This window comes from Rubritalea marina DSM 17716, assembly GCF_000378105.1.
Lineage (GTDB): Bacteria > Verrucomicrobiota > Verrucomicrobiia > Verrucomicrobiales > Akkermansiaceae > Rubritalea > Rubritalea marina.
Window position 1 is genome coordinate 1 of the sequence record NZ_KB899268.1, and the last position, 42,247, is coordinate 42,247.

General features: G+C 53.5%; 43 protein-coding genes, 4 tRNA genes and 1 rRNA gene. 15 read left to right on the top strand and 33 right to left on the bottom strand.

From position 1 onward, the window contains the following. The first annotated feature begins 123 nt into the window (after positions 1-123). Positions 124-239 (top strand): 5S ribosomal RNA (gene rrf / locus F454_RS0112960). 104 nt (positions 240-343) lie between these two features. Then, the gene (locus F454_RS0112965) at positions 344-862 is read left to right on the top strand and encodes a hypothetical protein (RefSeq protein WP_018971088.1); all 519 of its coding nucleotides are present in this window, start codon (positions 344-346) and stop codon (positions 860-862) included. A 5-nt stretch (positions 863-867) separates the two neighbouring features. Here the strand turns inward: F454_RS0112965 and F454_RS0112970 are convergent, their stop codons facing one another. Continuing rightward, complete coding sequence (locus F454_RS0112970) at positions 868-1,287, bottom strand: hypothetical protein (protein WP_156817287.1); 420 nt, start codon at positions 1,285-1,287, stop codon at positions 868-870. Between the two features lie 169 nt (positions 1,288-1,456). Then, positions 1,457-2,107 carry a thermonuclease family protein gene (locus F454_RS15250; protein ID WP_018971091.1) on the bottom strand — a complete coding sequence of 217 codons (651 nt, stop codon included), beginning with the start codon at positions 2,105-2,107 and terminating at the stop codon, positions 1,457-1,459. A 247-nt stretch (positions 2,108-2,354) separates the two neighbouring features. Here F454_RS15250 and F454_RS0112985 point away from each other — a divergent pair, with 247 nt between their 5' ends. Then, a complete protein-coding gene (locus F454_RS0112985; protein WP_018971092.1) occupies positions 2,355-3,989 on the top strand; it encodes a fumarate hydratase in 1,635 nt (544 codons plus the stop codon). Positions 3,990-4,073: 84 nt separating this feature from the next. Here the strand turns inward: F454_RS0112985 and F454_RS0112990 are convergent, their stop codons facing one another. From F454_RS0112990 to F454_RS0113000, 3 genes are all read right to left on the bottom strand, one after another. Further along, positions 4,074-5,210: a MalY/PatB family protein gene (locus tag F454_RS0112990; protein ID WP_018971093.1), complete on the bottom strand. Its 1,137-nt coding sequence runs from the start codon at positions 5,208-5,210 to the stop codon at positions 4,074-4,076. Between the two features lie 43 nt (positions 5,211-5,253). Then, a complete protein-coding gene (locus F454_RS0112995; RefSeq protein WP_018971094.1) occupies positions 5,254-5,682 on the bottom strand; it encodes a DUF4870 domain-containing protein in 429 nt (142 codons plus the stop codon). Between the two features lie 165 nt (positions 5,683-5,847). Further along, positions 5,848-7,455 carry an ABC-F family ATP-binding cassette domain-containing protein gene (locus F454_RS0113000; protein WP_018971095.1) on the bottom strand — a complete coding sequence of 536 codons (1,608 nt, stop codon included), beginning with the start codon at positions 7,453-7,455 and terminating at the stop codon, positions 5,848-5,850. A 250-nt stretch (positions 7,456-7,705) separates the two neighbouring features. Here F454_RS0113000 and F454_RS0113005 point away from each other — a divergent pair. The 4 genes from F454_RS0113005 (at position 7,706) to F454_RS15255 (ending at position 9,169) form a co-directional block, all read left to right on the top strand. Then, positions 7,706-7,779: transfer RNA gene (locus F454_RS0113005), tRNA-Arg, on the top strand. Between the two features lie 49 nt (positions 7,780-7,828). Next, a tRNA-Arg gene (locus F454_RS0113010) sits at positions 7,829-7,902 on the top strand. Positions 7,903-8,153: 251 nt separating this feature from the next. Further along, a complete protein-coding gene (locus F454_RS0113015) occupies positions 8,154-8,543 on the top strand; it encodes a YraN family protein (RefSeq protein WP_018971096.1) in 390 nt (129 codons plus the stop codon). Positions 8,544-8,617: 74 nt separating this feature from the next. After that, positions 8,618-9,169, top strand: coding sequence for a plasmid pRiA4b ORF-3 family protein (locus tag F454_RS15255; protein ID WP_018971097.1), 552 nt, complete (start codon positions 8,618-8,620; stop codon positions 9,167-9,169). A 5-nt stretch (positions 9,170-9,174) separates the two neighbouring features. On the opposite strand, the gene F454_RS0113025 is transcribed toward F454_RS15255, so the two are convergent. From F454_RS0113025 to rpsU, 7 genes are all read right to left on the bottom strand, one after another. Next, positions 9,175-9,924 (bottom strand): 3-keto-disaccharide hydrolase, encoded by a 750-nt coding sequence (locus F454_RS0113025; protein WP_018971098.1) that lies wholly within the window; start codon positions 9,922-9,924, stop codon positions 9,175-9,177. 191 nt (positions 9,925-10,115) lie between these two features. Then, entirely contained in the window at positions 10,116-10,889 is a 774-nt protein-coding gene (gene lpxA, locus F454_RS0113030; protein ID WP_018971099.1) for an acyl-ACP--UDP-N-acetylglucosamine O-acyltransferase, read from the bottom strand. A 46-nt stretch (positions 10,890-10,935) separates the two neighbouring features. Further along, positions 10,936-12,150: an aminotransferase class V-fold PLP-dependent enzyme gene (locus tag F454_RS0113035; RefSeq protein WP_018971100.1), complete on the bottom strand. Its 1,215-nt coding sequence runs from the start codon at positions 12,148-12,150 to the stop codon at positions 10,936-10,938. A gap of 21 nt (positions 12,151-12,171) precedes the next feature. Continuing rightward, entirely contained in the window at positions 12,172-14,115 is a 1,944-nt protein-coding gene (locus F454_RS0113040) for a DUF4340 domain-containing protein (RefSeq protein WP_018971101.1), read from the bottom strand. Positions 14,116-14,134: 19 nt separating this feature from the next. Next, positions 14,135-15,682, bottom strand: coding sequence for a motility-associated ABC transporter substrate-binding family protein (locus F454_RS0113045; protein WP_018971102.1), 1,548 nt, complete (start codon positions 15,680-15,682; stop codon positions 14,135-14,137). A gap of 24 nt (positions 15,683-15,706) precedes the next feature. Further along, on the bottom strand, positions 15,707-16,459 hold the full coding sequence (locus F454_RS0113050) for an ABC transporter permease (protein WP_018971103.1): 753 nt from the start codon (positions 16,457-16,459) through the stop codon (positions 15,707-15,709). A 148-nt stretch (positions 16,460-16,607) separates the two neighbouring features. Next, entirely contained in the window at positions 16,608-16,859 is a 252-nt protein-coding gene (gene rpsU, locus F454_RS0113055) for a 30S ribosomal protein S21 (protein WP_018971104.1), read from the bottom strand. Positions 16,860-17,112: 253 nt separating this feature from the next. Here rpsU and F454_RS0113060 point away from each other — a divergent pair, with 253 nt between their 5' ends. Then, positions 17,113-18,255, top strand: a complete 1,143-nt coding sequence (locus tag F454_RS0113060) for an FG-GAP repeat domain-containing protein (protein ID WP_205619044.1) — start codon at positions 17,113-17,115, stop codon at positions 18,253-18,255. Positions 18,256-18,370: 115 nt separating this feature from the next. Here F454_RS0113060 and F454_RS0113065 read toward each other — a convergent pair. Then, positions 18,371-18,443 (bottom strand) — tRNA-Lys (locus tag F454_RS0113065). A 169-nt stretch (positions 18,444-18,612) separates the two neighbouring features. Continuing rightward, a complete protein-coding gene (gene rpoN, locus F454_RS0113070) occupies positions 18,613-20,007 on the bottom strand; it encodes an RNA polymerase factor sigma-54 (RefSeq protein WP_018971106.1) in 1,395 nt (464 codons plus the stop codon). 245 nt (positions 20,008-20,252) lie between these two features. Between rpoN and F454_RS16440 the strand changes: the two genes are divergently transcribed. After that, positions 20,253-20,345: transfer RNA gene (locus F454_RS16440), tRNA-Sec, on the top strand. A gap of 95 nt (positions 20,346-20,440) precedes the next feature. Here the strand turns inward: F454_RS16440 and F454_RS0113075 are convergent. After that, a complete protein-coding gene (locus F454_RS0113075; RefSeq protein WP_156817288.1) occupies positions 20,441-21,049 on the bottom strand; it encodes a 3'-5' exonuclease in 609 nt (202 codons plus the stop codon). On the opposite strand from F454_RS0113075, the gene trpE reads away from it, so the two are divergent. From trpE to F454_RS0113090, 3 genes are read left to right on the top strand one after another with little or no spacing between them, the layout of a single operon-like run. Further along, positions 21,039-22,715: an anthranilate synthase component I gene (trpE, locus tag F454_RS0113080; protein ID WP_018971108.1), complete on the top strand. Its 1,677-nt coding sequence runs from the start codon at positions 21,039-21,041 to the stop codon at positions 22,713-22,715. The two genes, F454_RS0113075 and trpE, sit on opposite strands and share 11 nt — an antisense overlap. Before the next feature lie 17 nt (positions 22,716-22,732). Next, entirely contained in the window at positions 22,733-23,296 is a 564-nt protein-coding gene (locus F454_RS0113085) for an anthranilate synthase component II (RefSeq protein WP_018971109.1), read from the top strand. 15 nt (positions 23,297-23,311) lie between these two features. Further along, a complete protein-coding gene (locus F454_RS0113090) occupies positions 23,312-24,577 on the top strand; it encodes a hypothetical protein (RefSeq protein ID WP_018971110.1) in 1,266 nt (421 codons plus the stop codon). 35 nt (positions 24,578-24,612) lie between these two features. Here F454_RS0113090 and F454_RS0113095 read toward each other — a convergent pair whose 3' ends face one another. From F454_RS0113095 to trpC, 17 genes are all read right to left on the bottom strand, one after another. Then, entirely contained in the window at positions 24,613-26,139 is a 1,527-nt protein-coding gene (locus F454_RS0113095; RefSeq protein WP_018971111.1) for an arylsulfatase, read from the bottom strand. A gap of 201 nt (positions 26,140-26,340) precedes the next feature. Continuing rightward, positions 26,341-26,925, bottom strand: a complete 585-nt coding sequence (gene hpf / locus F454_RS0113100; RefSeq protein WP_018971112.1) for a ribosome hibernation-promoting factor, HPF/YfiA family — start codon at positions 26,923-26,925, stop codon at positions 26,341-26,343. A 44-nt stretch (positions 26,926-26,969) separates the two neighbouring features. Next, the gene (lptB, locus tag F454_RS0113105) at positions 26,970-27,713 is read right to left on the bottom strand and encodes an LPS export ABC transporter ATP-binding protein (protein ID WP_033368028.1); all 744 of its coding nucleotides are present in this window, start codon (positions 27,711-27,713) and stop codon (positions 26,970-26,972) included. 79 nt (positions 27,714-27,792) lie between these two features. Further along, positions 27,793-29,187 carry an LptA/OstA family protein gene (locus tag F454_RS0113110; protein WP_018971114.1) on the bottom strand — a complete coding sequence of 465 codons (1,395 nt, stop codon included), beginning with the start codon at positions 29,185-29,187 and terminating at the stop codon, positions 27,793-27,795. Then, complete coding sequence (kdsA, locus tag F454_RS0113115) at positions 29,180-29,959, bottom strand: 3-deoxy-8-phosphooctulonate synthase (RefSeq protein WP_018971115.1); 780 nt, start codon at positions 29,957-29,959, stop codon at positions 29,180-29,182. The genes F454_RS0113110 and kdsA overlap by 8 nt, the downstream gene beginning before the upstream one ends. Before the next feature lie 26 nt (positions 29,960-29,985). After that, complete coding sequence (locus F454_RS15260) at positions 29,986-30,252, bottom strand: DUF1844 domain-containing protein (RefSeq protein WP_018971116.1); 267 nt, start codon at positions 30,250-30,252, stop codon at positions 29,986-29,988. 50 nt (positions 30,253-30,302) lie between these two features. Continuing rightward, a complete protein-coding gene (locus F454_RS0113125; protein WP_018971117.1) occupies positions 30,303-30,623 on the bottom strand; it encodes a DUF3817 domain-containing protein in 321 nt (106 codons plus the stop codon). After that, entirely contained in the window at positions 30,607-31,062 is a 456-nt protein-coding gene (locus tag F454_RS0113130; protein WP_018971118.1) for a hypothetical protein, read from the bottom strand. The genes F454_RS0113125 and F454_RS0113130 overlap by 17 nt, the downstream gene beginning before the upstream one ends. 15 nt (positions 31,063-31,077) lie before the next feature. After that, positions 31,078-31,827 carry an inositol monophosphatase family protein gene (locus tag F454_RS0113135; RefSeq protein WP_018971119.1) on the bottom strand — a complete coding sequence of 250 codons (750 nt, stop codon included), beginning with the start codon at positions 31,825-31,827 and terminating at the stop codon, positions 31,078-31,080. A gap of 31 nt (positions 31,828-31,858) precedes the next feature. Then, complete coding sequence (locus F454_RS0113140; protein ID WP_018971120.1) at positions 31,859-33,436, bottom strand: class I tRNA ligase family protein; 1,578 nt, start codon at positions 33,434-33,436, stop codon at positions 31,859-31,861. 45 nt (positions 33,437-33,481) lie between these two features. Beyond that, entirely contained in the window at positions 33,482-33,823 is a 342-nt protein-coding gene (locus F454_RS0113145; RefSeq protein ID WP_018971121.1) for a hypothetical protein, read from the bottom strand. A gap of 80 nt (positions 33,824-33,903) precedes the next feature. Then, positions 33,904-35,547 carry a SurA N-terminal domain-containing protein gene (locus F454_RS0113150; protein ID WP_205619045.1) on the bottom strand — a complete coding sequence of 548 codons (1,644 nt, stop codon included), beginning with the start codon at positions 35,545-35,547 and terminating at the stop codon, positions 33,904-33,906. A 165-nt stretch (positions 35,548-35,712) separates the two neighbouring features. Continuing rightward, positions 35,713-37,053 carry a 16S rRNA (cytosine(967)-C(5))-methyltransferase RsmB gene (rsmB, locus tag F454_RS0113155; protein ID WP_083913038.1) on the bottom strand — a complete coding sequence of 447 codons (1,341 nt, stop codon included), beginning with the start codon at positions 37,051-37,053 and terminating at the stop codon, positions 35,713-35,715. Beyond that, positions 37,002-37,661 (bottom strand): HD domain-containing protein, encoded by a 660-nt coding sequence (locus tag F454_RS15265; protein ID WP_018971124.1) that lies wholly within the window; start codon positions 37,659-37,661, stop codon positions 37,002-37,004. The genes rsmB and F454_RS15265 overlap by 52 nt, the downstream gene beginning before the upstream one ends. A gap of 39 nt (positions 37,662-37,700) precedes the next feature. After that, on the bottom strand, positions 37,701-37,907 hold the full coding sequence (gene thiS, locus F454_RS0113175) for a sulfur carrier protein ThiS (RefSeq protein ID WP_018971125.1): 207 nt from the start codon (positions 37,905-37,907) through the stop codon (positions 37,701-37,703). 30 nt (positions 37,908-37,937) lie between these two features. Then, a complete protein-coding gene (gene thiH, locus F454_RS0113180) occupies positions 37,938-39,071 on the bottom strand; it encodes a 2-iminoacetate synthase ThiH (RefSeq protein ID WP_018971126.1) in 1,134 nt (377 codons plus the stop codon). Between the two features lie 88 nt (positions 39,072-39,159). Then, complete coding sequence (trpC, locus tag F454_RS0113185; RefSeq protein ID WP_018971127.1) at positions 39,160-39,951, bottom strand: indole-3-glycerol phosphate synthase TrpC; 792 nt, start codon at positions 39,949-39,951, stop codon at positions 39,160-39,162. On the opposite strand from trpC, the gene F454_RS16445 reads away from it, so the two are divergent. After that, a complete protein-coding gene (locus tag F454_RS16445; RefSeq protein ID WP_018971128.1) occupies positions 39,950-40,111 on the top strand; it encodes a hypothetical protein in 162 nt (53 codons plus the stop codon). The two genes, trpC and F454_RS16445, sit on opposite strands and share 2 nt — an antisense overlap. A gap of 22 nt (positions 40,112-40,133) precedes the next feature. Here F454_RS16445 and rpmB read toward each other — a convergent pair whose 3' ends face one another. Then, positions 40,134-40,397 (bottom strand): 50S ribosomal protein L28, encoded by a 264-nt coding sequence (rpmB, locus tag F454_RS0113195; protein WP_018971129.1) that lies wholly within the window; start codon positions 40,395-40,397, stop codon positions 40,134-40,136. 681 nt (positions 40,398-41,078) lie between these two features. On the opposite strand from rpmB, the gene F454_RS0113200 reads away from it, so the two are divergent. Together F454_RS0113200 and F454_RS16785 are read left to right on the top strand one after the other, a co-directional pair. Further along, positions 41,079-41,660 (top strand): hypothetical protein, encoded by a 582-nt coding sequence (locus tag F454_RS0113200; protein ID WP_018971130.1) that lies wholly within the window; start codon positions 41,079-41,081, stop codon positions 41,658-41,660. A gap of 448 nt (positions 41,661-42,108) precedes the next feature. After that, positions 42,109-42,247: IS110 family transposase (locus F454_RS16785; protein ID WP_425481061.1), on the top strand; the 139-nt coding region annotated here is incomplete at its 3' end.

The window sequence follows — 42,247 nt, forward strand, 5'->3', positions numbered from 1 at the left end:
CTTACTTAAACCAAAGCGAAAGCTAAGGCCAATAGAGACCGCTTTTTGAGCCATCAAAAAGTGATGTGACTAAGAACTTCACACTTCTTACTTCACACTGATCACTCCGCACGAAGTGCGGTCTCTGGTGACCATAGCAAAGTGGAACCACCCGGTCCCGTTCCGAACCCGGAAGTGAAACACTTTAGCGCCGATGGTAGTTGGGCGATAGGCCCTGTGAGAGTAGGTCGTCGCCAGGTTATATGCCCGGTCTTAGCTGACGCTGAGATCGGGCTTTTTTGTGCCCAGATGCTAGGTGGTGGAGCGGATTTGTATTGCACTTTGTGAAAGATGAGTGCAGGAGATGGGCATGCTTCGTATCTGGTTTATAGGTGGTTATACCGTGATGTTGTTGATGGTGATTGCCGCGATGGGAATTAAGGTGATCTCGGTATTGGGGCCTGGCGGCCTCGGTGATGCGACGAAAGTATGGGCCGACTATTTGTTTGAACCGACACGTATGGGGGCGATTCTAGGCTGTATTGGGGTGGTTGGATTGCTTTGGATTGCAGCTTTATTCAAAATTGCCAAAGGAGTGGACGAGTGGGAGCGCCAGTGGGTGAAGACGCTGATCATCGGCTGTGTCGTGATGTCAGGATTTTTTGTGGTGTTGTGCGTGGTAGGTGCTTCGGTATTCTTTTTAGATGGCTTCGCAGGGGAGGTGGCTGCAAAAATAGCAGGTTATATGACTTCCCCTGTTTTGATGGAGTTGAGCTTCTTCTTTATTGGCGTGTTTCTTTTAATGGTATTTCAAATTGGTCGTCGCCTGTATGAGGGAGATGAGTATGTAGAGATTGAGGTGCCAGATGAGGATGGCCAATAAGCTCGCTAATTTTTTTTGATTTCCTCTACAATATCCCTCTCGAGGTCACGTAGCTCTTTGAGTTCATTGCCAGTACTATGAACAATCTCTTCGTAGAGTGCTTGCTCATCATCGGGTAGGGATTCTAGCTTCTCTTTGAAGTAGAGCATGTTGTTAAGAAAGTTGCCAACGATGTGCATGGTTTGGTGCATGGTGGCTCTGAAGACTTGCACTTTTTCTATGTTAGCCTGCTCTTGAAGCTTGGTAATGTGCTTCATTAAGAAATAGGCACATGTGGTTGCGATGATTGAAGTCACGCAAATGGTGGTGATATGGGATTGCCATATAGAAATATTTGGCACGAGTAGCATCTTCAAGAGTTCATAAGATGTCATTGTGACTGCACTGATGCAGAAGACAGATGCCAAAAGTGTCTTTGATTTCATGGGATCTAGGGAGGTGATCGATATTGTCCGCGCGCACTATGTTGTATTCGCTGACAATGCGCTTGTTGTGGGGAATATGGCTTGAGCGAGCATTTGAGGCAGCACTGTAGAACCATACAGTAGTATGAACGTACACAAGCACGGGAGAGAATGATAGGAAAAATTATCTTTATCCGCCGCATTGTCCGCAGGGACTGCCCTCGTTTTTACGACAACTGCGACCGCGTTTGGTACTTCGGAACCATTCACATGAGGAGTTGTGCCTCACGTTGGAGCTGGTATTGAGCCAGTAACGCTGTGTTGAAGTTTGAGAGTTTTCGGCTTTCTCAAGAGTGATTGTTTGGATCCTAAGTGAACGGAATTGCCATGGGGCTATGGGGATACGTGTTTCATTCCACAAGCCAATTTTCTTACTTCGAGCATCACGCTCTAGGGCTTTAAGTTCTTCGCTTTTGGAGTACTTTGTGTAGTGCCAGGCGAGGCCTTGGCTGAGCATCCAGGCATTAATGTTTTCGCCATTGAGGTAGAGAGTTGCGACATAGCGTCCATAGCGATCGCGGGTGTTGGATTTGGCGATGATTTGTTTGCCTACAAGCTTGTTTTGGAGTGCTTGTGTGGCTTCGGTTCCATAATCTTGATTTTTTTCTGGCGCGTCGATTCCAGCCAAGCGGATTTTGAGTGTCTTCCCGCGTTTACTGGTGAGTGTGATTGAGTCGCCATCTGCAACTTTTGTGACGATGCCACTGAGTTCAACGGCTTGGAGCTGCGTGATGAAGATGCTAAGAAGACTAAGTAATATAGAGCGCTTAAGCAGATCCATGAGCACCTGTTATAGAGGGTGATTTTACTTGTAAAGTTTTCCTCTCATTAGGGTGTTTGAATTATATCAAACCGAAGCACTGTGTATGGAGTATGTGTTAATCGATTCACCTATAGTGGGATCAATTCATTCATTTCATGAGGCAGATGAAATGTGTTGTATCTGCATAAAATTGATGGCGTGGTAGGTTTTTTGCCCTTCAAGTGCGGGGGGCGCTGTGCTACTAACACCGCAGCACACAGATACTATGTCAGACAAACCATTTTACTATCAGAAGCAATTCCCTCTTGGTGCAGACAAGACGGAATATGAACTCATTAGCACCGAGGGTGTGAGCGTGCAGCAATTGGGTGATCAAGAAATCCTCAAAGTAGAGCCTGAGGCTCTCACGTTCCTAGCAAATGAGGCGATCAAGGCTGTGTCCTTCAAGCTACGTCCATCGCATCTCAAGCAAGTCGCGGCGATTTTAGACGATCCTGAGGCTACAGATAACGATCGCATGGTAGCTCTAACCTTGCTACGCAATGCTGAAGTGGCAGTGAATGGGATTTTACCGAATTGCCAAGACACTGGCACAGCGATTGTGATGGGTAAGAAGGGCGAGAATGTCTTCACTGGGGCTGACGATACTGAGGCGATTTCGCACGGTATTTACAAGACCTACACCGAGGAAAACTTACGTTACTCCCAGACCGTGCCCCTCACCATGTACGAGGAGACCAACTCGAAGACCAACCTTCCGGCGCAGATCGACCTCTACGCCACAACTGGCTCTAGCTACGAATTTTTGTTCATCACCAAAGGTGGTGGCTCCGCGAACAAGACCTTCCTTTTCCAAGAGACCAAGGCCTTGCTCAATCCTGATTCCTTGAAGTCGTTCTGTCTCGCGAAGATGGCCACCTTAGGAACGTCTGCTTGTCCACCCTACCACCTCGCGATTGTCGTGGGTGGCACATCCGCTGAGGCGAACCTGAAGACGGTGAAGCTGGCATCCACCCGTTACTACGATGAGCTGCCCACTGAAGGCAACGAGCACGGCCAAGCATTCCGCGATGTCGAGCTTGAGAAAGAGCTCCTCGAGCTCTCCCGTGACATTGGCATTGGTGCCCAGTTCGGTGGCAAGCACTTCGCGCTTGATGTGCGTGTGGTTCGCCTCCCTCGCCACGGAGCTTCCTGCCCAGTCGGCATCGGTGTCTCATGTTCCGCTGACCGCCAAGCGAAAGCGAAGATCACCAAGGACGGCATCTTCCTTGAAAAACTCGAAACCAACCCAGGTCAGTACATTCCAGAAGAATTCCGCGACTGGAAATTCAAAGGGGTGGAAATCAATCTCGACGAGGGGATGGACAAGACGCTCAAGACACTTTCACAGTACCCGGTGACCACGGCACTCTCGCTCAATGGGCACATCATTGTGGCACGCGACATTGCCCATGCGAAGCTCAAGGAGATGATCGATGCGGGTAAGGAACTTCCTGACTACGTTAAGGATTACCCCATTTACTACGCTGGGCCGGCCAAGACGCCAGAAGGACTGCCCTCAGGTTCCTTTGGCCCGACCACTGCGGGTCGTATGGATTCCTACGTGCCAATCTTCCAAAAAGAAGGAGCCTCGATGGTCATGCTAGCTAAAGGCAACCGCTCGAAGCAAGTGACCGATTCATGCAACGAGTACGGTGGCTTCTACCTAGGGTCGATCGGAGGACCTGCCGCCATTTTGGCCAAAGACCACATCAAGAATGTGGAAGTGGTCGACTTCCCAGAGCTTGGGATGGAAGCGGTATGGAAGATCCGCGTGGAAGACTTCCCAGCCTTCATCCTCGTCGATGACAAAGGCAACGACTTCTTCGAGCAGCTCAATTCCTGCCCGACTTGTAAGTAGTACTAGATAATTCCAAAAGAACCCTAGTTCAGCGGATAGCTGGGCTAGGGTTCTTTGTTTTTGTGAATCTTTCTAGGGGAATCCTTAGAAACCTAGGGCGGGTTTGATCTTTTCTAGGCCTTCTAGCACGCGTGCGTGTGGGCAGCCGTAGTTGAAGCGGAAGTGGTCCGGTGCGCCGAAGGCAGCTCCATCGTTGACCCAGACTTGGGCATTTTCTTCGATGACTTTGGCTGGGTTCTTGATGCCGGCGGCACGGGTGTCGATGAGGGCTAGGTAGGTGGCTTCGTTGAATGGGATCGAACACGCGGGGAGTTCGGAGCGGACGAAGTCGGTGACTGTGTCGCGGTTCTTGCGGAGGTAGGCTAGGAGTTCTTGGCGCCATGGCTCGCCGTGTTTGTAGGCGGCTTCGGCGGCGTAGAAAGCGAGGCAGTTGATCTCTGCTAGGGTGTGGCCGCGGGCGGCGCAGAATTTGCGGCGGATCGTTGGGTTCTCGATGATGGCGAAGGCGTATCCCATGCCGGCGATGTTGTAGGTCTTGCTAGGAGCTTGGAGTACGATGAGTTTTTCGCGGAGATTCTCTGGCAGCTTGAGTGCTGAGTAGAATGCTTGTTCGTCTTCATTGAGGACGAGGTCGCAGTGGATTTCATCGGACACGAGCACGAGGTCATGGCGCTGGCAGAACTCGGCGACCTTGATGATTTCGTCTGGTGTGAAGTTGCGGCCGAGTGGGTTCTGCGGGTTGCAGAGGATAAAGATTTTGGTTTTGCTGCTGACTTGCGCTTCCATTTGTTCCCAATCGAAGGTCCAGCGCCCGTCGCTGAAGACGTGCGGGATGGCGAGAGTTTCGGCCTTGGCATCGCCAGCAACGTGGAGGAATGGGTAATAGACCGGTGTGCAGATCATCACTTCCTCGCCAGGCTTTACAAAGGCGCGGGCGGCTAGGGAGAGCGCAGGTACGAGGCCACCGAGATGGACAATTTGTTCCTCATCGACCTTCACTTCGTGGCGGCTACCTAGGTAGCTATCGAGCGCTTCGGCGATGCCCTCATGTGGTTGTGCGTAGCCCAGCACCCCGTGACTGAGGCGTTGTTGGATCGCATCGAGTACTGGCTGCGGTGAGACGAAGTCCATGTCGGCAACCCAAAACGGATCGAGCTCGGGGCGTCTGTCCCACTTGATTGAGCCTGAACCTCGGCGGGTGATGATAGAATCAAAATTCATGCCGAGAGTTTGCTCAGTGATGTCACGTCTGTGAAGAATGATTTTAGGAAATCAGGCGGATTGTCCAGGGGTACCGGTAAGCTGTTCCTTTGTTCGACTTTATCGAAGCAACAAAGACCAACCCGAGATTGACGAAGGGGAGAACCATCAGTGGGATCGCGCCGATCCCAGCGACTGGGACGAGGGCTGTGGAGATCAATATCGCGACTGTCATGGTGAGCTGAAAGTTCAGCGACTCTTTTGCTTGGTCGACGGCGAATGGGTGCTTGTTGCGACAGGCGGCCCAGATCACCAATGGAGCCACGAGGTTCACCAAGGGGAGGCCAAACCAGCTGAGGGTGGTGAGTAAGTGTGCCAACATCCCGATGCTTGCTTCCTTTTCCGATTTAGGGCGTAGGCTCACGCTGGATGGATTCGGCGCTTCTGTGGGTTCGGGGGATTTTTGCTTTTGTTTGGGTGTGACGTTGCGCATGCGGAAAACTTAGAGTTCTGCACAAGGTGCCGCTATTACAGAAATCGTCAAGTTTCGTAATGATTTGAGTGTGCAAAATGGGTGTGAAAGTGCACAAAAAATGGCGGAACCTGGGGTTCCGCCATTGGTGTTGATTTTTGTGAAGAACCCCCAGGAGGGCTGGGCTTATGAAGTTACCGCGGAGCGGTCGTCATTAAGGCCGGATTTTTCAAGGAAGTAATCGTATCCTCCGGAGTATTTGGTGAGCTTACCGCCACTGACGTGTACGGTGGTCTCGGCGAGGTTGCGGATGAAGTGGACGTCGTGTGAGATGAATAGCAGGGTTCCCTTGTAGGAACGCATTGCCTGCACGAGCGCCTCGATGGAGAGGAGGTCCAAGTGAGTGGTTGGTTCATCCATGAGGAGGAGGTTCGGCGGATCCACGAGGAACTTCACCAGATTGAGGCGGGACTTCTCACCACCAGAGAGGACGCGGACTCGCTTGAGTACGTCGTTCTTACGGAAGAGGAATGAGCCAAGAATGGAGCGTGCTTCGTCTTCGCGGAGCTCAGGGTTGGAGGCGAGCACTTCGTCGAGCACGGTGTTTGAGTCATTGAGTGTGAGTGCACGGTGCTGTGAGAAGTAGCCGATCTTGGTTGCGTAGCCGGTTTCGACTTCACCTTTTTGCACGTCTTCAAAGCCTGCAATGATCTTCATGAGGGTGGATTTACCCGCACCGTTCGGCCCCACGAGAGCCACGCGATCGCCGCGTTCCACGATAAAGTCGGTCTTGTCGTAGATGATTTTGTCGCCGTAAGCCTTGTGCACGCCTTTGAGCTCGCAGAGGATTTGGTTTGAGCGTGGTGGCTCAGGGATGTTGAAGCGGAATACCTTGCGTGCTGCGATTGGCTTCACTAGCTCGCCTTTGAGCTTTTGAATCATCTTCATGCGCTCGTTCACCTGTGAGGCTTTGGAGCCAACATTGCGGAATTTATCGACGAATTCTTGGATGCGTTCGATTTCTTTCTGTTGGTTACGGTACTTCTGCACTTTCTGCTCGTAGCGCTTTTCACGTTCCTTTTCGAAGGCGGAGTAGTTGCCAGTGTAGGAGACGAATTTTTGTTCATCGATCTCGTAGACGGTTTCGATGATTTCGTCCATGAAGTCGCGATCGTGAGAAATCACGAGGAGTGCACCTGGGTAGTTCTGCAAGTAGCGCTGGAGCCAGATCAATGAGATGAGGTCGAGGTGGTTTGTTGGCTCATCGAGCATGAGGAGGTCTGGCTCTTGCACGAGAAGACGAGCGAGGTTGGCGCGCATGATCCAACCACCAGAGAATTCGTTGGCGGGCTTTTCCATTTGGTCTTGCTTGAAGCCAAGTCCGGAGAGAATTTTCTTTGCCTTGGGCTCTAATGAGTAGCCGTTATTGGCATCGAAGGTGTCCTGAGCTTCCGCGTAGGCGGGGTCGCTGGTGTTATCTGCAGCTTCGAGCTCGCGCATTGTCTTGATGGCGGTTGCCATTTCAGGAGTGATGCCGATGGCTAGCTCGAGGATTGTTTCCGCACCTGGGTCGCCAGATTCCTGAGCGAGGTAGCCGGTGATGGCGTACTCATCAATATCGGCTTCACCACTGTCGGATTCTTCTTGTCCTAGGATGATGCGGAAGAGAGTGGACTTACCAGCGCCGTTGGGTCCAACGAGAGCGACGCGCTCGCCCCAGTTGATGGTCATCTTCGCTTCTTCGAAGAGGGTGCGCCCACCGATGGTCTTGGTTAGGTTGCGGATTGTTAACATGCAGAAGAAGTGGAGTGATTGGGCGAAATTTTCAATACTAATCGTGTAATAGACGCTAGCTGATGTGGGAATTGCAGGATGTGCTTAGGTATTGCGAATCATGGGGCTACTCTGCGCTCGTTCCTTGTGCTAAATATCTTGTGACAAAGTGGAGGAAATTATTAGAAAAAATGTGCAGGGTTTCCTTGACGCCAATGGGTGATTGTGTTTTTCTCCGCCCGCAGCACGACTCGCTAGTTGTGAAATCAAAGCACCCGTAGCTCAATTGGATAGAGCATCTGACTACGAATCAGAAGGTTAGGGGTTCGACTCCCTTCGGGTGTATTTTCATTCTCAGGTGTGATTGATTGGCAAGATAGCGTGCGTTGAAAAAGCACCCGTAGCTCAATTGGATAGAGCATCTGACTACGAATCAGAAGGTTAGGGGTTCGACTCCCTTCGGGTGTATTTCAGCAATCCAAATTTAGGCGTCCAGTAGGACGCCATTTTTGTGCCCTGGATCTGGTGTTTTGGTTTGAGTTACTAAACCGGTTTGAACGACGGGGGGCTAAGTTGTTCACCTCGATATGTCGTGTCGTCCAGTGGCTTTGATGGTTCATGAAAATCGGCTCATGACGAGGCATGGGGGTTGTGTTACATTATGCGCTAGGATGCTTCACCGAATCTTAGTGCCATGGTACCATTTTAGATTGCGCCGTATGTTTCGCGGAAAAGATGCTAGGGGGAATCGCTGGAGTCATATCGAGCTGGGTCGTTGGGGCGAGGGAGTGGCGGCGGATTATGTGCGGGCGCATGGTGGGAAGTTACTTTACCGAAACTTTCGCGGGCCGCGTGGTGGGGAATTGGATTTGGTGCTCCGCGACGGCCAGCAGCTTTGCTTTGTGGAGGTGAAGACTCGGCGCAAGCGAGCGACTGGGCGGCCGATGGATGCTGTCACTGGTGAGAAGCAAGAGTTGATTGAGCGCGGGGGGAGGGCCTGGCTGCGTTTGCTTCGGGACCGAGATGTGATGTGGCGTTTTGATGTGGTGGAGGTCGAGCTCGTGGATGGGCAGCCTCCGATGGTTACTTGGGTGAAGAATGCTTTCTAGCCACATCCGCATTTGGAACTGTTGACGTTTATGATGCTTGAATAGAAGAGGGACTTATGGTTTAGATGCGGTCTATGGCAAAGCAATCAGAACCAGAGCACTACGAGTTTAAAGTAATGTTGTATGGCATTGAACCTGCAATTTGGCGTGAGGTTTCGATCCCTTCGAGTGCCACATTTTTGGGCATGCATCAGGTGATTCAAGCGGCCATGGGCTGGGAAGATAAGCATTTGCATGAATTTCGCCACGGCAAGGGCAAGCGTCTGACATCAGTGATTGCCTCTGTGGATGAGGATATTGTTCAGGGAGATGACTTTAAGGATGAGAATGAGCTCACGCTCCAGGAGTTTTTTGGCCGTAAGCGCTTTCCATTCCGCATGCTCTATCGTTATGATTTTCGTGAAGATTGGATTCATGAAATAGCATTCACGAAGAAGGTGGAAAATGATGCGATGAAGCCAGTATTGATTGATGGGACGAGGAATTGCCCGCCAGAAGATGCTGGTGGTGTTGAGGGGTATAAGGCTTGCATTGAGGGAGACTTAGAATGGCTGGATGACAGCTATGACCCAGGCCGCTTCGACAAAAAAGAAGCGGTGAAGCGCCTGAATAAGCTGAAGTTGTAAAGCACTTAGAGTTCGCGTACCCAGATGTTGCGAAACTCAATCGGGTCACCGTGCCACTGGAGCATGATCGGTGCTTTGACGGGGTGGTTTTTCGGGTATTCGGGGAGTCTGCGATGGGTGGAGGTACCGTGGAAGGCTTGGTTGTTATGGATTACCACGCCGTTGTGGATGACCGTGATGCGGGCTGGTGAGACGCACTGTTCACCTTCATAGACGGGCGCCTTAAAGCTGATGTCGTAGCTTTGCCATTCTCCTTGCGGGGTCGATGGGTTGACCAAAGGTGGGTATTGGCCGTATAACGCGCCGGCTTGACCGTCGGCGTAGGTCACATTGGTGTGGCTTTCCTGGACTTGTACTTCATAGCGTTGCATCAGGAAGACTCCGCTGTTGCCGCCTTTTTGGCCACTGACTTCTCGGCCTGCAGGCACGCGCCATTCGATGTGGAGTTGGCAGTCGCCGAAGCTTTGATTGGTGGAAAGATTGCCCGGTGATGCGATCATGATACCGTCTTTCACCACCCAGTTCTGGTTCCATGCGGCGGTGTCTGAGCCATTGAATAAGACGACGGCATCCGCTGGGGCGGCGGTGGTGACTGCACCGTTTGTAGCGACCTTCTTTGGGTGCGGGCGCGTGGCTTCATGCACGGCGTAGCCGCTCCACGGTTGCTTTGGGTTGTTGTTTTTTTGCTCGGGAGCAGCTGCGAGGATAGCAGCTGACGAGCTAAGGAATGCGAGACTGATGAGTGGAAGTTTCATGGGGTGTTGCAGTGGTTTGGATGCTTGGTAGGGTGGCTTGTTGTGCAGGATCGGATAGCAAGCCGTGGCTTTCTTGTTATGGGTACGAGGATAAACTTAAAATCTTCTACCCATAGGGGGACTTAGCTAATCTTCCAGATGAATTGCCGAAATTTGTACATCGGTGGCAGCAGCCACTTGGGCTTATGCTGCTAGCGGGTCACGCCGCGATCAGCAGACTCGAGAAACTCAACAAGCTGCTGAACATGTGGGTTGCTGGCGCATTCCGCGATTTTCAACTCGGCGAGTGATACCGCAAGGTTGGTGTTCTTTTTCAGGAAGATACGCTTGTAGGCTCGGCGGAGGTAGGCCAGGTCTTGCTCGCTGTATCCACGGCGTTGGAGGCCAACAAAATTGATGGATCGCACCGTGGCGGGTGAGCCATCGACGATGGTGAATGGCGGGACGTCTTGGACGATTTTTGTCATGCCACCGACGAGTGAATGGGCGCCGATACGGCAGAACTGGTGGACGCCCGCGAGGCCGGAGATAATGGCGTAGTCTTCCACCTCGACATGGCCACCGATGGTGGCGTTGTTCGAAAAGATGCAATGGTTGCCAACCTGGCAATCGTGAGCGACATGCGAGTAGGCTAGGAAATTGTTGTGATCACCGATGGTGGTGGGAGTTTCCTTGATTGTGGATCGGTGGATGGTGGTGTTTTCACGAAATGTGTTGTGACTGCCAATGATGAGGGCGGTAGCTTCGTTCTTAAACTTGAGGTCTTGAGTTTGCTGGCCAATAGCGGAAAATGGATAGAAAACATTCGATTCGCCGATGGTTGTGGTGCCATCGATGACGACGTGTGATTTGAGTTCACAATGGTCGCCAATGCTCACGTGATCACCAATGACACAATATGGGCCGATGGTGACGTTGTCGCCGATCGTGGCGCTGTCTGCAATGATGGCTGTTGGGTGAACCATAGAGTGAGTTAGTAGGAAATTGGTGAATCGAAAAAGGACAAAATGTTTAACGTAGCATCATGGAGGCTTTTTTGACGGCATTTACCAAGAGCTCGATCTCTTCGCTTGTGTTGTACACTGCGAAAGAGGCTCGTGTGGTGCCGGTGATGCCAAAGCGTTGCATCAGGGGCTGACAGCAATGGTGGCCAGTGCGGACGCCGACGCCCATTTGGTCAATCAAAGTGCCAAGGTCATAGTGGTGCACCCCTTCGATGGCGAAGGACACGACTGAGGCTTTGTTTGTAGCAGTGCCATAGAGGCGGAGCCCGTCGATATCTAGGAGTGCCTGAGTGGCTTGCTGGAGCAAGGAGTCCTCGTGTTGCGCAATGGTGTCGAGACCTAACTGGTCCATCCAATCGAGTGCTGCGGCCAGCGCAATGCCGCCTTCGATGTTGGGGGTGCCGGCCTCATACTTGAACGGGAGGTCATTGTAGGTGGTGTGCTCGAAGGTGACTTCCTTGATCATCTCGCCACCGCCGCGCCATGGTGGGAGCATTTCAAGTACTTCGCTACGGCCCCAGAGGATACCAATACCAGTGGGTGCGTAGGTTTTGTGTCCTGAGAAGGTGTAAAAGTCGCAGCCGAGGGCTTGCACATCAATGGCCATGTGTGGTGCTGATTGTGCGCCGTCGATGAGTGTGAGGGCGCCAAGTGCTTTGGCCTTGGTGATGAGTGCGTGAATCGGGTTGATGGTGCCTAGCGCGTTTGATACGTGGTTGACGGCTACCAGCTTGGTGCGTTCGGTGAGAAGTGAGTCGATCTCGCTGAGGTCCCACTCACCAGCATCGTTGATTGGAATGATGTCGAGCTGCGCTCCCGTTTTTTTGCAGAGCATTTGCCAGGGAACGATGTTGGAGTGGTGCTCTAGTGTGGAGATCAGGATGCGGTCACCTTGTTGGATTTTTCCTGAGTCGGCGAGGGTCGCGGCTACGAGGTTGATCGAGTCGGTGGTGCCTGAGGTGAAGATGACTTCGTGACTGGCTGGGGCATTGAGGTAGCGGGCAATGCGATCGCGTGCTTGTTCGTGGGCATCAGTGGCTTTACGCGAGAGGTAGTGCACACCGCGGTGGATGTTGGCATTGACCTCTTTGTAATATGTTTCAGAAGCCTCAAGAACGGCGAGTGGTTTTTGAACCGTGGCGGCATTGTCTAGGTAGACAAGTGGGCGTTGGTTGATCTGCTGATGCAGGATCGGGAATTGCGATCTGATGGCGTCGTTCATGATGCTTGGCGTGATGGTGCATTAGTCATCGTCGAAGATGTCGAGTGCGGCAAGCTTTTTGAGAGTGCTTGTGCCGATGACGAAGATGCCTTCTTGGTTACTTGCTTGTGCATAGAAGAAGGCGCTACTGCGTGATGATGTGGCGGGTGCGAGGAGCAAGGTGTATCGGGTGATATCGGCAGGATTGCCCTCATTGTCGTATTCTTGTACTGATATAGTAACCTCGAAATTGGCATTCGCCAATGCCTTGAGGGCATTTGGGTCCTGGGGACTGAGTCTCCGGAAGGCGGTAAGCTGGTGGCATTCATTGAGGAAGAACTTGGCGCGGTTCGGGTTGATTCGTTCGCTGACGTCGCGATCCCCTAGTTGGCCAGTGAAGCTATCTGCGATAAAGTCGTACTGTACTGAGAGTTTGGCTTTTCCGCGTTGCTGGGCGGTGAATTCTACGATGTCGATGACTGGGAGTGTCCAGATTGTTTTTGGTAGCCAGTTCCAGGTGCGATTGGGGATTTCGGCCACAAACTCTGAGCTGAGTTCCCAGACAACCGGGGAGCCTTGGAGGTTGGCATAATGTTGTGATGTCGGGGTGCCGTCATCCTCAGTGCCGTGTACGGTGCTGATGCGCAGACGGGTAGGAGCTTCGTGGAAGCTGAGGAAATCGATGATCATCTGTGGTTCGTCGAGCCCGTAGGGGCTGAAGTCGGTGGCAGCATCGCTGGAAAAGTCTTTGATTGGCATGCTCGTCACAACCTTCAGGAAGTCTGCTAAAGTTGATTCGTCGATGTCTTCTTCTGGCCGTCCTTGTCGTAGGAGTTTGAAGCGGCCCTTGGGTTCGCGAGCGACGATGACAGGCTCTGCATAGGACTGCGGGGAGCGAATGATGATGGAGCGGAGCTCGGCGCGTTGTTGGGCATCCCAATCGAGAATCGTACGTGAGCGCAGCGCGTTGATGGATTTGGGCAGCTGGGTGATGTAGTTGGAGGTGCTTTCCGTGGCAATGAGGGGCAAGACCATGACGACGGGGCGATTGCTGATGGTGGCGAAGCAGGTGGAAGCTGTCTGGGCTGCTTGGTAGATGGTGAGGACGACTTCTTCGTCGCTGGAGAAATTGCTGATTCCGATTTCTGTGACGCGTGGGTTCTCTGGGAGGGGGACGTCCTCAGGCTGGTGCAATGCGATGGCTTCGATCTTTGAGAGGTTGGTGAGGTAATCGACTACTGCTTGTTTGTCGGTGGCGAGCTCCAGCGGTTTGGTGATGCGCCAGGCGCTGGCGGTGTTTTCGCGCGCTAGGATGATGTCTGACTGGCTTTGATTGAGTCGGATTTCTTTGAGGTCTTGGAGGTTGAGTGCGAAGGCGCGCGGGTCACGGAATTTAGCGAGTTGTTCGTCGAAGAGGTTGCTGAGGTTTTCGCTGGGGTCGGAGCACAGGTAGATGTGATCGCTAAGGCCGGGCTGATGCGGGCGGATGTAGATCGAGGGGAGGAATTTTTCCTCATCTTCCTCATCTTGATGAAGCCACGCGGAGGATTTGCCAATGCTGAAGCTGGTGATGGTGTTTCCAGTGCTGTCGCTGAGCGTGACTTTGATGGTGTCATCCGAGAAGCCCAGAGCTTTGAGGTCCTTTTGGGTGGATGGCATCGAGTCGATGACTTCGGTGGTGAGGGCGAAGCGTAGTAGCTTGTCGATGACCATGGGGCCGTCGGCACGGTCTTGCCATGGGCTGGAACCAAACCAGAGGCCATTGCTGGGGTCGAAGTCGAACTGGAAGTTTGGGATTTCACTGCCAGTGATAGAGATTTGGGTGGTGGTTTGGACTTTGCTGGGGAAGAGTCGTTGTCCATTGGGCACACTTGCTTCGCTTGCAAAGTAGGCGCTGGGGCTGTCGATGCGGCCAAGCTGCACAAGGCTGATCGTGGCGAGAGCCACGGTGATCAGGATCAGAAAGATGGTGGCGATGGTCTTCAATGGGCCGTAGTGCGTGGTGTTAGTTTCTGCGGCTATTCCAGAAGATCAAGGCAATCAAGAGGAGTCCAAAGGGAAGGTAGATGAGAGTGATCTGGTCGATGAGTGACTTGTTCTTTGGCTCGATGGTGATTTTTTGGCGCATCACAGATTTTGGCGGGACGCCGATCAGGGCTTGGCGGCCAGCCAGCCAGTTGATACTGGAGTTGAGGAATTGGTTGATTTCCTCACGATCGTTCTCTGGGCGGAGGAAGTCTGTATTGCCAATCACGATCATGCGTGAGGTGAGAGGTGCCGTGGTGTCGTTATTTTCTAGCCCTCGTACCACGGCGCCTGAGATGAATGCAGGGGTGGGATTGGCGGCGCCTTCGATGATGCCTTGGTCTTCACGTGGGTCGAAGTTTGGGTTGGGCTCGGTGTAGCGGCTTTCGCCCCACCAGCCGTCGGCAGCTTGGACGAGTGGGAAGGGATTGATGTTGCGGATTGCGAGGCGGTCGTTGTTGTTTTGTATTTCGAGTCCCATGCTCGGGCCGTCAAATCTGGTAGATTGATGGGCTAGACCGATGGTGGCTTCTGGGCCCTGAGTGAAAAAGGCGCGGGCTGCGGTGAGTGTTTTGCCGAGTGGGTTGGTGCTGAGGATGCGGTTGTCGAGTGGGGTGATGCCGTATTCACGGAGGAAGCGCTTCAGATTTTTGAGTTTGGCATTGGGGTCCAAAGTGATGAAAATGCTAGCGGAATTGCGGTCCCAGTACTCGTTGAGTACGGCGATCTCTTGTTTATCAAAATCAAAGGCAGGGCCAATGATGGCAAGCCCCTCAGCATCGTCGGGAATCTTTTTGATGCTTGAGATTTGAATGGGGAGGAGCTCGATGTTTTGCTCATTGAGCATGCGTTGGAAGTTTTTCCATGCTGGAGTGCCTTTGGTTTGTTCGTCGATACGTGCTTTGTCGACGATGAAGTAGAACTTACGTGGCGTGCCTTCGACCGCGCTCACGAGACTGGTGGTGATGACTGCTTCGTCATTCCAGCTTGAGATGTAGTGCTTGTTGAAGCGATCCACTTCTTCTGTGAAGAGTGCGTCTACTGGGAAGCTGCGGATGTGTTTGACGAGGTCGCTTCCCTCATCGCCTTCGAGCGAGTCACGGGCATCGATCAGGATGCTTTCTGTGGCGATCTTGCGCTGGTAGGTTGTGCTGAATTCGAGTAAGCGATCGCGGTCGTGGAGCGGGTCGATGTGTTCTACGACGATCGCATTGTTGGATTGGCGGCGGTAGTTCTCCAGCTGAGCCTTGATACGTAGGTAGTAGGGGGAGCTTTGTTTGACCACAGCAACGATTTTGATCGGCTGTGAGCGTTCTTTGACCGCTGGGCTTTGTAGGTACTGGATGCTTGTCTCAGCGAGGCTGAAGTCGGTGTGGCGCGAGAGGTCGAAGCGCTTGTGATTGGTGCAGGATAGAAAGTTCAAGAGCACCACAGCCAAAAACGCGAGAGCCACCTGAAAAATGGCCGCGCTGCCGAGGCTGAAGCGGTTGATGGTCTTTGCTTTACTAGATTCGCCAGTGTCAGACATGGTGGTAGAGGGTCGTGAGTCGCCTTAGTACTTCCAGCGGCGGAAGTCGACAATGTGGTGTGTCACGAGCAAGGTAAGCAGGCTCATGCTTAGGTAGAAACAAATCGGGCGTAGGTCGATGAGTCCGCGTGAGAAGTAGGCGATGTGCTCGTGCACAGAGATGTAGTGGAAGACCACGGCGCCTTGGAAGCTATCGCCAGCGATACTGGGGATGAGCCCCATGAAGACGATGAAGATGAGGCTGCCGAAGGTGATGATGGCTGCGATGATTTGGCTGGATGTCAGCGCAGAGGCTAGAATGCCGATTGCGGTGAAGAAGGCGCCAGCTAGGGTGAGAATGCCCAGCGCTCCTACGGTTTCAGAGAGCGTGACAGGGGGGAGGGCTCCAGTGACCCAGGTGAATACTTTGAGGTGTAGGATAAGAGGCAGCCAGAGAACGAGATAAAATGTGTAACTGGAAAGGTACTTTGAGAAAACGACCTGCCAAGTGGTGACTGGTGCCGTCATCAAAGACTCTAGGGTGCCGCTGCGTTCCTCTTCAGCAAATTGCTTCATCGTGATGAGCGGGAAGATGAAAATGAAGTAGAACCAAAAAATGGGAGTGGATAGGCACGAGAATAGCAGGTTCACCTGGACAGGTGATTTCTCATATTGCTCAAGTACCGATGTGAGCGAGAAACCTTGCAACAAGACAATAAATGCCAAAACAATCCATCCGAAGGGCGTGCCTAGGAAGTGTTTGAGTTCTTTCTTGTAGAGGATGAATAAGGTGCGCATAGGATGAGCTTGGCCACTGTGGTACTGGGAAACTGATAGTAATCCAAGTGCTAAAATGAGCGGATTTCATTTGCTCATTTCGTAGAAACAAAAAAGGCATCCTTCGAGAGAAGGATGCCGTAAATCGTTGACCTGATGTCAGGGTTGCTTATGCGTTGGCTGCGTTGCGAGCCTCACGAGCTGCCAGAGCTGCTGCGTCTTGTGTTGGGCTTGTGTAGCGGAAACGCTGGCGGTTACGCTTAGAAGCGGAACGAGCTTTGCGCTGTGCACGCTGAACGGTTGTTTCGAATGCGCGACGGCGGCGCATTTCTTCGAGGATGCCCTCGTTGTCGAGCATTGTCTTGAGACGCTTGAGAGCGCGATCTACTGGCTCACCTTTGTTGATTGATACTCCACGCATGGTTTGTAAAAAAGAATGTGTTGTTAATAAAACAGGTCGGGCGCGGACGCTACGCAGGAATTACTCAGCTGTCAAGCTTGTGAGGGAAAAAATGTTGCTTGTATGGTGATGGGGATTGGCGGGGAGGAGACCGGCGGTGCTTAAGTCGTTGAGGGGCCTTGTGATCGAAAGGTGTGAAGCTTGTTCGACTATAGACATTGCAACTGATCGCGCTTGCCGTGGTGACCTAGGGTTTTGTATGGATGAGCCTGACATGAATAGTGGATGGATTTGCATGGTGACAGCTGTGGGGGCGATGGCCTCAGAAGTATCGTGGAAAAAACACACGGTGATGGACGGTGGGATGTGCCTGACGGCAGTGGCGCTCGATGCGAATGAAGATGGTCTTCAGGATGTGATAGCTGGTGTGGCGGGCAAGGTGGTCTTGTTGCTTGCCCCAGATTGGAAGCCCTTGGTGATTCATCAGCTGAAGGCAACGAACATGCGTTGTATTCACAGCGCGGTGCTTGATGTGGATGGCGACGGTGACCTCGACTGGGCTGGCTCGGATGCGCACGACCATCCGTTTTGGCTGGAGAACCCAGGGGCTGGGGCGCTGAGTGCCAAGCCTTGGGAGATGCGTATGATCGACCACGAGATCACTGGCATCCATTGCTTGCTGGCCAGCGATATCGATAACGATGGAAAGCAGGACCTGGTGATCAACAATTTTGAACCCGAGCAAGGGCTCAAAGGATCTATGGCATGGTTCAAGGTGCCAGAGAAGCCTCACCTGGCGCCGCAGTGGCATCGCTTCGTCTTTGCCGACCAGGATGCTTTTGGTGGTTCGCACTACATGGGGGCTGCCGATGTGGACGGCGATGGGTGGAAGGAAATTGCGGTGGGCGCTAAGGGGGATCCCTTCAAAGGGGGTAATTGGTTTGCCTTTTGGACTAACCCCGGAGCGGATGGCGTGCAGGGCGCGTGGAGGAAGACGCTCTTAGCTGAAGAGCAACTCGCTGCCACCAATATCGTGCCGGCCGACCTCAATGGCGATGGAAAGGTCGACTGGGTGGCATCGCGTGGGCACTCGGCTGGGGTGTTGTGGTTTGAGAATCCAGCCTGGACGTTGCATGTGATCGATCCGGGTATTGAAGATCCACACAGTCTTGATGTGGGGGACTTCGACAATGATGGTGATCTTGATGTTGCCAGCTGTGGCTACGGGAATAAGTCGCTGCGCTGGTACGAAAATGATGGAACTGCCCAGTTCGCCATCCACGAAATTGACTCCGATCAAGAAAGCTACGACCTCCGCTCGATTGATATGGACGGAGATGGTGATCTCGACTTGCTCAATGCAGGCAGAGCCAGCAAGAATGTGGTTTGGTACGAGAACCTAGGTGGAGCGAAGTGATGCGGATGTGATTCACCTTTTGATCCTCCGCTTGTGGTTGTGTCTTTTGTTTTTGTCTCGGTTGTTTAAACCAAAAAGGCCGTCCTGGTTAAGGACGGCCTTTTTGGTTTAAAAGTACGCAGACTGGGACTCGAACCCAGGACCAATTGGTTAAAAGCCAACTGCTCTACCAACTGAGCTATCTGCGCATTTGTTGGTGATTGGTGCTCCTTTCGGTGCGGGCAGAGACATACGCTGGTAGCTGGTGGCTGACAAGAAGAAACTTCGAGTTTTTTTAGATTTTTTCTATCGTCCCGGTGAGGGAATCGACTGTGCTGTTTGCTAATCGATTGTGGATCACTGGGTTTTGCCTCGGGGCTAGAATGACTTGCGAAGGTGGCTGGGCAAGATGCCAAGTTGGTCGCGATATTTGGCGATCGTGCGTCTGGCGATTTTCACTCCTTGTTCCTTGAGAGTTTTTTCAATTGCCGAATCCGAGAGTGGTTTTTTCGGGGATTCTTCGGCAATCATCTTTTGGATGGTGTCGCGAATTCCTGTGTTGGAGACCTGCTGGCCGGACTCCGTGGTGTAGCCGCTGGTGAAGAATGAGCGGAGTTCGATAAGCCCGTGTGGAGTTTGGATGTATTTAGCCGCGACGGCGCGTGAGATTGTGGCTGGGTGCACTTCGATTGCCTCAGCCACTTCATTCATGGTCATCGGCCTGAGTGCTTTCATCCCCTGAAGGAGGAAGTCGCTCTGGCGCAGGATGAGTTGCTGCGCGAGCTTGTAGAGGGTGTCTTGGCGTTGAGAAAGTGAGCGGATCAGGATTTTGCCGTCGCGGATTTGGTCGCGCAGATACTGACGTGCTGACGAGTCGTCGGTGCTCGTCATGAGGTCCTTATAGGCATTGCTGATCGAGATGTCTGGGATGTTTGCGTTGGTGAGCTGGATCGCCCACTCGTGGCTGGCGTCACGGTAAATGATGATGTCTGGTGTGATGTGCGGGTTTGAGGTGGGATCAAACTCCGCGCCAGGATCTGGGGTGAGGGTAGCGATGGTGTGTGATGCTTCGTGGATGGCGTCAATATTCACTCCTAGCGCTTTGGCTATCTCGGGGAAGCGTTTGCGGGCGAAGGCGTCGAGGTGTTCGCTGACGATGCGGTATTCGAGGCTGCCGAGGAGATCACGTTTGGCGAGTTGAATCATCAATGATTCTTGGAGGTCATTGGCGGCGACGCCCGGTGGGTCAAAGTTCTGCAATGCGACTTGAGCGCGCTCTGCCTCTTCGAGGGTGAAGTCGCTGGAGAGGGCGATGTCCTGAAGCGAGGTTTCCATGAAGCCGCGATCATTGATGTAGCCAATGAGTACGGTGGCTACTTGCTTGAGCTTGTCTGGGTGTTCGCTGTGAGCGAGTTGGCTCAGGAGGTGTTGCTGTAGGGTTTCTGGCGCGACGATCGAATTGTAGAGGTGGTCGCGTTTTTCCTGGTCATCAATGCCATCATTGGTGCTTCGGCGTTCCGTGATTTGGAGTTCGCGGAAGTCATCGTCGAGGTCTGAAAGAGTCTCCATGTCGTGCTCCGCATCAGCCTCACGGAAGTCGTCGAGCTGTTCATCGTTTTGGTCAATTTCCAACACTGGGTTGGTGACGATGGCTTGTTGGAGGATTTGTCCTAGTTCGAGTGAGTTGGCCTGGAGTACCTCAAGACTCTGCCGCATTTGCGGTGAGAGTATCTGAGATTGGCTCAGATTTTGGTGGAGATCGATGGCGGCCATGTTGTGCTAGGATATCATTGCTGTGCGCTAGCTTTTCGCGCATAACAATGCTTTAGCATAGATCGATCGATCCGCCCAATGAAATCGTTAGCAGTTTTTATACCAATGTTTAAATTCGTGTGAAACGTGGGTATGATTTCTTGTTTGAATCTGTATTACTTGGCGAATATTTTTGACGCCTAAAGTAATCAACGATATGAATATTTCGTCATGGCGCTAGTGCCAGTTAGACAAGATATTAAATTGGAGAGTGTTGCCTTCCTGGTGGTAGCCGCGGTTTTCAAAACCGTTGAGGGGCTGTTATGGTCCTTGGTTGGTTCGATTCCTTCCCTCTCCGCTTTATTTATAAGGGTTTGCGGGTGTGTGTATTCAAAATGTATTTACTACTTCAATCGAGGGTGAGTGGAGAGTGGTGCAGTGGTCGAGACGTTGGTTAGTGACGTTGTTTGTACCAGAGTGAGGTGTCTGGGTGTAGAAGGTGCTTGAGCTCGAGTGAATCTAGCTTGAATTTCTGAATGATGTGTTCGAGCAGGATGATCGAGGCGGCGGCGTCGTAGAGTGCGTCGTGCCAGCTTTTTTGGGGTACGAGCTGTGAGACTTTCTCGCTGAGTTCGAGCATTTCGCAGAGCTCACCAAGCGAGTGGCTCGGCGCGTCAGGAAATGCCGATCGAGCTAGCTGGAGGGTGTCGATCCAGGGGCCAAAGCCGTGGCCTGGGAAGGCGTGGAGGAAGCGTTTTTCCGTGCCGTGGCCGTGGGCGACGACGGCCGCGCCTTTGAGTCGGCGTTTGATGCTGGGCCAAAGTTGGAAGAATTTGGGGGCGTCTTTGAGGTCTTGGTGTGTGATGCCGTGGACTTTTTGCGCTGCCCAGGTGATGTCTTGGTCGGTGTGGATGTAGGACATCCAAGTGTCTGAGCACCCTAAGTTTTGCTGCCAAGTGCAGGTACCGATCTGCACTGGAGCGTCGGTTTTGCCTGGCGCGGTACCGGCAGATTCAAAATCAATGGCGGTGAAGGTGGTGTTGGCGATCAGCATGGCTGGCATAGTTTTGGCACAAAGCGCTGGGGCTGGCTATCATGAATTGGTGGTGAGCTCGGCGGGTGATGAGCTCTCGGTGGTAGCTGGTTGCGTGTTGGTTGATTCTTTGGGTGAATGGCCACATTTCTCACTTGCAAGTTGTGCGAGGCTACGCATTCTCAAGGCCGTGAACCATTTGCCTGTTAAACCTGAACTTGAGGAATTTTGCAGTCTCGCCGAGCGCGGGAATGTGGTTCCTGTTTATGCGCAACTTGCAGCGGATTTTGAGACTCCTGTATCGGCCTACTTGAAGGTAGCTGATGAGAAGGGTGCATTTCTGTTGGAGAGTGCTGAGAGTACAGATGCGGGTGGTCGTTACTCCTTTGTAGGGAGCGATCCTCGAGCTGTGTACACCGCGTATGGAAAACAGATCGAGTGGCGGATGGGCAATGAGACACAATTTATCACTGCAGAAGAGGATGTGCTGGCGGAGCTAGAAAAGCTCATGGCTCCGTACAAACCAGTCCAGCACGGCGACCTTCCACCATTCTACGGTGGCATGGTCGGTTACCTTGGCTACGATGCGGTGCAGCAATTTGAGCCGACCATTGTTGAGCAACCAGAAGATTCGTTGGATCTCCCAGATGCGGTGTTTATGCTCACTGACACGGTGCTTGTTTTCGATCACAAACTACGACGCTTGTTGGTGATTGCGAATGCCTTGCTCAGCGACTACGACTCTGCGGCGGCTGCGCACGCGGCAGCGGTGGCGAAGATTGAAGCTTGGTTGGCAAAGCTGGACGAGCAGGTGCACGTGGCTCCATTGAATGGGCTCACTGAGTATCCTGAGCCAGAGATCAAGAGCAATACGACTCAAGAAGAATTTGAGCAGATGGTGCGCGACGCCAAGGAATACATCGCCGCTGGTGATGCTTTCCAGATTGTGCCGAGTCAGCGGTTTGAGGCTGATTACCAAGGTAGCACGGTGGATCTCTACCGCGCGCTGCGCCATGTGAATCCATCACCCTACATGTTTATCCTTCAGCTTGATGGGTTTGCCCTGGTGGGGAGTTCTCCAGAAGTGCATGTGCGTTCCATCAATGGTCGCATCGACATTCGTCCGATTGCGGGTACCCGCTGGAGAGGGAAGTCAGCTGAGGAAGATGATGCTCTTGCGGCTGATCTGCTGGCTGATGCTAAGGAATGTTCTGAGCATTTGATGTTGGTGGATCTTGCACGGAACGATGTGGGGCGTATTGCGAAGAAGGCGAGTGTCACGGTGGATGATTTCATGATTGTGGAGCGCTACAGCCACGTGATGCATATTGTGTCTAACGTACATGGCGAATTGGCAGAGGGCCACAGCGCCTACGATGTGCTACGCTCTACCTTCCCTGCGGGGACCGTGAGTGGTGCGCCGAAAATTCGTGCGATGCAAATCATCAATAGCTTGGAGAAGAACAAGCGGTCTACCTATTCTGGAGCGGTTGGGTACTTTGGTTGGGATGGGAGTCACGACAGCTGTATCACGCTGCGCACCTGTTTGCTAAAGGACGAGAAAGCATACGTTCAGGCTGGAGCAGGCGTGGTAGCGGATTCCAACCCTACCTACGAGTACGAGGAGACTCGGAATAAAGCGACGGGCATGCTGCGTGCTGTTGAACTCGCTAAAACCATTTCAAGCAACGCATAACGCGGAGAGATTCAGACATGCTTTTAGTTATCGATAATTACGACTCATTCACCTACAACCTCGTGCAGTATTTTGGCGAGTTGGGGCAGGAAATGAAGGTGGTGCGCAACGACCAGATCACCATTGAGGAGATCGAGGAACTGGCGCCAAGCCACATTTGTATTTCCCCGGGGCCATGCACGCCGACTGAGGCGGGGGTCAGCTGTGCGGTGATCGAGCACTTTGCTGGCAAGATTCCAATCTTTGGGGTCTGTCTTGGCCACCAGAGTATTGGCCAAGTCTTTGGTGGGGATGTGGTGCGTGCTGAGAAGTTGATGCATGGCAAGACCTCACCGATCCAACACCAAGGGATGAGTGTCTTTGATGGTCTACCAAGCCCGTTCACTGCGACTCGCTACCATTCATTGGTGGTGAAGCGCGATACGCTACCGGATTGTCTAGAGATCACTGCTGAGACGGCAGATGGCGTGATCATGGGGCTACGACACAAGGAATTCGAAGTGCATGGTGTGCAGTTCCACCCTGAGTCGATTCTCACCGAGCACGGCCGCGAGATGCTGTCGAATTTTCTCAAACTTTAGTGACTGGATTGGCGCGTGAATTACGATGATGCGATAGCGAGTTTGCCCCACGCGGGTCTGCGCGACGGGCAATCTTGGTTATTTTCACCCAAGCCATTTTCCTTGAGCAAGCGTGAGCTGCGAAAGATCAAGTCGTTGGGTCATGTGTTGTCCCAATTTCAGCGTGCTAGCGATAGTTTGTACCAGCGTTCAAAGCGTGGATCGGTAGCGCCGTGGGTGGCGCAATTGCTTGACGCAGGGAAGCCAGAATGGATGCTGCAGCAACAGTCTGCGCCTGAGTTTCAGGAGTTGCGCCCGCGCGTGATTCGGCCCGACCTCATCCTCACGGACGATGGCTTTGCGCTGACTGAGCTCGACTCGGTGCCCGGTGGTATGGGGATCACGACTTGGCTGAGTCAGCTGTACACGGAGCATGGATTTGATGTGGTGGGCGGCCGCGATGGCATGCCTGAGGGCTTCAAGAAGCTCATGCCTGAGGGGGGGCGGATTTTGGTTTCTGAGGAATCCGCTGACTACCGTCCGGAGATGGAGTGGCTGGCCTCGCAACTTGGTGAAGGGTTTCGCGTGGAGACAGCGGAGACTGCAGTCCCGGATGGTTCAGATGCCTATCGTTTTTTCGAGTGGTTCGATTGGGAGAATATTTCAGCGGCTAAGGATTGGGCAGCTCAAGCGAACCTGACCTCTCCGTGTAAGCCGCATTTGGAAGAGAAGCTCTGGCTTGCCCTCTTGTGGTCTCCAGCGTTGCGGCCGCTGTGGGAGGGGATGATGCGACATAGCCATCTCAATGCGGTGCGCGATGTGGTGCCATTTTCTTGGGTGATCGATCCACAGCCATTACCACCACACGCGGCACTCCCACGACTGGATGTGCACTCATGGGATGAGGTGGCTCAATTGAGCCAAAAGCAACGTGAACTTGTGGTGAAGATCAGTGGCTTCAGCGAGTTGGCTTGGGGCTCGAAGAGCGTGGCCATTGGCCACGACATGTCGAAAGACGATTGGCAGGAAACGATTGATACGGCACTCGAACAGCATGGCTCGCAGCCGTGGTTGATGCAGGAGTTTCACGCTGGGCGCGTGGTTGAGCACCCGTACTTTGATGCCGAGACCGGGGAGGTGAAGTTGATGCAGGGTCGCGTGCGTCTCTGCCCGTATTACTTCACAGACCGATCAGGGTATACCGAGCTCTCGGGGATATTGGCTACGATCGTGCCGTCTGATAAAAAGAAAATACACGGCATGAAGGACGGAATCCTGGTGCCGTGTATGCTGGAAGAATGAGGGCTGCTAGAGCCTCATGGTGTGCCGAGTTACTTCTATTGGCCCACTCCAGACGGGCTGTCTAGCTTGTCTTCCAATCGTTCTGCATTTTTCGCTGCAGCCGGTGTCGGTGCTGGCCATTCTTCGAATGTCTTGAGGTGTTTTTGGACGATCATTTGTGCTGGCCCGAATGCCCACATTTTTTTGCCCATCCATTCGATGTACATGCCGGATTCGTCAGCAGCTCTTTCGAGTGGGTCTTGGCGGAGGTTGAACAAGAGTGGGGCGGTAAGTTCTTCCTTGGCGCCTGACCAACCTTCATTTTGCACGATGAAATGTGCTTTCCAGTCGCCGTATCGTACCGCCTGCAAGGTAGTGCGTTCGTAGTAGAGGATCTCTTTTCTGTTGGAGGGGCCCTGGCCTGTGAGCATTGGGATTTGGTTGTAGCCATCGAGGTGGGCTTTGTGACCTTTGTATCCAGTGAGTAATTGTGCTTTTAGATCCTCTGGGCCACCGGCTGCATTGACGAGTGTGGGGAGTAGATCCATGGCGTCGATGATGCCATTGTTGATGGATCCAGCTTCCACCTTTTCAGGCCAACGAAGCAGCATGGGCGCGCGCACTCCGCCTTCCCAGGTGGTGCCTTTCTCACTGCGGAATGGGGTCATGCCACCATCTGGCCAGGTGAGGATTTCTGGGCCATTGTCCGCAGAGAAAATCACGATGGTATTGTCTGCGACCCCGAGCTTGTCGAGCTCATCCAGAACTTCACCGACGTGGTCATCGAGGTCACGCATGACGACTTCTTGGAGCCCTTGGCCATCCTTGCCAAGCATGGCTTTGTACTTTGGAGAAAGGTGGGTCCAGACGTGCGCTCTGGATGGGCAGTGCCAGACAAAGAACGGCGTCTTTTGTTCCACGGAATCGCGGATGAATTTGAGGGTGTGCTTGTTGACTTCGTCGTCGACTGTCTGCATCCGCTTGGGGGGAAGTGGGCCATCGTCTTCGATTTTCTGGGTGCCATCACCAGTTGCCCAACAATGAACCACGTTGCGTGGGGCGAAGCGCTTGGCCTCTTCTGTTTTCGGGAATTCTGGGTCAGAGGTGTATTCCATGGCGTTGAGGTGGTAGAGCCATCCCCAGAACTCATCGAAGCCATGCATTGTTGGGAGAAATTCATCACGGTCACCCAAGTGGTTTTTGCCAAACTGTCCTGTGCGGTAACCGAGCTCGCGGAGTAACTCCGGGAGGGTGGGGGTATCGGGGCTCAGGCCTATTGGGGCGCCCGGTAGGCCGACGGTGTGCATGCCAGTACGGACGGGAAACTGACCCGTGAGCATCGCCGAGCGGCCAGCTGTGCAGGTAGGTTGCGCATAGTAGTCGGTGAATAACATGCCCTCCTTGGCTAATCGGTCAATGTTAGGGGTCTTACTGCTCATCAAGCCACGGTGGTAGGCTCCGATGTTGAGTAAGCCAACGTCATCGGTGAGAATGATGAGAATATTGGGGGGAGGGGTCTCGGTCTTGGCTGAAGTGCTTAGGGCCGATGCCACAATGAGCAGGAGAGGGAGTAGGAGTTTCATAAGCAATGGGTTTGATGGTGTGAGTCGCAGAGATGCGAAACTAACAACTGTCAATATAGTCTCAATGATTGGAGTCTGGCAATCATGAATTGAACCCGTGTTCGCTGCTGCGTGCCGGCAGCAAAAAAGCCTCCGCTTCGTTGGAAGCGGAGGCTGTGTGTCGCTGAATGAGTTTGGTGTGTTCGGGCAAGCCCTGTGGGCTTATGGCTCGATGATGGCGTAGTCGCCATCGGGGCGTCTGTACACGATCTGCAGGACATTGCGTCTGGCATTGGTGTAGACGAGGAATGGGCGATCAGAGAGCTCGAGCTCCATGATGGCTTCTTCCTTAAAGAGCACCTTGAGTTTGGCAGCTTCTCTGTGGATGATGAATGGTTCTGGATCTTCGGTAGTTTCTGCCGGAAGTGTGTCCAGAATATCCTGTGAGAATACTTTGACGTCGAGGTGTTTGATGGTGTCTTCAGGCTTGGTTCTGTATTTTTTCAGGAGCCTGGTTTTATGTTTCCGCATTCTACGCGCAATCTTGGAGATTGTGGCGTCGATGGCTGCGTACATGTCTTGATCTTCAGTCGAAGCGTCGATGGTGATGTGATTGGCGCAGAAGAGGATGATCTCTGCGACATGGCGGTTCTTTTTGACGTCTAGAACGGCCCTCGCTTCTATAATTTTGGGGTAATCCAGATGCAGGGTTCCGATCTTCTTTTCAACGAATTCGCGAATCGAATCAGTAATTGTCTCATGACGAACTACAATATTGATCGGTGGGTTTACATTTTGTGTTTGCATCGTATTTATTGGGTCCTTTCGTTTGGTTTTGGTTTTTGCTGAGATCAGATCGTAAAGTCATCACCAAGATAATGCTTCTTGGCGAGTGGGTCATTGGCGATCTGGTCAGCAGTGCCCTCGATAATCGTTTGACCATCGTCCATAACATAGGCGTGATCTACGATCTTGAGAGTCTCGCGCACGTGATGGTCAGTGATGAGGATGGAAAGACCATCTTCGTCACGTAGTTCACGTACGATGGTGTGGATTGCTTCCACGGCTTTTGGGTCGACGCCCGCGAACGGTTCATCGAGCATCAGGATTTTAGGATCGCTGCAAAGGCTGCGGGCGATCGTGAGTCGGCGTTTTTCTCCGCCTGAGAGGGTCATGGCGAGGGAGTCGCGCAGCTTGGTAATACGGAAGCGCTCCATCAATTGTTCGGCACGTTCGAGGCGCGCTTTGCGCTTGAGGTCGCGGCGTGTCTCTAGCACGGAAAGGAGGTTCTCTTGGACGGTCATTTTGCGGAAGATTGCTTCTTCCTGCGGCAAGTAGCCCATGCCAATCTGAGCACGTCTGTGCATGGGCATTTTGGTGATTTCTTTGCCGGCGAAGGATACGATGCCGTCATTTGGCGGGACGAGGCCCGCGATCATGTAGAAGGTGGTGGTTTTTCCTGCACCATTGGGGCCGAGGAGACCGACGATTTCTCCATCGCTCACATACATACTGACACCATTCACGACCGCACGGCCGTTGTAGACCTTCTTTAAGTTCTCAGCACGGAGGATCACGCGATCTCCGGTACGCATGCTGAGCGTCGTGTCTTGGCTTCCCTTGCTTGTTGAGTGTGAACTCGTGATTTGGGTCTGCATTGTGTTCAGTGTGCTATTAATCTTGTAGCTCGTCTAGGTTGGTTTTCACTTCATGCTTGCCGTGCATACGAACACTCATGTCAGGTAACAATTTAATATACCCAGAATTTGAAAGAATGCGAGCAATAGTGTCACCTTGTTGGACAAAACTTTGGTTCCCTTTGAGGATGACAATTCCGGTGGTGGCGTCGTATGTGGCGATAGGTGCCTGAGCGAGAATAGGTTTGCCTTCGCTGTCGACGGCGTTGATGACGACGTCGCCAATGGCGATGGCTTTGTGTAATTGTTTGAAGCGAGACATATTTTGGGTCTCTGGGGTGACCATCGAGTCGGGGTTCTCGGTATTTGGTTTGATGTAGCTGGTGCCGTCATCTGCCTGGAGGATGAGTTTGAGCTCATCTGAGCAGGTCAACTTGTAGATCGGGTGGGTGACCACGACATTTTTTTGATAAATGGCGATGCCATTGAAGGCGTCGAAGTACATGCCGTCGTCGCAGTTGATTTGCACTGGGGTGGATGCATTGTTGCGAGCGACGAGAGTTTCTGGTTCTTGGGTGACTTCGGTGCTTTGCTGGGTGGCATTGACGAGGGTGCTTTGGTGGTCTTGCTTGCGAGCGTCTAGGGCATTGCTTTGCTTGAGAGTGTCAGCATTTTCAGAACGAGCTTGGGAATCGACGACCTCAATTTGAGCTTCTGAGCTTTGAGCGAGTTGGTCGATTTCTTGGAGTTCTTCGGCCGTGAGCAGTGCTGGGATGGTGGATGCGACGGTGGCGGCTACGAGTGAGGCTTTCTTGGCGGATGGGCTCATGGTCTCATGGGTTGCTTTGGTGGAGCTTGGGGCCTGTTGGGGCTCATTGCTAGGTGTGGCTGCCGAGGGCTGCGTGGCTGGTTCGGTAGCGGGTTCGGTGTAGAAAATCGATTGGGTGTTGCCGAGTAGCAGGCCGTAGCGTTCGGTGCTATCGAGCAGGAGCCCCTGTGCTGCAATGTCGTATTGCTTGGCGTGAATGCGCAAGTTTTGGTTGCTGTGCACGAGGCCGCTTGTCTCAAAATACAGCGCGGTATTGAGGTGGATCTTGGTGGGGAAGTCGACCTTGGTGTAGAAGGTGAGGTCGACATCGAAGCCGCGCATGCGTTGTTGTTCGAGGATGTTGACCTGATAGGCCTCGAATAAGGAGGTCTTTTGGTAGTCTTTGTCGAAGCGCGGGACGGTGACACCGTGGAGGCTGCTGCCGACGGGGAGCACCTTCATGGCGGGGACGGTGCTCTGAGTTCCGTCGTCCTGAGCTTGCAGGGCGCTAAGGCCGGAGAAGCATAGGCTCAATCCTAGAGTGGTGACGACAGAACGAGGCATTTGGAGGAGTGTGAGAAGTCCAGCCCCGCATGGTTGCGGGGCGTGTGCCAGCCTAGCCATGGGCCGCTTGGTGCACGGCGTTCAGCTTGGTGAGGACCGCTTCGATTTCGTCGAGCGGGATTTGGTTCGGCCCATCAGAGAGTGCTTCTGCGGGGTTGGAGTGAACTTCCATGAAGACTCCGTCGACACCCGTCGCCACTGCGGCACGGGCGAGTACAGGGGCGAGCACGCCGTCGCCACCGGTGGCGCCGCCGAGGCCGCCTGGGCGCTGCACGGAGTGCGTGGCATCGAAGATCACTCGGATGCCTTCTTCCTTCATCCAGTAGAGTGATCGCATGTCTGCTACGAGGTTGTTGTATCCGAAGGAGACACCGCGCTCGGTGAGGTAGTAGTCATCACAGCCAAAGCCTTGCATTTTTTTGGCGATGTTGACGGTGTCCCATGGTGCGAGGAATTGGCCTTTCTTGACGTTTACCGAGCGTCCAGTTTTGGCGCACGCTTCGAGCAGGTCAGTTTGGCGGCAGAGGAAGGCTGGGATTTGAAGTAGGTGGATGTGTTCTGCGGCGATTTCGGCATCTTGTGGGTTGTGGATGTCGGTGGTGACTTTCACCCCCAAGTTGCGGGAGATTTCGCCAAGGATGCGTGTGCCTTCTTTGACGCCTGGGCCTCGGAATGCGTCGCCGGAGGTGCGGTTTGCTTTGTCGTAGGAAGCTTTGAAGTACCACTCGATGCCGAGACGGTCTGCGATTTCTTTGATGGCTTTCGCCATGTCCCACGCGAATTCTTCGCTTTCGAGGCCGCAGGGACCGAGGATGTAAAATGGTTGGTTCATGATTGCGTTGAGTTAGAAAGTTTGGGTTAGCCGAGTGCTTCAGCGTCTGCGTAGAGTCGGGTGAGGTTTTCCAATGCTTTTTGGAGTAGTTCGATCTCTTCACCAGAGAGGTTCCCTTGGGACTTGTCTTTGAGCATGGTGAGGGAGTCTAGTACTGATTTGGCGGCCTTTAGGTTGACGCTTTTTGCACCAGTTGCTGGGTTGGGGAGTTGGCCGAGGAAAAGACCGGCGTTCTGGGCTTGGAGTAGGACGAAGTCGTAGAAGCGCGGGTCGATATTTGTTGCGTTTGCCATGGTTCGGTGTGGAGTGCGAGATTATGCAATGATGGTGCTGAAGTGGCGAGTTAATTCGCCTGATTGGAAGCGAGTTGTTCGCGCTTAAGTTTCGGTTCTAGAAAGAAGGGAACAATAGGCACCAGGGAGGCTAGAAAGTAGAGGAATGCTTTTTTGAGTGACCATTTACCGGCTTCTGTGGCCTGGAAGAGTGTGACACAGTAGACGCAGAAGAGTAACCCGTGAATCATCCCGGGGATGCGGATCGCTTCGGCGTCGCCTAGCATGCGCTTGAGGTAAATCGAGCAATAGAGCAGGTAGATGTATGAAAGTGCCTCTAGGATACTGATGAGGCGGAGGCGGCCGATGGCGTGGTTAAAGAACTGACTCATTGCTGGCGAGGTAGTGTGCTGGTTTCTGGATGGTGATGCTGTAGCGTCCGGCATTCCTGAGGATGTTGAACTGCTTGTTGTTGATGCTGAATTGTCTGGGGGTTTTGAGGTTCTCTGGGGTGAGAATGATGTGGCCGAGCACCTGATTTTGCTTGTCGGTGACGCGGTACTTGTAGTGTTCACCGGCGACTTTCGCAAGGTGATCCGCACCGACTTGTGTGGTGCTTTCGATACTGATGCGGAAGTCAGGGAATTGCGCAAGTGAGCCGGGGGTGAGGCTCACGGCTTTTCCGTATTGGACCTGTAGGTTGGGAGCGCTCTTGGGCACCTGGTGGCTGTAGGTGTTTTCGCTTCCGAGATTGGGCTCGGTGCAGGAGCTGAGCAGCGCGAGCAGGGAGCTCGCTACGGCTAGAATGAGAATGCGTGAGTGGGTGTGCATGCTGCGGGCTATGGGCTAGAGGATCTCTTCGATGGGGATCTTGCCATTGCTGGCGATGATGCTGTAGGCGTCGTCGCTGCCTTCGATCGGCTGCAGTTCCACCACGCCGCCTGCGGCTTCAATGAGGAGTTTGCCTGCAGCGATGTCCCAAAGCGAAATGCGTGCTTCGACATAGGCATCAAGGCGGCCAGTGGCGACGTATGCGGTGGCGAGGGCGGCGGAGCCCATCATGCGCATCTTGCGAGCGCGTAGTGAGGCGCGCTTGAAGCGTGGCAGGCCGGTCTCCATCGCTTTTTCCGTCTTGCCACAGCCTACGTAGAGGATCGACTCCTCTAGCTTGGTGCGCGGCGAGGCCTGGATCACTTCGCCATTGAGGAAGGCTGGGCCGTCTTGTTCCACGGTCCAGAGCTCCTTGGCTACTGGATCGAAGATCACGCCGAGGATGATTTCCCCATGGTGGCGCAGGGCCACCGAAATACAGAAATGCGGGATCCCGTAGAAGTAGTTCACCGTGCCGTCGATCGGGTCGACAATCCACTGGTAGTCTGAGTCCTGATTCCCGGCGATCCCTTCCTCGCCGTAGAGCGCGTGGTCGGGGAATTCCTTGAGCAGGATGCTGGTGATGAGGTCTTGAGATTCGCGGTCGAGTGCCAGCTTGATGTCATGGTGCTTGGCTTCATCGACGCTGAGTTCCTTGCCAAAGCTCCCCATGATGAGGTCGGCGGATGCTTTGACTGCTGCGACTGCTGCTTCGATGTAGGTCATGACTATGGGGTGTGGGCTGGGATTTAGACCATTACTCAGGTTTTTCTAGCTGAATGCGAGGAAAAACTGGTTTTGGTTTGGCCACCTCATGGCCGGTTGGGATGAGTCCCCATTGGAGTTGGTCGAGTGTGAGCTGCGCAAGCTGCGGTGCCTTGAGTTGAGTCTGGATGCGCTCGCAGGCAGCCGGGATGAATGGCTTGAGGAGTACTGAGGCGATGGCCACGACTTCCACCATGTGGTTGAGCACGGCATTGACTTGTTCGGTCTTGGTTTCGTCTTTGGCAATTTCCCATGGTTTGTGCTGCTCTGCGAAGACGTTGGCGCTGGTGATGAAGCCAATCACGGCCTCAAGTGCGTGGGATGGGGCGTGTTGGTCCATGTGTTCACGGTATTTGGCCACGCAGCCTTCGAGCGAGGCGCGCAGTTCCTGGCAGGATGCGTCGTCGAAGCTAGACTCGGTAGTGAGGCCGCCGCAGTAGCGCTTGGTCATGTTGAGTGCGCGGTTGCAGAGGTTGCCCAGGTTGTTGGCGAGCTCGGTATTGAAGAGCATGACGAGACGCTCGATGTCGTAGTCGGAATCGCGGCCGGTGTGGATGTCGCGCACGAGGTAATAGCGCACGGCATCGGCGCCGAATTGCTCCACGAGGTTGACCGGGTCAACGACGTTGCCTAGGGACTTGGACATCTTTTCTGAGCCATCGTCTGATTTGATGTTCCACCAGCCGTGAACGAGGAGGCTGGGCATTTGCTCATCGGAGAAGCCCATGGCCTTGAGCATGCAGGGCCAGTAGATGGAGTGTGAGGGGACTAGGATGTCCTTGCCGATGATGTGGAGGTTGGCTGGCCAGAGCTCTTCGAAGTTCGGTAGAGCGGAGCCTTCTGGCTTGAGGTAGCCAGCGAAAGAGATGTAGTTGATGAGGGCGTCAAACCAGACGAAGGTGACGAAGTCGGTGTCGAATGGGAGCTCGATGCCCCAGCGCAGGCGCTCTTTGGGGCGTGAGATGCAGAGGTCGGTGCCCTCAGCGCGTTCGATGGCATTGACGACGTCGGTCTTGCGGAAGGCGGGGATGATGAAGTCGTCGTTATTGGCGACGAAGTCTTTGAGCCACGCGACATGGTCGGAGAGGCGGAAGTAGTAGTTTTCTTCGTCGCGTTCTTCGACCTGTCCCCACTCTGGGCCAAACTCGCCGTTCTCGTTGCGTTCTTTGTCGGTGAGGAATTGTTCCTGACGGATCGAGTAGAATCCCTTGTATTGTTTTTTGTAGATTGCGCCTTCGTCGTAGAGCTTCTGCAGAATGTGTTGCACGCATTCTTTGTGCAGTGGGTTGGTGGTCTCGGCCCAGCCATCGTAGTCGAGACCGAGCTTTTCCCAGGCATTGGAGAAGCCTTTGGTCACACGCTTGACGTAGGTGTTTGGGTTCACGCCTTCTTTTTCAGCGGTCTGTTGCACTTTTTGGCCGTGCTGATCGACGCCGGTGAGGAAGTATGAGCTTTCGCCCTTTTGCTTGCGGTAGCGATTGAGGACGTCGGCTAGCACTTTTTCATAGGCGTGGCCGATGTGTGGCGATCCGTTGGTGTAATCGATGGCGGTGGTGATGAAGTAGGACATTTCAGATGTGAAATTTGAGATTTAGAAATTAGAAAGGTGGGTCGCTTAATCGCGGGTTTTGTCTACTTTGCCACCAATCCCTAGGATGGTGGCATTTTGTTTGGCATGTTCGGCTTCGGCGATTTGCCCGTCTTGGACGTACATTTGCGAGAGCGCGGTCCATGCGAGCAGGTCATTGGGCTCGAGGATTGTGGCTTGGAGGCCACAGCCGATGGCTTCTTTGATCGCCCCGGTTTTCATGAGTGCCATGCCGAGGGCTTGCCAGCCGTCGAAGAACTGTGCGTCGAGTTCGACGCATTTGCGGTAGCCTACGATAGCTGCTTCGAGCTCGCCAATGGCGAATTCAGCATTGGCATCGTCGAAGATGGATTCAATTTCTGGAGTCATGCTGAGGTGGTTTGGCGTGTTGGCAAGAAAATGGCCCGAGCACCGAGGTACGCGGGCCAACGGTATGCGCAATGCAGTGCTTAGTTGACACGTGGGAGGGTGAGCTCAGCAGTTTCGTTGAGCTCGATCAACCATGCGTTGAATGCAATGTATTTGAGTTGTGTGGCATTGCGTTCGAGGAGTTGGGATTCCTTGAGTGCTTCATCGCCGGTGAGCTGGAGACTGCGATCTGCTACAAATACGATTTGTGCGCTATCGCTAGCTTCTACGAGCGTTGCGGCGATTTCATTTGCCGTGGTGACTTGAGCGATGCGGAAGAGTCCGGGATTGGCTTGTTGTGCTGATTCTTGTGTGAGTGGTGCTTGAAGCTGAGCTTCGAGGCCTTCAGCGGCAACGGCGTCGGCAAAGCTTTTACCGGCTCCGAGTGCTTCGACGAGCTTGCTGCGCTTGGCTTCTGCGTGGTCGAGCATTGCTTTGTTGGCGAGATCTTGGATGAGGTCTTCGCGAGCGAGTTCAGCTGCGTCATCGAAGGACTTGACGGCGGGCTTGATTTCCTCGTCGATGCGGATGGCGATGTTGCCGTCGCGCCCCACTTGGAAGAAGTCGATGTTGTAGATGAGTTCATCGCTGAATTTTTTGGCAAAGATTGATTCGATGATGCCAGCGCGGGCAGATGCGTCCTTGAGAGTGAGCTTGCTGAGTTCAGCAGGCGCGTTGTCGATGGCGAATGCTTCGGTGGTGGCGACTTGGAAGTCGGCGCCGCCATTTTCTTTGACGATTGTGGCAGCTTGGTCGAAGGTCTGGCCTTCGGAGTCCTGCACGCTGTCGATGAAGTCTGAGAACATCTTGGTGAGCACCTTCGTGTGTTCTTTACGGTTTTTGGTCCACTCTGCGTGCTTGGTTTGGTACTCGAGTGTTTGCTTTGAGACTTCTTCTGGGCTCATCTCTGGGTTAGGACTCGGGCGCTTTGGCTCGTCTGCATCGGAGAGGTTGGTGAGGACGTAGCTGAGTTTGAGAAGGCGCTGGGTTTTGTAGCGATCCTTGTGAGTTTCCCAGTAGGCTTTGACTTCTTCTTCACTAGGTTTGATTTCTTTAGCGAAGTCGAGGATCTTGAAGTCCACGGTGCTGGTTTGGATAGTCTGGCGTGCGAGTTGGTCCTCGGCGATGGCGACTTTTGGGTCGAGTTCGAGGCCGCCGGCTACGAGGTCGCGGACTTTGGTGAAGACGATGTATTCAGCGACGAGTTGCTCGAACTCGCGCTCTTTCATGCCGACGGCGCGGTCTAGAGTGTTGATGTATTCTGCGTAGGCTTTGGGGTCGAAGGTGCCGTCACGGCCTTGGAACATGTTGTCCTGGATGAATTGTTGGGCGACTTCAGGTGAGGAATAGAGACCTAGTTTTTCGCTAGCTTGTTGGAGCAACAGACGGTTGGTGACGAAGTTGAGGCGTTGTTGTTCTTCGCTGAGGGCGCTGCCGGAAAGCGAGCGAACAAATTCACTAAGTTTGAAGAAGTCGTTGAAGTTTTGCGACTGGCCGAAGAGTTGGGTTGCGGAGATGGCGTTGCCGCCGAGCTTGCTGTAGGCTAGTCGGTCGATGGCTTGGCCATTCACGGACATGAAGTTGGATCCAGCTCCACCACCAGAGCCACCAGGCTTCATGGTGAGAATGAGTCCTGCTGCGAGTAGGACGAGAACGACGACCATCAGGCCGGTGTATTTACGCATGTTTTCGATCATGATCTGTAGGCGTTGCTATCAGTTTTGGCCCGCATGGTGCGGGCTTGAAATGAGATTGATGAATCTTGTAGGTGCTGCAGCCCTAGTCATCAACTGTGAAATGTAGTTTTTATTGGCGATGTGGGGCTTCGCTGGAGGTGGTCGGTGGCTCGCTTAGGGAGCTTTGACGAGAAGGGCGGCGTAGGCGCCGTCGGTTTGGTGTGTGGCCGGGTGGATTGCTTGTTGTTGCTTGAGTTCGAAGTTCGGGTATGCCGCTAGGAATCTGGAGATTTGCTCTTGGTTTTCCTCGTGTTCGATCGAGCAGGTGGAGTAGACGATGCGGCCGCCTGGCTTGAGGCATTGGGCGGCGTTGCTGAGGATTTTGGATTGGATCTCGGCGACTTGTGTGATGTTTTCCGGGGTCATGCGCCAGCGAGCATCGATGCGTTTGCGCATCACGCCGGTGTTGGAGCATGGGACATCGAGAAGGATGGCGTCAAAGCGCTGGTGCCATTCTGAGGGTGGGGCTTGCGTCCAATCGAAGGCGGCGGTGCTTGAGATCTCGATGCCGAGGCGCTCAAGGTTGCGTTGCAGGCGAGGAAGGCGCTTTTCATTGGAGTCGGTGCAGAGGAGCTTGCCTGTGTTGCGCATGGCGGCGGCGATTTGAGTCGCTTTCCCCCCTGGGGCGGCGCAGGCATCTAGCACGGTTTCTCCTGCGCTAGGGGCGAGGAGTTTGACTGAGTGGGTGGTGGCGGGGTCTTGGATGTAGATGAGGCCCTCTTCGATCCAGTCTCTGGGTGGGAGGCCTTTCTTGGTGATGTAGAATCCCGGGTGATCGGGCATGCTGACGGCGAGCTCGGATGCGTCGAGTGTCTCTTGTGCCTCTGGCTTGAGGGGGTTGCTGCGGAAGCTGGTGAGTGAGGATTTCTGGTTCCAATCCAGAAGGGATGCGGTCATTTCAGCTCCCCATTGCGAGGTCCAGCGATTGACCAGCCAGTCTGGGTGTGAGAGGCGGACGGGTGCTGGGAGTGCTTCGACACTGTCGAGGAGGGGCTCGCGTTCGCGGATGGCGCGGCGCAGTACTGCATTGATCAGTCCGCGGATCCCTTTGCGTGCAGAATCCACGGTTTCATTGACTGCGGCGTGGTCTGGGAGGCCGAGGATGTAGAGTTGTAGGAGGCCGACGCGGAGGTGGCAGCGCACTTGGAGGTCGATATCGCCATCGCGGAGTTGGGCGATCCAGTGGTCGAGCAGGCGTTGGTTGCGGATGCTGCCAATGACGAGGGCGTTGAGAAGATTGCGGTCTTCGCGGCTGAGCTTATGCTTGCGCGCAGCATGGTCGATGAGGGACTCAGCGTAGTGGTGGCCTGCGTGCCATTGTTCGAGGGCTTCGGCGGCGAGTCGTCGCGTGTTGGTGGTCATCTGCAAGTGTTTCGTGGGTGTGGTGTGTGGGCGGTGGATGCTTAGGAGTTTAGTTCGTGGTCCACCGCTTGCTTGAGCTCGTTGATTTCCCATGCAAGGTTGCTGGGGACTTGAGTTTGCCAAAGCTTTTTCGCGTGATCGGTGTGGAAGATTGATTCGCGGTTGAGGAAGTTTTCGAGGATTTTACTGCGTTTTGGGGCGAAGTTTTCTATTGGCACCCATGCGTATTCTTGGCGGATTGCGCGGGCGTAGCGTTGGTATTGCTCAGTGGGTGCGCCGAGGATCGAGAGGTCGATGTCGCAGAGGATTTCCTCGCAGCGCATGCCTTCGGTGTCTCGGTGGCGGGTGGAGAGGATGAGTGCCATGGTTTCGGTGCAAAGTGGGTGGTCTTTGATGAAGTGGCTGAGGAGGGCGGCGCTGGCCTCTTCGTTGTCGGCGCGGCGGCTATCGTAGATGATGTCGTGAAACCAGAGTGCGAGTTCGATGTACTGGGCGGCTTCTTGTTCGGGCTTGTTCGGCCAGGCGTCCCATTTCTCTAGGCAATCGTGGATGTAGTGGAGGTTGTGGTATGCGCGTTCTTCCTCAGAGTAGAGGGTGGCAATGGCATCCCAGATAGCTTCTGGCTGCGGCAACTGGCAGCGCTGGGCAAATTCTTGCCAGCGCAATTGCAGTGCTACGGTGATGTATTCTTTGGATACCAAATTCTTGTTCTTTGTGTGAAACCGAGCTCTGGTTGATTGCTAGCCCCCTGCAGCGATGGTGATCACTTCGATGGAGTCGCCTGGCTTGAGCGAGACGGTGTCGTAGTCACGCGGGAAGAGCGCAGATTGATTGCGTTCTACTACAACAGGTTTTCCTTCGAGACCAAGATCTTTAAGTAATCCTGTCACAGTTTTCTGGGTGGGCAGCGGGTGTGCTGTGCCGTTGACTTGGAGTGAATCGCTCATGGCTCGTGCGGGTGCGTGAATAGAGGCTATCTAGGTGTTGAGAATGGCTTCATCCCAGTCTTTCCAGACGGCTTCGTAGCCTTTATTTTGGAGCAATTGGGCGATTTCTGCGGCGCTGCGTTTGTCGTCGATGGTGAATTGCTCGGTTGCCTTTTGGCATGGTTTGCGTTCATCGATTTCGACGCGGCGGCCCTTGACGGTGAGGTGGAGGTCATCGTGGCCGGCGCCGGTGTAGCCGCCTGGCTCGGTCTGGGATCCTGCGGACATGTGGGTGACGCCGAGTGGGATCATGGCGTTGCGCATGGCAGCGGGCTCGCGTGTGGAGAGGACGATATTGACGTGGGGGAAGCAGATGCGGAAGGCGGTGGTGAGCTGGACGAATGAGCGATCATCGAGGAAGAGCTCTGGGTCTGGGCTGTATTGGTAGTTGCCTGCGTAAGGGCGCATGCGCGGGAAGGCGACGCTGAAGCTGGCTTTCCAGCAATGCTTGTAGAGGTATTCGAGGTGGGCGGCGAGGGCGAGGGCTTCCTTGCGCCATGGGGCTAGTCCGAAGAGGGCGCCGATGCCAATGCGGCGGAAGCCTCCGGCGTAGGCGCGCTCGGGGCATTCGAGACGCCAGTCGAAGTTTTTCTTGGGTCCTGCGGTGTGGAGTGTTGCGTAGACTTCACGCTGGTAAGTTTCTTGGTAGACGATGAGTCCTTCGCCTCCGTGTTCTACGATTTCAGCGTACTGGTGGTCCTCCATCGGGCCGACTTCGATGGCCACGGTGGGGATGAAGCTTTTGATGGCATCGATGCATTGCTGGAGGTAGCCGTCGGAGACAAATTTTGGGTGCTCACCAGCGACGAGTAGGATATTGCGGAAGCCGAGCTTGTGGAGGTGTTGGGCTTCGGTGACGACCTGCTCGATGGTGAGGGTGGTGCGCAGGATGGGGTTGTCGCGAGAGAAGCCGCAATAGCTGCAATTGTTGATGCATTCATTGGACACGTAGAGCGGGGCAAACAGGCGCATGGTTTTGCCAAAGTTGCGCTGGGTGATTTGGCTAGCCTCTGCCGCCATCGCTTCGAGTTGCTCGTTGCTGGTGGGGGTGATGAGTCGCTCAAACTTGCGCAGCAAGGCTGAGCGATGGGTGTCGAGTTGGTTGAATGTGTCTACGAATGACAAGGTGCGTGAAGTGTGGAATGTGGAGTGCCGGCTTGATGAAAGCTAGGGGGGGGAGTCGGGGCCTTGGGTTTTTTCTGCTGATGGAAGCCTAGGCTTCGATGATGCCTTCTTCGCTGGCCTGGGCGCGTAGGTCGAGGTATGACTGAATGCCCTCTGCTGGGTTGTTGGCTCGCATGAGGGATTCGCCGATGAGGAGTGCATTGGCCCCTGCGTTGAGCACGCGTTGGCCATCAGAAGGGGTCTTGATGCCGGATTCTGATACGAGGAGGACTTCATCTGGTACCTCATCCACGAGCTGCTCTGTGGTCGCGAGGTCGGTGGTGAAGGTTTTCAAGTTGCGGTTGTTGATGCCGATAAGGTCGGCACCGAGGTCGAGCGCGCGTTCCATTTCAGGAAGGTTGTGTACTTCTACTAGAACATCGAGCTGGAAGGTGCGGGCGATGTCGTAGAGCTTTTTCAATTCTTCATCGGTGAGTCCCGCAACGATGAGGAGGATGGCGTCGGCGCCGGAAACCACGGCTTCATAGATCTGCACTTCGTGTACCATGAAGTCTTTGCGGAGGCAGGGGATTGGGGACTCCTGAGCGATGCGTGCGAGGTAGCTGAGGTGGCCTTGGAAGTAATTCTCATCGGTGAGGATGGACATGCAGTTGGCACCCCCATCGATGTACATGCGCGCCTGGCGAATGGGATCAAAATTGGGGTCGATCACGCCCGCTGACGGCGATGCTTTTTTGACTTCTGCAATGATGCTGAGCTGGTCTGGCCCTAGATCAAGTGCGCTGCGGAACCCGCGGAACTCATTGCGCTCCAAGGCGGCTGCCTTGAGCTTTGACATGCGCGGGATCACGGACTCGATCTCAGTCCGCTTGTAGTTCATGATTTCAGTCAATTTGTCCACGGGCGAGAATGTGGCAGGTGTCGAGGTCGAGGTCAATCGGGATCATGCGGCATTCTTCCGTGAATTAGCGACTTCTTACACCTTCATTGTTGATGGGTACAAAAAAAGCGACGCTCCCGATGGGGTGCGTCGCTTTTAAAAACTTAAACTCGAAGCTAGGCCTAGATGATGCCTGCTTTTTTGAGTGTTGCGTATGCGCCGTTCTTGTTGATGGTCTTGATCGCCTTTGCGCTAAGCTTAACGCGTACGTAGCGGTCGAGTTCAGGAACGAAAATACGCTTTGTCTGAAGGTTTGGTGATACTTTACGCTTCACGGTCTTGGTCACGTGACGACCGATACCGCCCTTTTTCTTAGCGAGACCGGAACGGTGGATCTTGCGACCTACGCGTACCTTGGATCCGCGGATGCTACATACTTTTGCCATAATTCTGAAAGATTGTTGTGGGCGCGGAGATAAACACCTACGGATGATCGGGTCAAGGAATTTATTGTGTAATTCTCGAATCCATTGCCAAGGGGGGCTAGGAGAGAGGTGCTCCCGCAGTTTCATGCCTCAAGTTTTACGTGTCAAGAGGATCAGAGGAAGGAACCATCTGGGTATTTGTGGGGCACTAGGCTCCATGGGTGTGTGTGCTGCCGGACGCGTGGGGGCCGCACAGACTAGATACCACGTGAACAGACGTGCGCAGCGCTGGTTTTGCCGACTGGTGGATGCGGGGGGGATCTACCTACTCATGTCCTGCGGGGGTGGGAGCGGCTCTACTTTCGGAATCGAGTGGCACAAAACCCCGAGTTTTCACCGATGGTGCAGTGTTCCGTGTGTGGAGCAGCGTGATGGTAGCCTGAGTGTTCATGATGCAAGGGTTCCCAATCCCTCATCGGTGGGGGGGATGATCCTGGCTCGCTCCCAAGCCACTGCTGTGCCAGCTCATGCCACTCTCTGCCGTTAGCGGGTTACTCCACGAAATTGGCTTCTCTACCTGCTAGTTTGATGGATTGACCCAAGCAAAAGGCACTTGTTAAAATCAGCTCCGCTGTTAGACCTTGCGTAGCACTCCGACCGAACAAATGTTCGGCGGGTGTACATAACTGTTCACAGAATTAAATGAAAGCAAGAGATGTAATCATCGATATCCGTCACGAAATCCGACAGGCGCGAACTGACGGATCAAAGGAAACGTCTCTAGACAAACTTGAGCATTTGCTAGACATCCTCGATTCAGAGATAAATGAAGATGAGCACAAAAAGGATGCCCATCAAATAAAGATGGAGCATTGGAGACACGTGACATCTACTAGCTTCGAAGAGCACTCAAAATATACGAATCTCATTACTGTCATTGGTTATGGTGCGTTCTTAGCGGTCTGGACAAGCTTAAGAGAAGTTATCCCCCAACCATTGGCAATGTGGTCAGTATTTCTCATAATCGCATCTGCACTTGTATACCTATTCGACGAAATCTTCTCACAGATGAAGAAAGCGAATGCACTGAAGTCCGATGCTAATCTATATTTGGGTGATGTGGACGAATTCCTGAAAAGGAAAGAGGAGGTCGAAGAGACAAAAGAAGAGCATAACATCTCCCGAATATCGACGTGGCACTTTGTATTCTACTGGACCACACTTACTGGATTACTATCAGCACTCCTCCTCTGTCTAGGGATCATCATAACAGCATTAAACTAAAGCGTGAACCAGTCGATCGTCTCAATTCCTTTCGCGCTCCGCGCTACAGTCTTGAGACATCTCTACGTTAGCCTAAAAATACCAAACCAATGAAATCATCCGTAGCAATTATATTCACACTTCTAATCCTTCAAATATTCATTCAGTCAGATGACATAACGATCGTTTTTAGGAATCTCGCATCGATCATAACTAGTCATCTACTCCTATATATTGGAGGTTTAGCATACCTAATAGGAATAACCACATCGTCTGAAAAAGGTGAGCAAACACAGCATGTCGCACTGTGTGTATTTTTTATGGGGTTATCACTAGAGCATTGGTCTGGAGCTTTCGCCTTAATTCTTTACCTGGCGACGAAATCCTATTTCACCAAACTTGGCTAACAAGATAGAATGAGAAGGTGAAGACGGTACATTGAACCGTTTTCTGCTATGCTTCTCACCCTATGAAATACCACATTCCCACTCATACGATCGGAATCGATCTTGGAGATCGTTCTCACGCTATCTGCATCCTTGACCAAGCTGGCGAAACGCTAGAGCAACGCTCAATTACCAATCATCGTGAGAGCCTACGCCGGCTTT

Coding starts and splice junctions, on each gene's coding strand:
- F454_RS0112965 (WP_018971088.1), top strand. CDS start 344: ATGGGCATGCTTCGTATCTGGTTTATAGGTGGTTATACCGTGATGTTG.
- F454_RS0112970 (WP_156817287.1), bottom strand. CDS start 1,287: ATGAAATCAAAGACACTTTTGGCATCTGTCTTCTGCATCAGTGCAGTC.
- F454_RS15250 (WP_018971091.1), bottom strand. CDS start 2,107: ATGGATCTGCTTAAGCGCTCTATATTACTTAGTCTTCTTAGCATCTTC.
- F454_RS0112985 (WP_018971092.1), top strand. CDS start 2,355: ATGTCAGACAAACCATTTTACTATCAGAAGCAATTCCCTCTTGGTGCA.
- F454_RS0112990 (WP_018971093.1), bottom strand. CDS start 5,210: ATGAATTTTGATTCTATCATCACCCGCCGAGGTTCAGGCTCAATCAAG.
- F454_RS0112995 (WP_018971094.1), bottom strand. CDS start 5,682: ATGCGCAACGTCACACCCAAACAAAAGCAAAAATCCCCCGAACCCACA.
- F454_RS0113000 (WP_018971095.1), bottom strand. CDS start 7,455: ATGTTAACAATCCGCAACCTAACCAAGACCATCGGTGGGCGCACCCTC.
- F454_RS0113015 (WP_018971096.1), top strand. CDS start 8,154: ATGTTTCGCGGAAAAGATGCTAGGGGGAATCGCTGGAGTCATATCGAG.
- F454_RS15255 (WP_018971097.1), top strand. CDS start 8,618: ATGGCAAAGCAATCAGAACCAGAGCACTACGAGTTTAAAGTAATGTTG.
- F454_RS0113025 (WP_018971098.1), bottom strand. CDS start 9,924: ATGAAACTTCCACTCATCAGTCTCGCATTCCTTAGCTCGTCAGCTGCT.
- lpxA (WP_018971099.1), bottom strand. CDS start 10,889: ATGGTTCACCCAACAGCCATCATTGCAGACAGCGCCACGATCGGCGAC.
- F454_RS0113035 (WP_018971100.1), bottom strand. CDS start 12,150: ATGAACGACGCCATCAGATCGCAATTCCCGATCCTGCATCAGCAGATC.
- F454_RS0113045 (WP_018971102.1), bottom strand. CDS start 15,682: ATGTCTGACACTGGCGAATCTAGTAAAGCAAAGACCATCAACCGCTTC.
- F454_RS0113050 (WP_018971103.1), bottom strand. CDS start 16,459: ATGCGCACCTTATTCATCCTCTACAAGAAAGAACTCAAACACTTCCTA.
- rpsU (WP_018971104.1), bottom strand. CDS start 16,859: ATGCGTGGAGTATCAATCAACAAAGGTGAGCCAGTAGATCGCGCTCTC.
- F454_RS0113060 (WP_205619044.1), top strand. CDS start 17,113: ATGAATAGTGGATGGATTTGCATGGTGACAGCTGTGGGGGCGATGGCC.
- rpoN (WP_018971106.1), bottom strand. CDS start 20,007: ATGGCCGCCATCGATCTCCACCAAAATCTGAGCCAATCTCAGATACTC.
- trpE (WP_018971108.1), top strand. CDS start 21,039: ATGGCTGGCATAGTTTTGGCACAAAGCGCTGGGGCTGGCTATCATGAA.
- F454_RS0113075 (WP_156817288.1), bottom strand. CDS start 21,049: ATGCCAGCCATGCTGATCGCCAACACCACCTTCACCGCCATTGATTTT.
- F454_RS0113085 (WP_018971109.1), top strand. CDS start 22,733: ATGCTTTTAGTTATCGATAATTACGACTCATTCACCTACAACCTCGTG.
- F454_RS0113095 (WP_018971111.1), bottom strand. CDS start 26,139: ATGAAACTCCTACTCCCTCTCCTGCTCATTGTGGCATCGGCCCTAAGC.
- hpf (WP_018971112.1), bottom strand. CDS start 26,925: ATGCAAACACAAAATGTAAACCCACCGATCAATATTGTAGTTCGTCAT.
- lptB (WP_033368028.1), bottom strand. CDS start 27,713: ATGCGTACCGGAGATCGCGTGATCCTCCGTGCTGAGAACTTAAAGAAG.
- F454_RS0113110 (WP_018971114.1), bottom strand. CDS start 29,187: ATGGCTAGGCTGGCACACGCCCCGCAACCATGCGGGGCTGGACTTCTC.
- kdsA (WP_018971115.1), bottom strand. CDS start 29,959: ATGAACCAACCATTTTACATCCTCGGTCCCTGCGGCCTCGAAAGCGAA.
- F454_RS15260 (WP_018971116.1), bottom strand. CDS start 30,252: ATGGCAAACGCAACAAATATCGACCCGCGCTTCTACGACTTCGTCCTA.
- F454_RS0113125 (WP_018971117.1), bottom strand. CDS start 30,623: ATGAGTCAGTTCTTTAACCACGCCATCGGCCGCCTCCGCCTCATCAGT.
- F454_RS0113130 (WP_018971118.1), bottom strand. CDS start 31,062: ATGCACACCCACTCACGCATTCTCATTCTAGCCGTAGCGAGCTCCCTG.
- F454_RS0113135 (WP_018971119.1), bottom strand. CDS start 31,827: ATGACCTACATCGAAGCAGCAGTCGCAGCAGTCAAAGCATCCGCCGAC.
- F454_RS0113140 (WP_018971120.1), bottom strand. CDS start 33,436: ATGTCCTACTTCATCACCACCGCCATCGATTACACCAACGGATCGCCA.
- F454_RS0113145 (WP_018971121.1), bottom strand. CDS start 33,823: ATGACTCCAGAAATTGAATCCATCTTCGACGATGCCAATGCTGAATTC.
- F454_RS0113150 (WP_205619045.1), bottom strand. CDS start 35,547: ATGCGTAAATACACCGGCCTGATGGTCGTCGTTCTCGTCCTACTCGCA.
- rsmB (WP_083913038.1), bottom strand. CDS start 37,053: ATGGGAAATCAACGAGCTCAAGCAAGCGGTGGACCACGAACTAAACTC.
- thiS (WP_018971125.1), bottom strand. CDS start 37,907: ATGAGCGATTCACTCCAAGTCAACGGCACAGCACACCCGCTGCCCACC.
- F454_RS16445 (WP_018971128.1), top strand. CDS start 39,950: ATGATTTCAGTCAATTTGTCCACGGGCGAGAATGTGGCAGGTGTCGAG.
- trpC (WP_018971127.1), bottom strand. CDS start 39,951: ATGAACTACAAGCGGACTGAGATCGAGTCCGTGATCCCGCGCATGTCA.
- rpmB (WP_018971129.1), bottom strand. CDS start 40,397: ATGGCAAAAGTATGTAGCATCCGCGGATCCAAGGTACGCGTAGGTCGC.
- F454_RS0113200 (WP_018971130.1), top strand. CDS start 41,079: ATGAAAGCAAGAGATGTAATCATCGATATCCGTCACGAAATCCGACAG.